Origin of the sequence: Streptococcus mitis (assembly GCF_005844455.1) — a bacterium.
Classification (GTDB): domain Bacteria; phylum Bacillota; class Bacilli; order Lactobacillales; family Streptococcaceae; genus Streptococcus; species Streptococcus mitis_BF.
Map to the genome: position 1 here is coordinate 1 of NZ_SPGF01000006.1, position 55,953 is coordinate 55,953.

Annotated in this window: 66 protein-coding genes and 1 riboswitch; of the genes, 58 read left to right on the top strand and 8 right to left on the bottom strand. The window is 40.4% G+C overall.

The window, feature by feature from the left end; genetic code table 11:
• Positions 1-203: 203 nt before the first annotated feature.
• Together FGQ53_RS02020 and FGQ53_RS02025 are read right to left on the bottom strand one after the other, a co-directional pair.
• The gene (locus tag FGQ53_RS02020; RefSeq protein WP_138335388.1) at positions 204-881 is read right to left on the bottom strand and encodes a DUF1129 domain-containing protein; all 678 of its coding nucleotides are present in this window, start codon (positions 879-881) and stop codon (positions 204-206) included.
• Between the two features lie 11 nt (positions 882-892).
• Entirely contained in the window at positions 893-1,837 is a 945-nt protein-coding gene (locus tag FGQ53_RS02025) for a magnesium transporter CorA family protein (protein WP_138335390.1), read from the bottom strand.
• 131 nt (positions 1,838-1,968) lie between these two features.
• Between FGQ53_RS02025 and uvrA the strand changes: the two genes are divergently transcribed.
• From uvrA to FGQ53_RS02285, 49 genes are all read left to right on the top strand, one after another.
• Positions 1,969-4,800, top strand: a complete 2,832-nt coding sequence (gene uvrA / locus FGQ53_RS02030) for an excinuclease ABC subunit UvrA (protein WP_138335392.1) — start codon at positions 1,969-1,971, stop codon at positions 4,798-4,800.
• Positions 4,793-5,854, top strand: a complete 1,062-nt coding sequence (locus FGQ53_RS02035; protein ID WP_138335394.1) for a M24 family metallopeptidase — start codon at positions 4,793-4,795, stop codon at positions 5,852-5,854. Before uvrA ends, FGQ53_RS02035 begins: the two co-directional genes overlap by 8 nt.
• Before the next feature lie 57 nt (positions 5,855-5,911).
• Positions 5,912-6,063: riboswitch (M-box (ykoK) riboswitch) on the top strand.
• Positions 6,064-6,261: 198 nt separating this feature from the next.
• Positions 6,262-8,922 (top strand): magnesium-translocating P-type ATPase, encoded by a 2,661-nt coding sequence (gene mgtA / locus FGQ53_RS02040; RefSeq protein WP_138335396.1) that lies wholly within the window; start codon positions 6,262-6,264, stop codon positions 8,920-8,922.
• Positions 8,923-9,057: 135 nt separating this feature from the next.
• Positions 9,058-9,456, top strand: coding sequence for a transcriptional regulator Spx (spx, locus tag FGQ53_RS02050; protein WP_000591165.1), 399 nt, complete (start codon positions 9,058-9,060; stop codon positions 9,454-9,456).
• Positions 9,457-9,521: 65 nt separating this feature from the next.
• Positions 9,522-10,091, top strand: coding sequence for an SP0191 family lipoprotein (locus FGQ53_RS02055; RefSeq protein ID WP_138335398.1), 570 nt, complete (start codon positions 9,522-9,524; stop codon positions 10,089-10,091).
• An 86-nt stretch (positions 10,092-10,177) separates the two neighbouring features.
• Positions 10,178-10,444 (top strand): IreB family regulatory phosphoprotein, encoded by a 267-nt coding sequence (locus FGQ53_RS02060; RefSeq protein WP_000507059.1) that lies wholly within the window; start codon positions 10,178-10,180, stop codon positions 10,442-10,444.
• 3 nt (positions 10,445-10,447) lie between these two features.
• Complete coding sequence (ruvX, locus tag FGQ53_RS02065; protein ID WP_138335400.1) at positions 10,448-10,867, top strand: Holliday junction resolvase RuvX; 420 nt, start codon at positions 10,448-10,450, stop codon at positions 10,865-10,867.
• 15 nt (positions 10,868-10,882) lie between these two features.
• The gene (locus FGQ53_RS02070) at positions 10,883-11,188 is read left to right on the top strand and encodes a DUF1292 domain-containing protein (protein ID WP_000017620.1); all 306 of its coding nucleotides are present in this window, start codon (positions 10,883-10,885) and stop codon (positions 11,186-11,188) included.
• A gap of 357 nt (positions 11,189-11,545) precedes the next feature.
• Positions 11,546-12,796, top strand: coding sequence for a bifunctional folylpolyglutamate synthase/dihydrofolate synthase (locus FGQ53_RS02080; protein ID WP_138335402.1), 1,251 nt, complete (start codon positions 11,546-11,548; stop codon positions 12,794-12,796).
• An 84-nt stretch (positions 12,797-12,880) separates the two neighbouring features.
• Positions 12,881-13,345 (top strand): SP_0198 family lipoprotein, encoded by a 465-nt coding sequence (locus tag FGQ53_RS02085; protein ID WP_138335404.1) that lies wholly within the window; start codon positions 12,881-12,883, stop codon positions 13,343-13,345.
• A 139-nt stretch (positions 13,346-13,484) separates the two neighbouring features.
• Positions 13,485-15,017 carry a cardiolipin synthase gene (gene cls / locus FGQ53_RS02090; RefSeq protein WP_138335406.1) on the top strand — a complete coding sequence of 511 codons (1,533 nt, stop codon included), beginning with the start codon at positions 13,485-13,487 and terminating at the stop codon, positions 15,015-15,017.
• Between the two features lie 254 nt (positions 15,018-15,271).
• Positions 15,272-16,810, top strand: a complete 1,539-nt coding sequence (locus FGQ53_RS02100) for a damage-inducible protein CinA (protein WP_138335408.1) — start codon at positions 15,272-15,274, stop codon at positions 16,808-16,810.
• A gap of 119 nt (positions 16,811-16,929) precedes the next feature.
• Complete coding sequence (gene nrdD / locus FGQ53_RS02105; protein WP_171019061.1) at positions 16,930-19,137, top strand: anaerobic ribonucleoside-triphosphate reductase; 2,208 nt, start codon at positions 16,930-16,932, stop codon at positions 19,135-19,137.
• 11 nt (positions 19,138-19,148) lie between these two features.
• The gene (locus tag FGQ53_RS02110; RefSeq protein WP_000521618.1) at positions 19,149-19,289 is read left to right on the top strand and encodes a hypothetical protein; all 141 of its coding nucleotides are present in this window, start codon (positions 19,149-19,151) and stop codon (positions 19,287-19,289) included.
• A 50-nt stretch (positions 19,290-19,339) separates the two neighbouring features.
• Entirely contained in the window at positions 19,340-19,846 is a 507-nt protein-coding gene (locus FGQ53_RS02115; RefSeq protein WP_138335411.1) for a GNAT family N-acetyltransferase, read from the top strand.
• The gene (gene nrdG / locus FGQ53_RS02120; protein WP_138335413.1) at positions 19,839-20,426 is read left to right on the top strand and encodes an anaerobic ribonucleoside-triphosphate reductase activating protein; all 588 of its coding nucleotides are present in this window, start codon (positions 19,839-19,841) and stop codon (positions 20,424-20,426) included. Before FGQ53_RS02115 ends, nrdG begins: the two co-directional genes overlap by 8 nt.
• On the top strand, positions 20,426-21,043 hold the full coding sequence (locus FGQ53_RS02125) for a uridine kinase family protein (protein ID WP_138335415.1): 618 nt from the start codon (positions 20,426-20,428) through the stop codon (positions 21,041-21,043). Before nrdG ends, FGQ53_RS02125 begins: the two co-directional genes overlap by 1 nt.
• 256 nt (positions 21,044-21,299) lie before the next feature.
• Positions 21,300-21,608, top strand: coding sequence for a 30S ribosomal protein S10 (rpsJ, locus tag FGQ53_RS02130; protein WP_001284513.1), 309 nt, complete (start codon positions 21,300-21,302; stop codon positions 21,606-21,608).
• A gap of 83 nt (positions 21,609-21,691) precedes the next feature.
• A complete protein-coding gene (gene rplC, locus FGQ53_RS02135) occupies positions 21,692-22,318 on the top strand; it encodes a 50S ribosomal protein L3 (RefSeq protein WP_138335417.1) in 627 nt (208 codons plus the stop codon).
• 24 nt (positions 22,319-22,342) lie between these two features.
• Positions 22,343-22,966, top strand: coding sequence for a 50S ribosomal protein L4 (gene rplD / locus FGQ53_RS02140; protein WP_138335419.1), 624 nt, complete (start codon positions 22,343-22,345; stop codon positions 22,964-22,966).
• Entirely contained in the window at positions 22,966-23,262 is a 297-nt protein-coding gene (locus FGQ53_RS02145) for a 50S ribosomal protein L23 (protein WP_001055347.1), read from the top strand. Before rplD ends, FGQ53_RS02145 begins: the two co-directional genes overlap by 1 nt.
• Before the next feature lie 17 nt (positions 23,263-23,279).
• Positions 23,280-24,113, top strand: a complete 834-nt coding sequence (rplB, locus tag FGQ53_RS02150) for a 50S ribosomal protein L2 (protein ID WP_138335421.1) — start codon at positions 23,280-23,282, stop codon at positions 24,111-24,113.
• 104 nt (positions 24,114-24,217) lie between these two features.
• Positions 24,218-24,499: a 30S ribosomal protein S19 gene (gene rpsS / locus FGQ53_RS02155; RefSeq protein ID WP_000533766.1), complete on the top strand. Its 282-nt coding sequence runs from the start codon at positions 24,218-24,220 to the stop codon at positions 24,497-24,499.
• Positions 24,500-24,510: 11 nt separating this feature from the next.
• Complete coding sequence (rplV, locus tag FGQ53_RS02160) at positions 24,511-24,855, top strand: 50S ribosomal protein L22 (protein WP_000818137.1); 345 nt, start codon at positions 24,511-24,513, stop codon at positions 24,853-24,855.
• 12 nt (positions 24,856-24,867) lie between these two features.
• Positions 24,868-25,521, top strand: coding sequence for a 30S ribosomal protein S3 (rpsC, locus tag FGQ53_RS02165; protein ID WP_045605116.1), 654 nt, complete (start codon positions 24,868-24,870; stop codon positions 25,519-25,521).
• 3 nt (positions 25,522-25,524) lie between these two features.
• Positions 25,525-25,938: a 50S ribosomal protein L16 gene (rplP, locus tag FGQ53_RS02170; RefSeq protein WP_000960947.1), complete on the top strand. Its 414-nt coding sequence runs from the start codon at positions 25,525-25,527 to the stop codon at positions 25,936-25,938.
• Between the two features lie 9 nt (positions 25,939-25,947).
• On the top strand, positions 25,948-26,154 hold the full coding sequence (gene rpmC / locus FGQ53_RS02175) for a 50S ribosomal protein L29 (protein WP_000772918.1): 207 nt from the start codon (positions 25,948-25,950) through the stop codon (positions 26,152-26,154).
• A 24-nt stretch (positions 26,155-26,178) separates the two neighbouring features.
• Positions 26,179-26,439, top strand: a complete 261-nt coding sequence (gene rpsQ / locus FGQ53_RS02180) for a 30S ribosomal protein S17 (RefSeq protein ID WP_000440801.1) — start codon at positions 26,179-26,181, stop codon at positions 26,437-26,439.
• A 25-nt stretch (positions 26,440-26,464) separates the two neighbouring features.
• Entirely contained in the window at positions 26,465-26,833 is a 369-nt protein-coding gene (gene rplN / locus FGQ53_RS02185) for a 50S ribosomal protein L14 (RefSeq protein ID WP_000616547.1), read from the top strand.
• A gap of 77 nt (positions 26,834-26,910) precedes the next feature.
• Positions 26,911-27,216: a 50S ribosomal protein L24 gene (rplX, locus tag FGQ53_RS02190; protein WP_000497691.1), complete on the top strand. Its 306-nt coding sequence runs from the start codon at positions 26,911-26,913 to the stop codon at positions 27,214-27,216.
• 23 nt (positions 27,217-27,239) lie between these two features.
• Positions 27,240-27,782: a 50S ribosomal protein L5 gene (rplE, locus tag FGQ53_RS02195; protein ID WP_000013542.1), complete on the top strand. Its 543-nt coding sequence runs from the start codon at positions 27,240-27,242 to the stop codon at positions 27,780-27,782.
• 17 nt (positions 27,783-27,799) lie between these two features.
• On the top strand, positions 27,800-27,985 hold the full coding sequence (locus FGQ53_RS02200) for a type Z 30S ribosomal protein S14 (RefSeq protein WP_001085697.1): 186 nt from the start codon (positions 27,800-27,802) through the stop codon (positions 27,983-27,985).
• Between the two features lie 246 nt (positions 27,986-28,231).
• Positions 28,232-28,630, top strand: coding sequence for a 30S ribosomal protein S8 (gene rpsH, locus FGQ53_RS02205; protein ID WP_000245504.1), 399 nt, complete (start codon positions 28,232-28,234; stop codon positions 28,628-28,630).
• Positions 28,631-28,817: 187 nt separating this feature from the next.
• Positions 28,818-29,354, top strand: a complete 537-nt coding sequence (gene rplF, locus FGQ53_RS02210; RefSeq protein WP_138335423.1) for a 50S ribosomal protein L6 — start codon at positions 28,818-28,820, stop codon at positions 29,352-29,354.
• A gap of 83 nt (positions 29,355-29,437) precedes the next feature.
• Positions 29,438-29,794 (top strand): 50S ribosomal protein L18, encoded by a 357-nt coding sequence (gene rplR / locus FGQ53_RS02215; protein ID WP_000624044.1) that lies wholly within the window; start codon positions 29,438-29,440, stop codon positions 29,792-29,794.
• Positions 29,795-29,811: 17 nt separating this feature from the next.
• Positions 29,812-30,306, top strand: coding sequence for a 30S ribosomal protein S5 (gene rpsE, locus FGQ53_RS02220; RefSeq protein WP_138335425.1), 495 nt, complete (start codon positions 29,812-29,814; stop codon positions 30,304-30,306).
• A 13-nt stretch (positions 30,307-30,319) separates the two neighbouring features.
• Positions 30,320-30,502 carry a 50S ribosomal protein L30 gene (gene rpmD, locus FGQ53_RS02225; RefSeq protein ID WP_000057241.1) on the top strand — a complete coding sequence of 61 codons (183 nt, stop codon included), beginning with the start codon at positions 30,320-30,322 and terminating at the stop codon, positions 30,500-30,502.
• A gap of 143 nt (positions 30,503-30,645) precedes the next feature.
• Entirely contained in the window at positions 30,646-31,086 is a 441-nt protein-coding gene (gene rplO, locus FGQ53_RS02230; RefSeq protein ID WP_000766089.1) for a 50S ribosomal protein L15, read from the top strand.
• Between the two features lie 12 nt (positions 31,087-31,098).
• Positions 31,099-32,409 (top strand): preprotein translocase subunit SecY, encoded by a 1,311-nt coding sequence (gene secY / locus FGQ53_RS02235; protein WP_138335427.1) that lies wholly within the window; start codon positions 31,099-31,101, stop codon positions 32,407-32,409.
• A gap of 302 nt (positions 32,410-32,711) precedes the next feature.
• Positions 32,712-33,350 carry an adenylate kinase gene (locus FGQ53_RS02240; RefSeq protein WP_001050436.1) on the top strand — a complete coding sequence of 213 codons (639 nt, stop codon included), beginning with the start codon at positions 32,712-32,714 and terminating at the stop codon, positions 33,348-33,350.
• A gap of 116 nt (positions 33,351-33,466) precedes the next feature.
• On the top strand, positions 33,467-33,685 hold the full coding sequence (gene infA, locus FGQ53_RS02245) for a translation initiation factor IF-1 (protein ID WP_001029883.1): 219 nt from the start codon (positions 33,467-33,469) through the stop codon (positions 33,683-33,685).
• A 24-nt stretch (positions 33,686-33,709) separates the two neighbouring features.
• Positions 33,710-33,826, top strand: a complete 117-nt coding sequence (rpmJ, locus tag FGQ53_RS02250; protein WP_001808836.1) for a 50S ribosomal protein L36 — start codon at positions 33,710-33,712, stop codon at positions 33,824-33,826.
• Positions 33,827-33,843: 17 nt separating this feature from the next.
• Positions 33,844-34,209 (top strand): 30S ribosomal protein S13, encoded by a 366-nt coding sequence (gene rpsM, locus FGQ53_RS02255; RefSeq protein WP_000090781.1) that lies wholly within the window; start codon positions 33,844-33,846, stop codon positions 34,207-34,209.
• A 17-nt stretch (positions 34,210-34,226) separates the two neighbouring features.
• Positions 34,227-34,610: a 30S ribosomal protein S11 gene (gene rpsK, locus FGQ53_RS02260; protein WP_001118385.1), complete on the top strand. Its 384-nt coding sequence runs from the start codon at positions 34,227-34,229 to the stop codon at positions 34,608-34,610.
• Between the two features lie 42 nt (positions 34,611-34,652).
• Positions 34,653-35,588, top strand: a complete 936-nt coding sequence (locus FGQ53_RS02265) for a DNA-directed RNA polymerase subunit alpha (protein ID WP_138335429.1) — start codon at positions 34,653-34,655, stop codon at positions 35,586-35,588.
• Between the two features lie 11 nt (positions 35,589-35,599).
• Positions 35,600-35,986 (top strand): 50S ribosomal protein L17, encoded by a 387-nt coding sequence (gene rplQ, locus FGQ53_RS02270; protein ID WP_000331493.1) that lies wholly within the window; start codon positions 35,600-35,602, stop codon positions 35,984-35,986.
• Positions 35,987-36,250: 264 nt separating this feature from the next.
• Entirely contained in the window at positions 36,251-36,517 is a 267-nt protein-coding gene (locus FGQ53_RS02275) for an ACT domain-containing protein (protein WP_000644126.1), read from the top strand.
• Between the two features lie 9 nt (positions 36,518-36,526).
• On the top strand, positions 36,527-37,864 hold the full coding sequence (locus FGQ53_RS02280; protein WP_138335430.1) for a PFL family protein: 1,338 nt from the start codon (positions 36,527-36,529) through the stop codon (positions 37,862-37,864).
• Positions 37,865-38,108: 244 nt separating this feature from the next.
• The gene (locus FGQ53_RS02285; protein ID WP_138335432.1) at positions 38,109-38,801 is read left to right on the top strand and encodes a histidine phosphatase family protein; all 693 of its coding nucleotides are present in this window, start codon (positions 38,109-38,111) and stop codon (positions 38,799-38,801) included.
• A gap of 102 nt (positions 38,802-38,903) precedes the next feature.
• Here the strand turns inward: FGQ53_RS02285 and FGQ53_RS02290 are convergent, their stop codons facing one another.
• From FGQ53_RS02290 to FGQ53_RS02315, 6 genes are all read right to left on the bottom strand, one after another.
• Entirely contained in the window at positions 38,904-40,562 is a 1,659-nt protein-coding gene (locus FGQ53_RS02290) for an ABC transporter permease (RefSeq protein ID WP_138335434.1), read from the bottom strand.
• Positions 40,552-41,643: an ABC transporter ATP-binding protein gene (locus FGQ53_RS02295; protein WP_138335436.1), complete on the bottom strand. Its 1,092-nt coding sequence runs from the start codon at positions 41,641-41,643 to the stop codon at positions 40,552-40,554. Before FGQ53_RS02295 ends, FGQ53_RS02290 begins: the two co-directional genes overlap by 11 nt.
• A 12-nt stretch (positions 41,644-41,655) precedes the next feature.
• On the bottom strand, positions 41,656-42,702 hold the full coding sequence (locus FGQ53_RS02300; protein ID WP_138335438.1) for an ABC transporter substrate-binding protein: 1,047 nt from the start codon (positions 42,700-42,702) through the stop codon (positions 41,656-41,658).
• A 161-nt stretch (positions 42,703-42,863) separates the two neighbouring features.
• Positions 42,864-43,895, bottom strand: a complete 1,032-nt coding sequence (locus tag FGQ53_RS02305) for an ABC transporter substrate-binding protein (protein WP_138335440.1) — start codon at positions 43,893-43,895, stop codon at positions 42,864-42,866.
• A gap of 126 nt (positions 43,896-44,021) precedes the next feature.
• Positions 44,022-44,792: a response regulator transcription factor gene (locus FGQ53_RS02310; protein ID WP_138335442.1), complete on the bottom strand. Its 771-nt coding sequence runs from the start codon at positions 44,790-44,792 to the stop codon at positions 44,022-44,024.
• On the bottom strand, positions 44,785-46,434 hold the full coding sequence (locus FGQ53_RS02315) for a sensor histidine kinase (RefSeq protein ID WP_138335444.1): 1,650 nt from the start codon (positions 46,432-46,434) through the stop codon (positions 44,785-44,787). Before FGQ53_RS02315 ends, FGQ53_RS02310 begins: the two co-directional genes overlap by 8 nt.
• Positions 46,435-46,581: 147 nt before the next feature.
• Between FGQ53_RS02315 and leuS the strand changes: the two genes are divergently transcribed.
• The 9 genes from leuS to FGQ53_RS02365 all read left to right on the top strand — a co-directional run bounded on the left by leuS (position 46,582) and on the right by FGQ53_RS02365 (position 55,418).
• Positions 46,582-49,083 carry a leucine--tRNA ligase gene (gene leuS / locus FGQ53_RS02320; RefSeq protein ID WP_138335445.1) on the top strand — a complete coding sequence of 834 codons (2,502 nt, stop codon included), beginning with the start codon at positions 46,582-46,584 and terminating at the stop codon, positions 49,081-49,083.
• Positions 49,084-49,174: 91 nt separating this feature from the next.
• The gene (locus FGQ53_RS02325; RefSeq protein WP_138335447.1) at positions 49,175-49,630 is read left to right on the top strand and encodes a MarR family winged helix-turn-helix transcriptional regulator; all 456 of its coding nucleotides are present in this window, start codon (positions 49,175-49,177) and stop codon (positions 49,628-49,630) included.
• A 55-nt stretch (positions 49,631-49,685) separates the two neighbouring features.
• Entirely contained in the window at positions 49,686-50,918 is a 1,233-nt protein-coding gene (locus tag FGQ53_RS02330; protein WP_138335449.1) for an acyl-CoA thioesterase/BAAT N-terminal domain-containing protein, read from the top strand.
• Between the two features lie 670 nt (positions 50,919-51,588).
• A complete protein-coding gene (locus FGQ53_RS02340) occupies positions 51,589-52,455 on the top strand; it encodes an ABC transporter ATP-binding protein (RefSeq protein ID WP_138335451.1) in 867 nt (288 codons plus the stop codon).
• Entirely contained in the window at positions 52,455-53,297 is an 843-nt protein-coding gene (locus tag FGQ53_RS02345) for an ABC transporter permease (RefSeq protein ID WP_138335453.1), read from the top strand. The genes FGQ53_RS02340 and FGQ53_RS02345 overlap by 1 nt, the downstream gene beginning before the upstream one ends.
• A gap of 18 nt (positions 53,298-53,315) precedes the next feature.
• Positions 53,316-53,771: a LytTR family DNA-binding domain-containing protein gene (locus FGQ53_RS02350; protein ID WP_138335455.1), complete on the top strand. Its 456-nt coding sequence runs from the start codon at positions 53,316-53,318 to the stop codon at positions 53,769-53,771.
• Positions 53,772-53,780: 9 nt separating this feature from the next.
• Positions 53,781-54,200, top strand: coding sequence for a DUF3021 domain-containing protein (locus tag FGQ53_RS02355; RefSeq protein ID WP_138335457.1), 420 nt, complete (start codon positions 53,781-53,783; stop codon positions 54,198-54,200).
• A gap of 94 nt (positions 54,201-54,294) precedes the next feature.
• Positions 54,295-54,990, top strand: a complete 696-nt coding sequence (locus FGQ53_RS02360; protein ID WP_138335459.1) for a GNAT family N-acetyltransferase — start codon at positions 54,295-54,297, stop codon at positions 54,988-54,990.
• Between the two features lie 11 nt (positions 54,991-55,001).
• Positions 55,002-55,418: a GNAT family N-acetyltransferase gene (locus tag FGQ53_RS02365; protein ID WP_138335461.1), complete on the top strand. Its 417-nt coding sequence runs from the start codon at positions 55,002-55,004 to the stop codon at positions 55,416-55,418.
• Positions 55,419-55,953 lie beyond the last annotated feature (535 nt).

Genomic DNA, 55,953 nt, shown 5'->3' on the forward strand with positions numbered 1-55,953 from the left:
CTGTTCATCTTGTTTGACGAACTCAACTTTTTGACCAATAATACTCTGAATACTCTTATTCAAGTGAGCTTTTATTTGTTTTATCATGGGAAATCCCTCCTTAACTATAAGTTTATCACATAAAAAAGAAACCCAAATACAGAATTGTATTTGAATTTCTTAACTTAATGACATTGCACCTGCAGTTGCTTTTATCATTCTTCTTAATAACGTGTTGGTCCTGCACTTGCGCTTCGGATGTTCAAGTGTTTCTTGAGATAGAAGCGAAGGGCGAGAAGGGCTGCTCCGATAATAGCTAGTGGCAATGGAGCAAGTACTGGGTTAAGGTTAGCTGGTAGGAAGCTTGTTGCAAAGAAGACAAGCAACCAAAGGAACATAGAAACTAGGATAACCAGTACAGATTTCCAGAAAGGTGGACGTTGACTGCGGTCCATATCAGGCCCATAGTATTGGTAAACAAAGTAGTACATCAAGTAGAAGGCAAATCCACCAACCAGTCCAACTAGCAGGAGGGTAATCAAACCGTAACCGATAGCCTGATCTGCTGAGAAGAAGGTTGTGAGGGCGCTAACGAGGGCAAAGAGGCTAGTGATGAAAAGGGCTGAGTCCATAATCATGAGCTTTGGATCATCATTTTCTTTTGGATGCTCTTTTTCGTACTGCTCCTTGACAGTGAAGCTGTGCGCCCAGTGGGTCGGTGCGCCATAGAGGGAACGAGCAGTAGTGCCTTTGGCTTGCTCTTCAAGGATTTGGGGAATAACTTCCTCAAAAATAGCCTTGATTTCAGCATCTGTTTTCCCATTTTTGATGAATTGTTGGGTAGCGATGTGGACAAACTCTTGGTTTTTCTTGGTTAATTTTTGTAGATTAATCTGAGACATAGGAACTCCTCTTAGAACCATTTTTTATGGATGAGATAGAGAGTGAGCGAGACACTCATAGCAAAGGCGATAAAGACGATTAACCAGAAGGCATTTGGCTCGCCGTTTAGGGGGATTTCATTATCCTTAAAGTTCATCCCGTAGGCAGAGAAGACCATGGTTGGGATGGACATGACGATGGTCACAAGGGCCAAGGTTTTCATGATGTTGTTCTGGTTGTTGGAAATGATAGAGGCAAAGGTTTCTGTCATGGAATGAAGGACATTTCCGTAAATGTCTGCCATCTCGATGGCCTGTTGGGTTTCAATCAAGGTATCTTCAAGCAGGTCTTCGTCCTCAAGGTATTTCTTGATATTACTGGTTGAGCTGGTCAATTTCTTAATCACACGCTCATTTGTTTTAAGGGAGGCCTTGAAATAGACGATGGTTTTTTCCAATTCCATGAGCTCAATCAATTCTTCATTACGAGTTGATTGATGTAGTTGACTTTCGATTTGTTCACTCTTACGGTCAATCGAACGAAGGGCAGTTAGGTAAAGCTCAGCATTGCGATAAAGGAGTTGAAAGATAAAGCGTGACCGCATGAAAGTATAGAAGTTACGCAGTTTGCGGTTGATGAAGACATCGAGAACAGGGAGGGATTCCAAGCAGGTAGTGATAATGGTTTCCTCGGTGATGATAATTCCCAGCGGAATTGTTACATAGTAGGTGCGGTTGTTTCTCTCCTCTGTGATGGGGACGTCCACGATGATCAAAGTATACTCGTCTTCGATGGTAATACGGGACATTTCTTCCGCATCGAGTGGTGCTCGAAGGTCGGCAATATCAATGTCGAAGGCGTTGGCGATTTCGAGTGATTCATTTTGAGTCGGATTGACGAGATTGATCCAAGTACCCGGTTCAAGCGTATCGATCTCTTTAAATTCAGTTGTTGTAGAGAGAAAAACTTGTTTCATATCCCTTATCCTTTCTCGTTTTTCAGATTTTTTCACACCGTACTATTATACTATAAATTCAGCCTTTTGGGTAATAGAATCTCACTTTTTTTGGTATAATGGTAAGCAATAATGGACTAGAAAGAACAAAGATGCAAGATAAAATTGTCATTCATGGGGCGCGTGCCCATAATTTAAAAAATATTGATGTGGAAATTCCGCGAGACAAGTTGGTTGTCGTGACAGGTTTGTCAGGTTCAGGGAAATCCAGTCTGGCCTTTGACACCCTCTATGCGGAGGGACAACGTCGCTATGTGGAGAGTCTGTCAGCCTATGCTCGCCAGTTTTTGGGAAATATGGAGAAGCCAGATGTAGATGCTATCGATGGTCTCAGCCCTGCTATTTCCATCGACCAAAAAACGACTAGCAAAAACCCTCGTTCGACCGTGGGAACCACGACTGAAATCAATGACTATCTGCGTCTCCTCTACGCACGTGTGGGGACGCCTTACTGTATCAACGGGCATGGAGCTATCAAGGCCTCTTCTGTGGAGCAAATTGTGGATAAGGTTTTGGAGTTACCAGAACGCCAACGCCTGCAAATTTTAGCACCAGTTATCCGTAAGAAAAAAGGCCAACACAAGAGCGTCATTGAAAAGGTTCAGAAAGACGGCTATGTTCGTGTCCGTGTGGATGGGGAAGTCTATGATGTGACCGAGGTGCCAGAGTTGTCCAAGAGCAAGCAACACAATATCGATGTCGTAGTTGACCGTATTGTCATCAAGGAGGATATCCGTAGTCGTCTCTTTGATTCCATTGAGGCAGCCCTTCGTATCGCAGAAGGTTATGTGATTATTGATACCATGGACGATTCTGAGTTGCTCTTCTCTGAGCATTATGCCTGCCCAGTTTGTGGTTTTACTGTCCCAGAGTTAGAGCCACGTCTCTTCTCCTTCAATGCTCCTTTTGGTTCTTGTAGTGAGTGTGATGGTTTGGGTATTAAGCTAGAGGTGGATACTGATTTGGTAGTGCCAGATGCCAGCAAAACGCTACGTGAAGGGGCGTTAGCACCTTGGAATCCTATCTCATCTAACTACTATCCAAACATGCTGGAACAAGCCATGACAGCTTTTGAAGTGGATATGGATAAGCCCTTTGAAGACTTGTCAGAAGAAGATAAAAACTTGATTCTCTACGGCTCAGATGGTAAGGAATTCCATTTTCACTATGAAAATGAATTTGGTGGTGTGCGCGATATCGATATTCCTTTTGAGGGAGTTGTCAATAATATCAAGCGTCGCTACCATGAAACCAATAGCGATTATACTCGCACTCAGATGCGCCTTTATATGAATGAACTGACCTGCGGAACCTGTCACGGTTACCGTCTCAATGACCAGGCCTTGTCTGTCCGTGTGGGTGGTGAGCAAGGGCTGCATATCGGAGAAATTTCAGACCTGTCTATCGCAGACCACTTGGACTTGGTGAGCCAGCTGACCTTGTCTGAAAATGAGGCCATCATTGCTCGGCCTATCCTAAAGGAAATCAAGGATCGCTTGACCTTCCTCAATAACGTGGGTCTCAACTATCTAACTCTGTCACGTTCGGCAGGAACCCTTTCAGGTGGGGAGAGTCAGCGTATTCGCTTGGCAACTCAGATTGGTTCCAACCTATCAGGTGTCCTTTATATCCTGGATGAGCCGTCGATTGGTCTTCACCAGAGGGATAATGACCGCCTGATTGCTAGTCTGAAAAAGATGCGTGATTTAGGCAATACTCTCATCGTGGTGGAACACGACGAAGATACCATGCGTGAGGCTGATTATCTAATTGATGTTGGTCCCGGTGCCGGTGTTTTTGGTGGAGAGATTGTCGCTGCAGGTACGCCCAAGCAGGTGGCTCGCAACAGCAAGTCTATCACAGGACAGTACTTGTCAGGAAAACGTGCCATTCCAGTACCAGAAGAGCGCCGTGTGGGGAATGGTCGTTTTATAGAGGTGACAGGTGCGCGTGAGAATAACTTGCAAAATATCACTGCTCGCTTCCCGCTAGGAAAATTCATCGCAGTGACAGGGGTGTCGGGCTCAGGGAAATCTACCTTAATCAACAGTATCCTCAAAAAAGCTATTGCTCAAAAACTCAACCGCAATTCAGACAAACCTGGTAAGTTTAAAACTATTACAGGGATTGAGCATGTAGACCGCTTGATTGACATTGATCAGAGCCCTATAGGACGAACGCCAAGGTCCAACCCAGCTACCTATACAGGAGTTTTTGACGATATACGTGACCTCTTTGCCCAGACAAACGAAGCCAAGATTCGAGGCTACAAGAAGGGGCGTTTCAGTTTCAATGTCAAGGGTGGTCGCTGTGAAGCCTGCTCAGGTGACGGAATTATCAAGATTGAGATGCACTTCTTACCAGATGTTTATGTGGCTTGTGAGGTTTGCCACGGGACCCGCTACAACAGTGAAACCCTAGAAGTTCATTACAAGGAAAAAAATATCTCGCAGGTCTTGAATATGACTGTCAACGATGCGGTGGAATTCTTCCAACATATTCCAAAGATTCAACGTAAACTTCAGACCATCAAGGATGTGGGACTGGGATATGTAACGCTAGGGCAACCAGCTACCACCCTTTCTGGGGGAGAAGCGCAGCGTATGAAGCTGGCTAGTGAACTCCACAAACGATCGACAGGAAAATCTTTCTACATTCTGGATGAGCCGACGACAGGTCTTCATACCGAGGATATTGCTCGCTTGCTTAAAGTATTGGCTCGCTTTGTAGACGATGGCAATACCGTCCTTGTTATTGAGCACAATCTGGATGTTATCAAGACAGCAGACCATATTATCGACCTGGGTCCTGAGGGGGGTGTCGGCGGTGGAACCATCATCGCAACAGGAACTCCAGAAGAAGTAGCGGCCAATGAAGCCAGCTACACAGGACACTATTTGAAAGGAAAGTTACATCATGAATAAACGTGTACAAGCATTTCTCGCTAAAATGCAAGAAAAAGAACTAGATGGCATCATTGTCAACAACCTTAAAAACGTCTACTACTTGACTGGTTTTTGGGGTTCAAATGGAACAGTCTTTATCAGCCGTGACCGTCAGGTCTTGGTGACAGACTCTCGCTATATCATCGCAGCCAAGCAAGAAACCAGTGGTTTTGAGATTGTGGCTGATCGCGATGAATTGGCTGTCATTGCAGGCATTGTCAAGGATATGGGCTTGTCTCGAATCGGTTTTGAGGACGAGATTTCGGTCTCTTATTACCACCGTATGCAGGCAGCCTTTGAAGGAATTGACTTGCTTCCACAAACTCAGTTTGTTGAAGGTCTTCGAATGATTAAGGATGAAGCGGAGATTGCGACTATTCGCAAGGCTTGTTCTATCTCAGACCAAGCTTTCCGCGATGCGCTTGACTTTATCAAACCAGGAAAGACTGAAATTGAGATTGCCAACTTCCTTGACTTCCGGATGCGTGAGTTGGGAGCATCTGGCTTATCTTTTGATACGATTCTAGCTAGCGGTATCAACTCTTCCAAACCCCATGCCCATCCTATGCACAAACCAGTGGAGCTAGGAGAAGCCATTACCATGGACTTCGGTTGCCTTTATGACCACTATGTCAGTGATATGACACGGACTATCTATCTAGGGCATGTCAGCGACGAGCAAGCAGAGATTTACAATACGGTTTTGAAAGCCAACCAAGCCTTGATTGACCAGGCTAAGGCAGGATTAGGTTTCCGTGATTTTGACAAAATCCCTCGTGATATTATTATCGAGGCAGGCTATGGCGACTACTTTACCCACGGTATCGGACACGGTATTGGCCTGGATATCCATGAGGAACCATACTTTAGCCAGACTTCTACAGAAACTATTAAAGCAGGTATGGCCTTGACAGACGAGCCGGGTATTTATATTGAAGGCAAATATGGCGTTCGTATCGAGGATGATATTCTGATTACAGAGACAGGTTGTGAATTGTTGACCCTAGCTCCAAAAGAGTTGATAGTTATTTAAGAGTTAAACGACTCAAATGATTGACTTTTAAATTTTAAAGGTTTATACTGAAAGACGAAAACGGTAGGTGAGGCTACCATAGGGATACGGATGACTACCGCAAAGCAGTGGAGACACTACTCGTTGGTCAACAGTCCTGGTCGCGAAGGCCAAGACTAAGCTCATTTCATTGCCCTATGGAGTTAAAGCTTGAACGAAAAAACAGATATTTAGTTTTTTAATCCTGCCATTTTTTGATGGTAGGATTTTCTACTGTTTTAAAACAAAGAAAGGAGACAGACGATGCAAATTGACGACCATCCGGAACCGCACATACACAGCCAATCGCTGATTTGTGTCGTTCTGCCCTTATAAAGTGATTGGTCTCTGTGTATGAAACACATCATTCATACAGATAGGAGAAACCAATGAAAACTACAAAAGAAAGATTAGCAACAGCTATTCAAGTCCCTTTAGACGAGAGTCTAACTTTTTATCATACCAGTTTAAACGGTTTGATAGAGGAACAAGTCGAAAAAAATCGTGACCTCTATGGCGAAAATGTGATTACCAAAGGCCAAGAAGATTCGATTTTGAAAAAGATTTACGAATCGATTATCAATCCTTTTACAATCATCTTGCTGGTTATCGCCGTGATTTCCTTGGTGACCAATGTCTGGTTGGCGAAGCCTGGTCAAGAGGATCCGACGACTTCTATTATCATCGTTGTCCTAGTCCTCATTTCTGGTGGCATACGCTTTGTCCAAGAACTCCGTAGTGATAAGGCTGCGACCAATCTATCAAAAATGATTGTCAACACAGCGACTGTCATTCGTCAAGGAGAAATTCAAGAAGTACCTATCGATGATTTGGTAGTAGGTGACGTGGTTGAATTAAGCGCTGGTGATATGATTCCAGCAGATCTTCTTTTATTTGAGTCGCGCGATTTCTTTGTCCAACAGTCTGGCTTGACAGGAGAAAGTGAATCGGTTGAAAAATTGGCCTTGACCAAGGCAACAGTTCAACAATCTGATAGTCTTCTTGAAGCCGAATCCTTGGCTTTTATGGGAACCAATGTCTTGTCTGGTAGTGCCAAGGCCGTGGTTTTGGCGGTTGGCGATGATACCATGATGGGGGCCATTGAGCAGACTTTGAACACCTATGACGAGCCCACTTCGTTTGAACGAGAGATGAATAGTATCTCTTGGCTCTTGATCCGTTTAATGTTAGTCATGGTGCCCATCGTTTTCTTGTCCAATGGTTTAACAGATGGCGACTGGCTGGAAGCTGGCGTATTTGCTTTGAGTGTGGGTGTTGGATTGACACCTGAGATGCTTCCTATGATTATTACCGCTAGCCTAGCAAAAGGCTCCATTATCATGGCCAAGGAAAAAGTCGTCATCAAAAAACTCAATGCCATACAAGATCTAGGTGCTATTGATATCCTATGCACGGATAAAACCGGAACCCTTACCCAAGACGAAATCGTTCTAGAATATCCTTTGGACATCCACGGACGCTTGGATTTGACCGTCTTGAGACGAGCTTATCTCAATTCTTATTTTCAAACTGGCTTGAAAAATTTGATGGACAGAGCCATCATCAAACGGACTGAAAAGGAAGCAAAAGAACACGCCCTCTTGCAAAATCTGGCTCAAACTTTTCAAAAAATAGATGAGCTTCCCTTTGATTTTGAACGCAGACGGATGAGTGTCATTGTCAAGGATGAACAGGAAGTTGTTAGTTTGGTAACCAAGGGTGCCCTAGAGGAGATGTTGACGATTTCCAGTCATGCGGAATACCATGGAGTGATTACTCCCTTGACAGATGCTATTAGAGAAGAAATTTTAGCGGAAGTCCGACAACTAAATCAACAAGGTTTGCGTGTCTTGGGAGTGGCCTATAAGTCAGGTTTGAGGGAAGGTCATGCCTATACAGTTGATGATGAAGGGGATATGATTCTAACTGGTTATTTAGCCTTTCTAGATCCACCAAAACCATCTGCAGCACCAGCAATTAAGGCTCTGTTAGAACATGGAGTTCAAACAAAGATTTTGACGGGAGACAACGAAAAAGTTACTCAAGCAGTCTGTGAAAAGGTTGGTTTGGATATCAATCAGATGCTGTTAGGATCTGAAATTGATCAGATGAGTGATCAAGAATTGGCCCAAGCCGTAGAGGAGGTAACTGTCTTTGCCAAACTTTCTCCTGACCAAAAAGCAAGGATTATTTTGCAATTTAAGGCTAATGGTCATGCTGTCGGCTATATGGGAGATGGGATTAATGATGCCCCTTCCATGAAAGTCGCAGATGTGGGGATTTCTGTTGATACAGCAGTAGATATTGCTAAAGAAACAGCTGATGTTATCCTACTTGATAAGGATCTCATGGTACTTGAAAAAGGACTTGTTGAAGGGCGTAAGGTCTATGCCAATATGACCAAATATATCAAAATGACAGTGAGTTCTAATTTTGGCAATATCTTATCCCTATTGGTCTCTGGAATCTTTTTACCATTTTTACCAATGGCACCAGTCCATTTGATTATCCTAAATCTAGTCTATGATTTGTCTTGTATTTCCTTGCCTTTTGACAAGGTGGACAAAGATTTTTTGAGAAATCCGCATACATGGGAAGCTAAGTCCATCACACGTTTCATGGTTTGGATGGGGCCTATCTCTTCTGCCTTTGATATTTTGACCTTCATTTCGCTTTATTTTATCATTGTACCCATGACGACAGGTCATGCCTATGTTCATGGAGCAGAGTCGGCAACGGGCTTTATTATCCTGTTCCAGACAGGTTGGTTTATTGAATCTATGTGGTCCCAAACCATGGTCATCCATATGCTTCGTTCAGCTAAAATTCCCTTTTTACAAAGTCGTCCAGCTTGGCTAGTCCTTGTGACAACCTTATTGGCTGCAGCCTTTGTGACCTTCCTTCCCTACAGTCCACTAGCTAGCCTTCTCCATTTAACTCCTTTAAAACCGATTTATTTCATCTTCTTACTTTTCATCATTATTTTGTATATGATTAGCGTGACAATTGTGAAAAAAATCTATATCAAGAAATATAAAGAATGGCTGTAAATTTCATTTTGTCAAGAAAAAAGTACGAAAATGACGAAAAAAGCCAAAAAAATTTAAAAATAGGTCGCAAGTCGGATGCTTTTTATGGTATAATAGACTAAACTGATAGTAATATGTAGCGAAAGGGGTAGGTACATGATCAAAATTTATACAGTCTCAAGTTGTACTAGCTGTAAAAAAGCGAAAACCTGGCTCAATGCCCACCAGTTAAGTTATAAAGAACAAAACCTTGGTAAAGAAGGAATTACGAGAGAAGAATTACTGGATATTCTAACCAAAACAGATAATGGAATAGCCAGCATCGTTTCATCTAAAAATCGCTATGCCAAAGCCCTCGGAGTGGATATTGAAGATTTGAGCGTCAATGAAGTCCTCAATCTGATTATGGAAACACCGAGAATTTTAAAGAGCCCAATCCTTGTAGATGAAAAACGTCTGCAAGTTGGCTATAAGGAAGATGATATTCGTGCCTTCCTACCACGCTCTGTCCGTAATGTAGAAAATGCAGAAGCACGTTTGCGTGCAGCTCTATAAACATCAAGGCTGGGAGTAATTCCCAGTCTTATTCTATTTTAATCTCAAAAAGAAAGAAGAAAGAAATGAAAAAAATTGTTCTGATTAGTCTAGCTTTCCTTTTTGTCCTGGTTGGTTGTGGACAGAAAAAAGAAACTGGACCAGCTACAAAAACAGAAAAGGATACGCTTCAGTCGGCATTGCCAGTTATTGAAAATGCCGAGAAGAATACAGTTGTGACCAAGACTTTGGTCTTGCCCAAGTCAGATGATGGCAGCCAGCAAACCCAAACCATTACTTACAAAGACAAGACTTTTTTGAACCTAACCATTCAGCAAAAGCGTCCAGTCTCAGATGAGTTGAAGACCTATATTGATCAACATGGTGTGGAAGAAACTCAAAAAGCTCTCCTTGAGGCGGAGGAGAAGGATGAGTCTATCATTGAAGCTCGTAAATTGGCAGGTTTCAAACTTGAAACCAAACTATTGAGCGCAACTGAACTTCAAACAACGACTAGTTATGATTTTCAAGTTTTGGATGTCAAGAAGGCTTCTCAGTTGGAATATCTAAAAAATATTGGCTTGGAAAATCTGTTGAAAAATGAACCAAGCAAATATATTTCAGACAGATTGGCAAATGGTGCGACAGAACAGTAGAAAATCCAAATAAATAGACTGCCTGAATTGTAGAAGGTAAGGAATTATGCTATAATGGTACTATTCTAAGGAAAGAGGGTGTTAGAATGGGATTTACTGAAGAAACAGTACGTTTTAAATTGGACGATTCCAATAAAAAAGAAATTAGCGAAACTTTGACTGATGTCTACGCTTCGTTGAACGATAAGGGCTACAACCCAATTAACCAAATCGTAGGTTACGTATTGAGTGGAGACCCTGCCTACGTTCCTCGTTATAATAATGCACGAAATCAAATCCGTAAGTATGAGCGTGATGAAATCGTTGAGGAGTTGGTCCGCTACTACCTTAAAGGACAAGGAGTCGATCTATAACCTATGAGAATTATGGGATTGGACGTCGGTTCAAAAACGGTAGGGGTGGCCATTAGCGATCCGCTCGGCTTTACAGCTCAAGGACTTGAAATCATCCAAATCAATGAGGAGCAAGGCCAATTTGGTTTTGACCGCGTTAAGGAGTTGGTTGATACTTACAAGGTGGAACGATTTGTAGTGGGCTTGCCTAAAAACATGAACAATACAAGCGGACCGCGCGTGGAAGCTAGTCAAGCATACGGAGTAAAGCTAGAAGAGCTTTTTGGTTTACCAGTAGACTATCAAGATGAACGCTTGACAACAGTTGCCGCAGAGCGCATGTTGATTGAACAAGCAGATATCAGTCGCAATAAGCGTAAGAAAGTCATTGATAAGTTAGCAGCTCAGCTGATTTTACAAAATTATTTAGATAGAAAATTTTAATATAAAGGAGAGGCTATGTCACACGATCATAACCACGACCACGAAGAACGTGAACTAATCACACTAGTAGATGAGCAAGGAAATGAAACCTTGTTTGAAATCCTTTTGACCATTGACGGAAAAGAAGAATTTGGTAAAAACTATGTTCTTCTAGTACCAGTTAACGCAGAAGAAGACGAAGACGGACAAGTTGAAATCCAAGCTTACTCATTCATCGAAAACGAAGATGGAACAGAAGGTGAATTGCAACCAATCCCAGAAGACTCAGAAGACGAATGGAACATGATTGAAGAAGTCTTCAACAGCTTTATGGAGGAGTAAAAATATCCGGGGGATATTTTTACCCCAGTTCCTTTAAATAAGAGAGAACTGGTAAGTCCTGTGGACGTGTTTAGCCCTGCTTTTAGAAAAAAGAAAGAGCAGGCAGTCTGGGAGACTGTATCAGCCCAACTCCTGAAAATTAGAGGAGTTGGAATGTCCGGGGGATATTTTTACTCCAGTTCCTTTAAATAAGGGAGAACTGGTAAGTCTGTGGACGTTTTTATCCCACGTTAATATTTATAGTAGCTAGTTATTAGCTAACCAGGTAAGAGGTTGGGACGAAAATCCTGACCTCATTTTTTGTTATCTACGGAATTTTGCTAGATAATTGATTAGACTTTTGTCAAGGAGAGGTGTATGTTTGAAGTAGAAGAATGGCTTCATGGTCGAATCGGTTTGAATTTTCGATCAGGTTTGGACAGAATGCAAGAAGCGGTGGATTTGTTAGGAAATCCCGAGAAGTCTTATCCTATTATCCATGTAACCGGGACTAATGGGAAAGGGTCTACCATTGCTTTCATGAGGGAATTATTTATGGGTCATGGCAAAAAAGTTGCGACCTTTACCTCCCCTCATATTGTCTCTATCAATGACCGAATCTGCATTAATGGACAACCTATAGCAGACGCAGACTTTATCCGTTTAGCTGAGCAGGTCAAGAAGATGGAAAAGACGCTTTTGCAAACCCATGACCAGTTGTCCTTTTTTGAATTGCTGACCCTGATTGCTTTCCTCTATTTTAGAGAGCAAGAGGTGGATTTGGTTTTACTAGAAGTGGGAATTGGTGGCTTACTTGACACGACCAATGTGGTAACTGGAGAGATTGCTGTCATAACCTCCATCGGGCTTGACCATCAGGAGACCTTGGGTGATAGTCTAGAAGCAATTGCAGAGCAGAAAGCTGGTATCTTCAAGGTTGGGAAAAAGGCAGTGATTGCGAAATTGCCTCCAGAAGCTAGGCTTGTCTGTCAGAAAAGAGCCGAATATTTAGCTGTTGAGCTTTATCAGGCGGGCCAAGATTTTTCAATGCTGAATGGTGATTTTTCAAACTCTTTGGCTAATCTTTCACAGTTGAAAATAGGATTGGAAGGAGCCTATCAGCAGGAAAATGCGGCCTTGGCGCTACAAACGTTTCTTCTTTTTATGGGAGAAGGAAAGGAAGCTGTTGATGAGCAGGCTGTAAGAAAGGCTTTAGAACAGACCCATTGGGCTGGTCGCTTGGAGCGTATTCGTTCTCGGATTTACTTGGATGGTGCTCATAACCTCCCTGCCTTGACTCGCTTGGTTGAATTTATCAAAGGAAAAGAGCAGGAAGGTTATCGTCCTAAAATCCTTTTTGGAGCCTTGAAACGTAAGGATTATCAGGGGATGTTAGGCTATCTGGCTGAAAATTTGCCTCAGGTGGAACTCAAGGTGACCGGCTTCGACTATCAAGGTTCTCTGGATGATACAGATGTAACAGGTTACCATGTAATTCCCTCTTATCGCGAATTTATCAGCAGTTTTGAAGAAAGAGCAGATTCCCAGGACTTGTTGTTCATTACAGGGTCTCTCTATTTTATCTCAGAAGTACGGAGCCACCTACTGGCCCACGAGCAGATAAATTGACCTCCTTTTTTGAACTTGTTATACTAGGGGAACTGCCAGTTAGAAGGAACATTCTCTAAATTGGTAGCAGAAAGGGAATTCATCATGAAATTAAAAAGATTCACACTTTCTCTTGCTTCTCTAGCAAGTCTTAGTCTCTTAGTAGCTTGTTCACAAAGAGCTCAACAGGTTCAACAATCAGCAGCTCAACCGCAAACACAACAAATTCAACAATCACAACCTGTTGCTTCATCTTCCACAGCAAATACAAACCAGGCAACGACAAGTTCTTCACAAAATGCGCCTGAGGCTCAACCAACTAATATTGATGGGACTTATACCGGTCAGGACGAAGGAGACCGTATCACTTTAGTGGTAACTGGAACAACTGGTACTTGGACACAGGTTGAAACTGACGGGGAACAAGAAATCAAGCAGGTCAGCTTCGATGCAGCCAATCAACGCATGATTATTGGGGATGATGTCAAGATTTATGCAATCAATGGCAGTCAGATGATTATCGACGATATGGATAGAGAAGCGTCTGATCGCATTGTTTTATCAAAATAGACTAGAAGGAGACTGGATTTTTTGGTCTCTTTTGCTTTTGCTCAGAAAAATGATTATAAATACTTGCCTTCTACCGAATACCTGAGTTATACTAGTTTTAATTACCTGTTTTTATCATTCAAACTATCAAGGAGGGGATATGAAATATAGAAAATTTCAATTATTGATGTCCAAGTATGGCTTTAGTCTTTCGATTATGCTACTTGAACTTTTTCTTGTTTTTGGTCTCTTTCTCTATTTAGGGCGTATGGCCCCTATTCTATGGGTAATTGTCTTAATTTTTATGAGTATGGCGACTATTGTCGCAATTGTCAATCGTTCAATGACACCTGATAGTAAAGTGATGTGGTTAGTGGTGACTTTTGTTCCTGTCATCGGCCCCTTGCTCTATCTGATGTTTGGTGAAAGACGATTATCCAAAAAAGAAATCAAACAGTTGGACAAACTTGGTTCTATGCATTTTCGGGAGGATAACAGTAAAGCTCTCCGCCAGAAATTGAAGGAAGAGGATAAGGCGGCTTACGGAGTTATCAAATCTTTGTTGAGTATGGATAGCAATGCCGATGTCTATGATCGAACAGATTCACAATTCTTTTCTTCGGGTGAAAGTATGTGGCAATATATGTTGGAAGACCTCAAGAAAGCTGAAAAGTTTATCTTTCTAGAGTATTATATTGTCGAAGAAGGTCTAATGTGGAATAGCATACTAGACATACTAGAGCAAAAGGCAGCTCAAGGTGTAGAGATCAAGATGCTCTATGATGATATCGGCTGTATGGCGACTTTGCCTGGAGACTATACTATTCAGCTTCGTAGTCGAGGAATTGAAGCCCATAAATTTAACAAGGTGATTCCTCGTTTGACGGTGGCTTACAACAATCGGGACCATCGTAAAATCCTTGTCATAGATGGTCAGGTAGCCTATACAGGAGGTATTAACTTAGCTGATGAGTACATCAACCATGTAGAACGTTTTGGCTACTGGAAGGACAGTGGGATTCGCTTAGATGGTCCTGGTGTCAAGGCTCTCACCCGTCTCTTTTTGATGACTTGGTACATCAATCGTGGGGAAATCAGCGATTTTGACCAGTATCACTTGGAAAATCAGCCTTGTTCTGGCCAAGGACTCTGCATTCCTTACGGTAGTGGACCCAAGCCCATCTTCCGTACTCAGGTAGGGAAAAAAGTTTATCAAAGTTTGATTAATCAGGCTACTGATTCAGTCTATATCACAACACCCTATTTGATTATTGACTATGACTTAACCGAGAGTATTAAAAATGCGGCCATGCGGGGTGTTGATGTCCGCATCGTGACACCTTTTATTCCGGATAAAAAATTAATCCAACTCATCACGAGAGGGGCCTATCCGGATTTGTTGTCAGCAGGAGTGAGGATTTTTGAGTATAGTCCAGGCTTTATCCACAGTAAACAAATCTTAGTGGATAAGGACTTTGCTGCAGTTGGAACCATTAACTTAGATTATAGAAGTTTGCTTCACCACTATGAAAATGCAGTCTTGCTATATAAAACAGAATCAATCGCTGAGATTCAAAAAGATTTTCAAGAGATTTTTTCAGCATCGCAAGAAATTTTCCCTCATACGATAAAAAATAGCTGGTATCAAAAATTGATTAAGGAAATTGCCCAGTTATTCGCCCCTATCTTATAAGAAATCTAGGACTGAGGACACAAACCAGTCCTATTTTTCTTGTCTTTTACGAATAAGAAGATGTAGGAGGAAAGATGATGACCCAGAAAGAATTGAACTATATCATGACATTTAAACAGACACATTTACACCGATTTCGAGAAATTGAAACCTTTGTGAAACTATGCAAAAAATCACTCAAACACCCATCGTAAGCTGACAATCCTAGGACTTTTTGATATACTAAGACAGATAAATTGAATAGGAGAAACGATATGAGTGTGTATGGTAGAGTAGAAGAAGTTCATCAGGAGAATCGTGAACCTCTAGAATACCAAATCGAACAAGAATCGCATCATCGTGAATCAAGTCGTCTTCCTTTGGTAAAAATTTTACTATGGAGTACGCTTGTAACGGGGATAACTCTAGGAGTACCGCTATTACTCGATTTAATGAGTGCACAGGAAGTGCAGGATTTTTATGCAGGTTGGGCGCTTCATCAGACAGGAAAAATTTACAGCGACTATTATGGAAGTCAAGGTTTGCTTTATTATTTGCTGACTTACGTGACTCAGGGCGGATTTCTCTTTGCCATCTTTGAGTGGTTAGCCTTGGTAGCAGGAGGATTTTTTCTCTTTCGATCGGCAGACACCTTGACAAAGCAAGGAGACCAAGCTGGACAACTGGTGACTATTTTTTATATGCTAGTTACAGGTCTTGCGTTTGGTGGAGGTTATGCGACTCTTTTAGCGCTTCCATTCTTATTCGCGGCCTTTAGTTTAGTTGCGGCTTACCTAAGCAATCCAAGCCATGATAAGGGATTTGTACGGATTGGGCTGGCTTTGGCGGGCGGATTTTTCTTTGCTCCCTTGGCATCGCTCCTGTTTATTGCTGTAGTGAGTTTAGGCTTGTTGGTCTTTAACCTTGGGCATAGACGTTTTGCACATGGATTTTATCAGTTTATTGCAGTGGCTTTAGGTTTTTCACTGGTCTTTTATCCAACTGCCTACTATAGTGTTGCAACAGGAAGTTTTGAGGATGCGATTAGTGGAATTTTGTATCCAATTCATTCCATTCGTTTGACTTCTGTTTCGGCATTGTTAGAAAATGTTTTGTTTTATGGGTTGTTGGCTCTTGGTATGGGAGTTTTGGTTTTTGTCTTTTTAGGTCTCTTTCAATCTAAATCCTCTAAACTATATGTCATCTCAGTGCCTGCGAGTTTGTTCCTAATTTTAGGTTTGGTAGTGATTTTCTTTACACAGGATCCCCTACATGCATCCCGTTTGATGCTCATTTTCCCTGTCTTTCTTCTGCTTTTAGTGTCCAATATCAAGGGGCAACAGAGTGGTCGTAGCGTTAGAAGAAGACGCAGAGAAGAGCCTGTTAGTCTCTGGCATCGCTATACTAAAGGAAATCTTTACCTACCGATTTTAACTTTGTTATATCTTTTGGCTGTTCCCTTTTTGATGAGGTTTGTCCTTTATCCAGTACCTTATCAAGAACGTGAGCGTCTTGCTGATTTGGTGAAAGAGGAGACAAGTACGGAAGATGCTATCTATGCATGGGATGATACTGCAACTCTTTATCGTAAGAGTGAGCGCTTGTCGCCATCGGCTATTTTGTCCCCGATGCACTATACAGCAACTGAGGAAAATCGGAATAAGCTACTCAATGACTTGAAAGAAAAACAACCTAAGGTGATTGTGGTAAACGATAAGGTAGTAGTCTGGTCTGAAGTGAAAACACTCTTGAAAGAAAATTACCAACAAGTAAAGACTGATTACTCAGAATTCAAAGTCTATAAAATCAAATAACGAAATCAATATCTTGTGTATTTTTAAAAATTTTAGGATTTTTACCACAAGATATTGATTTTTCTTTTTAGAGTGGTATAATACTTTTTAGAAAGAACATTTTAGAAAAGAGTATGCATATGATTGCACTAGAAGAAAAAATTACAACCCTACCAACCCTCTTCGTTGAAAAACGAGATGGGAGACGTGTTGTATTTGATGTGGACAAGATTGACAAGGCTCTCCACAAGGCGGCAGACAAGGTTATGGATGTGACACCCTTGGTTGAAAAGCGCCTAAATGCTCTGACCGAGCGAATTGTCACAGAAATTCATAGTCGCTTTCCACAGGGGGTTAAGATTTACGAAATTCAAAATATCGTAGAACATGAACTGCTTGAAGCCAAAGAATATGCGCTGGCTGAGGAGTATATTACTTATCGGACACAAAGGGATTTTGAGCGTTCGAAAGCGACAGATATTAACTTTAGTATCCATAAGCTTCTCAACAAAGACCAAGCAGTTGTCAATGAAAATGCTAATAAAGACAGCGATGTCTTTAATACCCAGCGTGATTTGACAGCAGGCATTGTTGGGAAATCAATCGGATTGCAAATGCTTCCTAAGCACGTAGCCAATGCTCACCAGAAAGGGGACATCCACTATCATGACTTGGACTACAGCCCCTACACTCCTATGACTAACTGCTGTTTGATTGATTTTAAAGGGATGTTGGAAAATGGCTTTAAAATTGGGAATGCAGAGGTAGAGAGTCCCAAGTCTATCCAGACTGCGACAGCTCAGATTTCTCAGATCATCGCCAACGTTGCTTCTAGCCAGTACGGGGGCTGTTCAGCTGACCGTATTGATGAAGTCTTGGCACCTTATGCAGAGAAGAATTATCAAAAGCACCTCAAGGATGCGGAAGAGTGGGTCTTGCCTGAAAAACGGGATGATTATGCTTGGAAGAAAACCCAAAAAGACATCTATGATGCCATGCAATCTCTTGAGTATGAAATCAACACTCTCTTCACTTCAAATGGACAAACGCCTTTTACTTCACTAGGTTTTGGTCTAGGGACTAGTCGTTTTGAACGGGAAATTCAAAAAGCTATCTTGACCATTCGTATCAAGGGTCTTGGCTCAGAACACCGCACAGCCATCTTCCCTAAACTCATCTTTGCGCTTAAAAGAGGCCTTAACTTGGAAGAAGGGACTCCAAACTATGACATCAAACAGTTGGCCCTCGAGTGTGCAACCAAACGGATGTACCCGGATGTCTTATCCTATGATAAGATTATCGAGTTGACTGGTTCTTTCAAGGTACCTATGGGCTGCCGTTCTTTCCTTCAAGGATGGAAGGATGAGAATGGCGTAGAAGTCAATTCTGGTCGGATGAATCTAGGTGTTGTGACGGTCAACCTTCCTCGCATTGCCCTTGAGTCTGAGGGCGACATGAATAAGTTCTGGGAAATCTTCAACGAGCGGATGAATATCGCAGAAGATGCTCTAGTTTACCGTGTTGAACGGACCAAGGAAGCAACACCAGCAAACGCCCCTATTCTCTATCAGTACGGGGCCTTTGGACGCCGTCTTGGAAAAGACGAGAGCGTTGATCAGCTCTTTAAGAATCGTCGTGCGACAGTTTCATTGGGCTACATCGGTTTGTACGAGGTAGCGACAGTCTTCTTTGGAAATAGCTGGGAACACAATCCAGAAGCCAAGGAATTCACGCTGGATATCATTCGCGATATGAAACGTCGGGTAGAAGAGTGGTCTGACCAATATGGCTATCATTTCTCTATCTACTCAACACCATCTGAAAGCTTGACAGATCGCTTCTGTCGCTTGGATACAGAAAAGTTCGGTTCTATTCCTGATATTACAGACAAGGAATACTACACCAACTCGTTCCACTATGATGTTCGTAAAAATCCAACGCCGTTTGAAAAATTGGACTTTGAGAAAGTCTATCCAGAAGCAGGTGCGTCAGGTGGTTTCATCCATTATTGTGAGTATCCAGTCCTTCAGCAAAATCCTAAGGCTCTGGAAGCTGTTTGGGATTATGCCTATGACCGTGTGGGATATCTAGGAACCAATACTCCAATTGACCGTTGCTACAAGTGTGATTTTGAGGGGGATTTTGAACCAACTGAGAGAGGATTTGCTTGTCCAAACTGTGGCAATAGTGACCCTAAAACAGTAGACGTTGTTAAACGGACTTGTGGCTATCTAGGGAATCCTCAAGCGAGACCGATGGTCAACGGCCGTCACAAGGAAATCGCAGCGCGTGTCAAACACATGAATGGCTCAACGATTAAAATGGCTGGTCATCAAGTAACAAATTAGAAAGAAATGAAATGGGGAAATATCAATTAGATGATAAGGGGCGTGCACAAGTGACCCGTTATCACGAGAAACACTCTAAAGGTGGAGCTGGTAAGAAAGAACGTTTGCTCAACCTCAGAGAACAATTTTTAAACAAGAATAAGAAAAAATAAAAGTGAGAGTCAGATCTCGCTTTTCTCTTAGCGGGAGGGGACGTAAAAGGATGGAATTACGCAGACCAAGATTAGCAGATAAAGAAACAGTTTTAGAGATGATGGCAGAGTTTGAAAAGAGCCAATCAGCCCATGATGGAGGATTTTGGAATACAGAGAACTTTGTGTATGAAGAGTGGTTGGAAACAAATATGCAAAAAGAGATGGGAATAAACTTGCCTGAAAATCGTGTTCCTTCTATTCAATTTGTATCATTTGATGATGTAGGTCGTGCTCTAGGATTTTTGAATCTGCGATTGAGATTGAATGAGGGTTTGCTGAATTATGCTGGCCACATTGGCTACTCCATTCGTCCATCTGAAAGAGGCAAGGGTTATGCTAAGGAAGCTCTGCGTCAGGGCTTGCAAGTTGCTAAGGAAAAGAACATCAAGAGAACTCTTGTGACCTGTAGCGTGAATAATCTTGCTAGCAGAGCAGTCATTTTAGCAAATGGAGGTCTCATTGAGGATGTTCGTAATGGAGTCGAGCGTTATTGGATAGAGGTAGCGAATGAATAATCCAAAACCACAAGAATGGAAAAGCGAGGAACTCAGTCAAGGTCGTATCATTGACTACAAGGCCTTTAACTTTGTAGATGGAGAGGGTGTGCGTAATTCTCTCTATGTATCAGGCTGCATGTTTCACTGTGAGGGGTGTTATAATGTAGCGACCTGGTCCTTCAATGCCGGAATTCCTTATACAGCAGAATTAGAAGAACAGATCATGGAAGATCTCGCTCAACCTTATGTTCAGGGCTTGACCTTGCTGGGAGGAGAGCCTTTTCTCAATACGGGCATTCTCTTGCCTCTAGTTAAACGCATTCGAAAGGAATTGCCAGACAAAGACATCTGGTCTTGGACCGGCTATACATGGGAAGAAATGATGTTGGAAACTCCAGATAAACTGGAACTCTTATCATTGATTGACATTCTTGTCGATGGAAGATATGATCGAACTAAGAGAAATCTCATGCTCCAGTTTCGAGGCTCGTCCAATCAACGAATTATCGATGTGCAAAAATCTCTCAAAAGTGGGCAAGTAATGATTTGGGACAAGCTTAATGACGGAAAAGAAAGCTATGAACAGGTGAAGAGATAATGAAGAAAAAAGTCCTGATAGAACAACTGATTTCAGAAATAGAAACGGGAAAAGTCAGGACGCTGGGGATATACGGTCATGGGGCTTCGGGTAAATCAACCTTTGCGCAGGAATTGTACCAAGCTTTAGATTCTACTACAGTAAATTTGCTAGAAATAGATTCTTATATCACCTCAGACCGTCATCTGGTAGTACCAAAGCAAGCGCCAGATCAAAAGGTGACAGCTTGTCTGCCAGTGGCACATGAATTGGCAAGTTTGCAAAGAGATATCTTAGCCTTGCAGGCGGGTATGGATGTCTTGACGATTGAAGAGCCTTGGAGGGCTAGTGAAATCTTTCCTGGAGCAAAACCAATTCTGATTGTCGAAGGGATGTCTGTTGGCTTTCTGCCAAAGGAACTCTTTGACAAAACCATCTGTTTCTACACGGATGAGGAGACCGAATTAAAGCGGCGTCTAGCTCGAGATACGTCCGTTAGAAATCGCGATGCATCCTTTATATTGGCTAGCCATCAGATGAGACGGGAGCAATATCTACACTACTATAAAGAGACCGAGTCTAAGGCGGATATCTTAGTGGACCAATCAGAAGGTAAATTTGAGGTCAAGAGAACTTGAGTTATTATATAGAAGAAAATCCATAATTTTAGAAAGAAAAAATAGGAAAACAGTTTCAATGTAAAAAAACGAAAAAATAGCAACAAATCCCTTGCAATCGCAGGGGCTTTGTGTTATTCTATTATGGTGCTGTAAATTACAGCTTTAGCTTTGATGCAAGAGGTTGCGACACGCTCGGTTGCATTGCCACGCAACACCGCGTCGGTTTTCTTGTGGAGCTAGCCTATTATCTTAAATAGACGAAAAGGAGAAAAAGATGGCAAACAAAAAAATCCGTATCCGTTTGAAAGCTTACGAACACCGTACGCTTGACACAGCGGCTGCAAAAATCGTAGAATCAGCTACTCGTACAGGTGCACAAGTTGCGGGTCCAATCCCACTTCCAACTGAACGTAGCCTCTACACAATTATTCGTGCGACTCACAAATACAAAGACTCTCGCGAACAATTTGAAATGCGTACACACAAACGTTTGATCGATATCGTTAACCCAACTCAAAAAACAGTTGATGCCTTGATGAAATTGGATCTTCCAAGTGGTGTAAACGTAGAAATCAAACTTTAATCTAAAGCTTGATACCTTGAGCATAAAAAACGCTCGTTAAAAACTTTTTGAATAAAAAAATATAGAAAAGGAACTATTTTCTCATGACAAAAGGAATCTTAGGGAAAAAAGTGGGAATGACTCAAATCTTCACTGAAGCTGGCGAATTGATCCCTGTAACAGTTATTGAAGCAACTCCAAACGTTGTTCTTCAAGTTAAAACTGTTGAAACAGACGGATACAACGCTATCCAAGTTGGTTTCAATGACAAACGCGAAGTATTGAGCAACAAACCTGCTAAAGGACATGTAGCGAAAGCTAACACGGCTCCTAAGCGCTTCATTCGTGAATTCAAAAACGTTGAAGGCTTGGAAGTTGGTGCTGAAATCACAGTTGAAACATTCGCAGCTGGAGACGTTGTTGACGTAACTGGTACTTCTAAAGGTAAAGGTTTCCAAGGTGTTATCAAACGCCACGGACAATCACGTGGACCAATGGCTCACGGTTCTCGTTACCACCGTCGTCCAGGTTCTATGGGACCTGTTGCGCCTAACCGTGTATTCAAAGGTAAAAACCTTGCAGGACGTATGGGTGGCGACCGCGTAACAATTCAAAACCTTGAAGTTGTACAAGTTGTTCCAGAAAAGAACGTTATCCTTATCAAAGGTAACGTACCAGGTGCTAAGAAATCTCTTATCACTATCAAGTCAGCAGTTAAAGCTGGTAAATAATAAGGAAAGGGGAACACAGTCAAAATGGCAAATGTAACATTATTCGACCAAACTGGTAAACAAGAGGGCGAAGTTGTTCTTAACGATGCAATCTTTGGTATCGAACCAAACCAATCTGTTGTGTTTGATGTAATCATCAGCCAACGTGCTAGCCTTCGTCAAGGAACTCACGCAGTTAAAAACCGCTCAGCTGTTTCAGGTGGCGGACGCAAACCATGGCGTCAAAAAGGAACTGGACGTGCTCGTCAAGGTTCTATCCGCTCTCCACAATGGCGTGGTGGTGGAACTGTCTTCGGACCAACTCCACGTAGCTATGCGTACAAACTTCCTCAAAAAGTTCGTCGCCTTGCGCTTAAATCTGTTTACTCAGAAAAAGTTGCTGAAAACAAATTTGTAGCCGTTGATTCTCTTGAATTTACAGCTCCAAAAACTGCTGAATTTGCAAAAGTTCTTGCAGCTTTGAGCATCGATTCTAAAGTCCTTGTTATTCTTGAAGAAGGAAACGAATTCGCAGCTCTTTCAGCTCGTAACCTTCCAAACGTGAAAGTTGCGACTGCTACAACTGCAAGTGTTCTTGACATCGCAAATAGTGACAAACTTCTTGTTACTCAAGCAGCTATCTCTAAAATCGAGGAGGTTCTTGCATAATGAATTTGTATGATGTTATCAAAAAACCTGTTATCACTGAAAGCTCAATGGCTCAACTTGAAGCAGGAAAATATGTATTTGAAGTTGACACTCGCGCACACAAACTTTTGATTAAGCAAGCTGTTGAAGCTGCTTTCGAAGGTGTTAAAGTTGCAAATGTCAACACAATCAACGTAAAACCTAAAGCTAAACGTGTTGGACGTTACACTGGTTTTACTAACAAAACTAAAAAAGCTATCATCACTCTTACAGCTGATTCAAAAGCAATCGAGTTGTTTGCTGCTGAAGCTGAATAATCTAAGGAGGAAATATCGTGGGAATTCGTGTTTATAAACCAACAACAAACGGTCGCCGTAATATGACTTCTTTGGATTTCGTTGAAATCACAACAAGCACTCCTGAAAAATCATTGCTTGTTGCTTTGAAGAACAAGGCTGGTCGTAACAACAACGGTCGTATCACTGTTCGTCACCAAGGTGGTGGGCACAAACGTTTCTACCGTTTGGTTGACTTCAAACGTAACAAAGACAACGTTGAAGCAGTTGTTAAAACAATCGAGTACGATCCAAACCGTTCTGCAAACATCGCTCTTGTACACTACACTGACGGTGTGAAAGCATACATCATCGCTCCAAAAGGTCTTGAAGTTGGTCAACGTATCGTTTCAGGTCCTGAAGCAGATATCAAAGTCGGGAACGCTCTTCCACTTGCTAACATCCCAGTTGGTACTTTAATCCACAACATCGAGTTGAAACCAGGTCGTGGTGGAGAATTGGTCCGTGCAGCTGGAGCTTCTGCTCAAGTATTGGGTCAAGAAGGTAAATACGTTCTTGTTCGTCTTCAATCTGGCGAAGTTCGTATGATTCTTGGAACTTGTCGTGCTACAGTTGGTGTTGTCGGAAACGAACAACATGGACTTGTAAACCTTGGTAAAGCAGGACGTAGCCGTTGGAAAGGTATCCGCCCAACAGTTCGTGGTTCTGTAATGAACCCTAACGATCACCCACACGGTGGTGGTGAAGGTAAAGCACCAGTTGGTCGTAAAGCGCCATCTACTCCATGGGGCAAACCTGCTCTTGGTCTTAAAACTCGTAACAAGAAAGCGAAATCTGACAAACTTATCGTTCGTCGTCGCAACGAGAAATAATAGTAAACTAGTCGCTTAAGCAACTAGGAAATTCCGCCAGCTCGGTAGCGCTCCATGTGAGCGCAAGCCGCTGTGGTACAATATTTAAAGGAGAATACATAAAAATGGGACGCAGTCTTAAAAAAGGACCTTTCGTCGATGAGCATTTGATGAAAAAAGTTGAAGCTCAAGCTAACGACGAAAAGAAAAAAGTTATTAAAACTTGGTCACGTCGTTCAACGATCTTCCCAAGTTTCATTGGTTACACTATCGCAGTTTATGACGGACGTAAACACGTACCTGTTTACATCCAAGAAGACATGGTAGGTCACAAACTTGGTGAATTTGCACCAACTCGTACTTACAAAGGTCACGCTGCAGACGACAAGAAAACACGTAGAAAATAAGGAGAACATAAATGGCAGAAATTACTTCAGCTAAAGCAATGGCTCGTACAGTACGTGTTTCACCTCGTAAATCACGTCTTGTTCTTGATAACATCCGTGGTAAAAGCGTAGCCGATGCAATCGCAATCTTGACATTCACTCCAAACAAAGCTGCTGAAATCATCTTGAAAGTTTTGAACTCAGCTGTAGCTAACGCTGAAAATAACTTTGGTTTGGATAAAGCTAACTTGGTAGTATCTGAAGCATTCGCAAACGAAGGACCAACTATGAAACGTTTCCGTCCACGTGCGAAAGGTTCAGCTTCACCAATCAACAAACGTACAGCTCACATCACTGTAGCTGTTGCAGAAAAATAAGGAGGTAAAATCGTGGGTCAAAAAGTACATCCAATTGGTATGCGTGTCGGCATCATCCGTGATTGGGATGCCAAATGGTATGCTGAAAAAGAATACGCGGATTACCTTCATGAAGATCTTGCAATCCGTAAATTCGTTCAAAAAGAACTTGCTGACGCAGCAGTTTCAACTATCGAAATCGAACGCGCAGTAAACAAAGTTAATGTTTCACTTCACACTGCTAAACCAGGTATGGTTATCGGTAAAGGTGGTGCTAACGTTGATGCACTTCGTGCAAAACTTAACAAATTGACTGAAAAACAAGTACACATCAATATCATCGAAATCAAACAACCTGATTTGGATGCTCACCTTGTAGGTGAAGGAATTGCTCGTCAATTGGAGCAACGTGTTGCTTTCCGTCGTGCACAAAAACAAGCAATCCAACGTGCAATGCGTGCTGGAGCTAAAGGAATCAAAACTCAAGTATCAGGTCGTTTGAACGGTGCAGATATCGCCCGTGCTGAAGGATACTCTGAAGGAACTGTTCCACTCCACACACTTCGTGCAGATATCGATTACGCTTGGGAAGAAGCAGATACTACATACGGTAAACTTGGTGTTAAAGTATGGATCTACCGTGGTGAAGTTCTTCCAGCTCGTAAAAACACTAAAGGAGGTAAATAACCAATGTTAGTACCTAAACGTGTTAAACACCGTCGTGAATTCCGTGGAAAAATGCGCGGTGAAGCAAAAGGTGGAAAAGAAGTAGCATTCGGTGAATACGGTCTTCAAGCTACAACTAGCCACTGGATTACTAACCGCCAAATCGAAGCTGCTCGTATCGCCATGACTCGTTACATGAAACGTGGTGGTAAAGTTTGGATTAAAATCTTCCCACACAAATCATACACTGCTAAAGCTATCGGTGTGCGTATGGGATCTGGTAAAGGGGCACCTGAAGGTTGGGTTGCACCAGTTAAACGCGGTAAAGTGATGTTCGAAATCGCTGGTGTATCTGAAGAGATTGCACGTGAAGCGCTTCGTCTTGCTAGCCACAAATTGCCAGTTAAAACTAAATTCGTAAAACGTGAAGCAGAATAAGGAGAAGGCATGAAACTTAATGAAGTAAAAGAATTTGTTAAAGAACTTCGTGGTCTTTCTCAAGAAGAACTCGCGAAGCGCGAAAACGAATTGAAAAAAGAATTGTTTGAACTTCGTTTCCAAGCTGCTACTGGTCAATTGGAACAAACAGCTCGCTTGAAAGAAGTTAAAAAACAAATCGCTCGTATCAAAACAGTTCAATCTGAAGCGAAATAATAGACTAGGGAAGGAGAAATTTCAATGGAACGCAATAATCGTAAAGTTCTTGTTGGACGTGTTGTATCTGACAAAATGGACAAGACAATCACAGTTGTAGTTGAAACAAAACGTAACCACCCAGTCTATGGTAAACGTATTAACTACTCTAAAAAATACAAAGCACATGATGAAAACAATGTTGCCAAAGAAGGCGATATCGTACGTATCATGGAAACTCGCCCGCTTTCAGCTACAAAACGTTTCCGTCTTGTAGAAGTTGTTGAAGAAGCGGTTATCATCTAATCAAGCCTGAAAGGAGAAAACTGAAATGATTCAAACAGAAACTCGTTTGAAAGTCGCAGACAACAGCGGTGCACGCGAAATCTTGACTATCAAAGTTCTTGGTGGTTCTAAACGTAAATTTGCGAACATCGGTGATGTCATTGTGGCATCTGTAAAACAAGCTACTCCTGGTGGTGCGGTTAAAAAAGGTGACGTTGTAAAAGCTGTTATCGTTCGTACTAAATCAGGTGCTCGTCGCGCTGATGGTTCATACATCAAGTTTGACGAAAATGCAGCTGTTATCATCCGTGATGACAAAACTCCTCGCGGAACACGTATCTTTGGCCCAGTTGCACGTGAATTGCGTGAAGGTGGCTTCATGAAGATCGTGTCACTTGCTCCAGAAGTACTTTAATTTTTAGAAACAAACTAGTCCCCTAGCTTCAAGCTAGGGTGCCCTTGTGGGCGTAAGAAAAATTAAGGAGAAACCTAATGTTTGTAAAAAAAGGCGACAAAGTTCGCGTAATCGCTGGTAAAGATAAGGGAACAGAAGCTGTTGTCCTTACTGCCCTTCCAAAAGTAAACAAAGTTATCGTTGAAGGTGTTAACATCGTTAAGAAACACCAACGTCCAACTAACGAGCTTCCTCAAGGTGGTATCATTGAGAAAGAAGCAGCTATCCACGTATCAAACGTTCAAGTATTGGACAAAAATGGTGTAGCTGGTCGTGTTGGTTACAAATTTGTAGACGGTAAAAAAGTTCGCTACAACAAAAAATCAGGCGAAGTGCTTGATTAATCACGAAGGAAAGGAGAAGTATAATGGCAAATCGTTTAAAAGAAAAATATCTTAATGAAGTAGTTCCTGCTTTGACAGAACAATTCAACTACTCATCAGTGATGGCTGTGCCTAAAGTAGATAAGATCGTTTTGAACATGGGTGTTGGTGAAGCTGTATCAAACGCTAAAAGCCTTGAAAAAGCTGCTGAAGAATTGGCGCTTATCTCAGGTCAAAAACCACTTATCACTAAAGCTAAAAAATCAATCGCCGGCTTCCGTCTTCGTGAAGGTGTAGCGATCGGTGCAAAAGTTACCCTTCGTGGGGAACGTATGTACGAATTCTTGGATAAATTGGTTTCAGTTTCACTTCCACGTGTGCGTGACTTCCACGGTGTTCCAACAAAATCATTTGATGGACGCGGGAACTACACTCTTGGTGTGAAAGAACAATTGATCTTCCCAGAAATCAACTTTGATGACGTTGACAAAACTCGTGGTCTTGACATCGTTATCGTAACAACTGCTAACACTGACGAAGAGTCACGCGCATTGCTTACAGGCCTTGGAATGCCTTTTGCAAAATAATATAGGAGGTAAATCTAATGGCTAAAAAATCAATGATTGCTAAGAACAAACGTCCAGCGAAGTTCTCTACTCAAGCTTATACTCGTTGTGAAAAATGTGGTCGTCCACATTCAGTTTACCGCAAATTTAAACTTTGCCGTGTTTGCTTCCGTGAATTAGCTTACAAAGGACAAATTCCTGGTGTAACAAAAGCATCTTGGTAATTTAAGATATCAAGGGCGTCCAAACTCCAAGTGAAAATAGGAAACTTGACGAAGAAACTAAAGTTTCTAGGAAAGTTTATCTTTTTCACGCAGAGTTTAGCCCGGGTTCAGTTGGGCTTGCCAATTTGAACACGAGCTACAGCTTTGGCAAGAAAAGACCAAATTGCTTTTGCTGTTACGCTCTTTATATCATGTATTAACTAGCAAGTGCAACTTGCAAACTACTAGTAAGAGGAGAAAAACAAAATGGTTATGACTGACCCAATCGCAGACTTCCTAACTCGTATTCGTAACGCTAACCAAGCGAAACACGAAGTACTTGAAGTACCTGCATCAAACATCAAAAAAGGGATTGCTGAAATCCTTAAACGCGAAGGTTTTGTAAAAAACGTTGAAATCATCGAAGATGACAAACAAGGCATCATCCGTGTATTCCTTAAATACGGACCAAACGGTGAAAAAGTTATCACTAACTTGAAACGCGTTTCTAAACCAGGACTTCGTGTCTACAAAAAACGTGAAGATCTTCCAAAAGTACTTAACGGACTTGGAATTGCTATCCTTTCAACTTCTGAAGGTTTGCTTACTGATAAAGAAGCTCGTCAAAAGAACGTTGGTGGAGAAGTTATCGCTTACGTTTGGTAATATTTAGCTCCCAATTTCTTTGCGACTCTTCGTTATCGTCTCTTGCCTAACCCAAAGTTATGCCTGCGAGACGATGCCTAGATTCACTTTGGAATTGAAACCTAAATGTTCCTTTAAATCGAGAAATCGATTTAACCCCGTGAAAACTGGCCGTCAAAGCCTGACAATTTAACAGGAGAAAATAAACATGTCACGTATTGGTAATAAAGTTATCGTGTTGCCTGCTGGTGTTGAAGTCACTAACAATGACAACGTAGTAACTGTAAAAGGACCTAAAGGAGAACTTACTCGTAAGTTCTCAAAAGATATTGAAATTCGCGTGGAAGGTACTGAAGTAACTCTTCACCGTCCAAACGATTCAAAAGAAATGAAAACTATCCACGGAACTACTCGTGCCCTTTTGAATAACATGGTAATTGGTGTATCAGAAGGATTCAAGAAAGAACTTGAAATGCGTGGGGTTGGTTACCGTGCACAACTTCAAGGATCAAAACTTGTTTTGGCTGTTGGTAAATCTCATCCAGATGAAGTTGAAGCTCCAGAAGGGATTACTTTTGAACTTCCAAACCCAACAACAATTGTTGTTAACGGAATTTCAAAAGAAGTGGTTGGCCAAACAGCTGCTTACGTACGTAGCCTTCGTTCACCAGAATCTTACAAAGGTAAAGGTATTCGTTACGTTGGAGAGTACGTTCGTCTTAAAGAAGGTAAAACAGGTAAATAATGTTGAGTGGTTGATTTTCAACCACCAACCTATTTTCCAACTTTGTGCATAGCACGCGATTTAAAACTAAAGAGGTGAAAACTGTGATTTCTAAACCAGATAAAAACAAACTCCGTCAAAAACGCCACCGTCGCGTTCGCGGAAAACTCTCTGGAACTGCTGATCGCCCACGTTTGAACGTATTCCGTTCTAATACAGGCATCTACGCTCAAGTGATTGATGACGTAGCGGGTGTAACGCTCGCAAGTGCTTCAACTCTTGACAAAGAAGTTTCAAAAGGAACTAAAACTGAACAAGCCGTTGCTGTCGGTAAACTCGTTGCAGAACGTGCAAACGCTAAAGGTATTTCAGAAGTGGTGTTCGACCGCGGTGGATATCTATATCACGGACGTGTGAAAGCTTTGGCTGATGCAGCTCGTGAAAACGGATTGAAATTCTAATAGGAGGACACTAGAAAATGGCATTTAAAGACAATGCAGTTGAATTAGAAGAACGCGTAGTTGCTGTCAACCGTGTTACAAAAGTTGTTAAAGGTGGACGTCGTCTTCGTTTCGCAGCTCTTGTTGTTGTCGGTGACCACAACGGTCGTGTAGGATTTGGTACTGGTAAGGCTCAAGAAGTTCCAGAAGCAATCCGCAAAGCAGTAGAAGATGCTAAGAAAAACTTGATTGAAGTTCCTATGGTTGGAACAACAATCCCACACGAAGTTCTTTCAGAATTCGGTGGAGCTAAAGTATTGTTGAAACCTGCTGTAGAAGGTTCTGGAGTTGCCGCTGGTGGTGCAGTTCGTGCCGTTGTGGAATTGGCAGGTGTGGCAGATATTACATCTAAATCACTTGGTTCTAACACTCCAATCAACATTGTTCGTGCAACTGTTGAAGGTTTGAAACAATTGAAACGCGCTGAAGAAGTTGCTGCCCTTCGTGGTATTTCAGTTTCTGATTTGGTATAAGAAAGGGGATAAAATGGCTCAAATTAAAATTACTTTGACTAAGTCTCCAATCGGACGCATTCCATCACAACGTAAAACTGTTGTAGCACTTGGACTTGGCAAATTGAACAGCTCTGTTATTAAAGAAGATAACGCTGCTATCCGTGGTATGATCACTGCAGTATCTCACTTGGTAACAGTTGAAGAAGTAAACTAATGATTTTTAGGGGATGTGGCAATACTCATCCCCTAAAACTAGATATAGTCATCTAAGATGACGATGTATAGGCGAGTTGATAAGGGAGACAACCTTTTCTCCCTTATCGGCGCTAGCATTTTACAAAAGAGGAGAAAATAATAATGAAACTTCATGAATTAAAACCTGCAGAAGGTTCTCGTAAAGTACGTAACCGTGTTGGTCGTGGTACTTCATCAGGTAACGGTAAAACATCTGGTCGCGGTCAAAAAGGTCAAAAAGCTCGTAGCGGTGGCGGAGTTCGCCTTGGTTTTGAAGGTGGACAAACTCCATTGTTCCGTCGTCTTCCAAAACGTGGATTCACTAACATCAACGCTAAAGAATACGCAATTGTGAACCTTGACCAATTGAACGTCTTTGAAGATGGTGCTGAAGTTACTCCAGTTGTTCTTATCGAAGCAGGAATTGTTAAAGCTGAAAAATCAGGCGTTAAAATTCTTGGTAACGGTGAGTTGACTAAGAAATTGACTGTGAAAGCAGCTAAATTCTCTAAATCAGCTGAAGAAGCTATCACTGCTAAAGGTGGTTCAGTAGAAGTCATCTAAGAGAGGTGACCTATGTTTTTTAAATTATTAAGAGAAGCTCTTAAAGTCAAGCAAGTTCGATCAAAAATTTTATTTACAATTTTTATCGTTTTGGTCTTCCGTATCGGAACTAGTATTACAGTTCCTGGTGTGAATGCCAATAGCTTGAATGCTTTAAGTGGATTATCCTTCTTAAACATGTTGAGCTTGGTGTCAGGGAATGCCATGAAAAACTTCTCAGTTTTTGCACTTGGTGTTAGTCCCTACATTACAGCCTCTATCGTTGTCCAACTCTTGCAAATGGATATTTTACCCAAGTTTGTAGAATGGGGCAAACAAGGGGAAGTAGGTCGAAGAAAATTAAATCAAGCTACTCGTTATATTGCTCTAGTTCTAGCCTTTGTGCAATCTATCGGGATTACAGCTGGTTTTAATACTTTGGCTGGAGCTCAATTGTTGAAAACAGCTCTTACACCACAAGTTTTTATCATGATTGGTATCATCTTAACAGCTGGTAGCATGATTGTGACGTGGTTGGGAGAGCAAATTACAGATAAGGGATACGGAAATGGTGTTTCTATGATTATCTTTGCTGGGATTGTCGCTTCAATTCCAGAGATGATTCAAGGAATCTATGTAGACTACTTTGTGAATGTTCCAAGTAGCCGTATCAACTCATCTATCATTTTCGTAATCATCTTGATTATTACTGTTTTGTTGATTATTTACTTTACAACTTATGTTCAACAAGCAGAATACAAAATCCCAATCCAATATACAAAAGTTGCACAAGGTGCTCCATCTAGCTCTTACCTTCCATTGAAGGTAAACCCTGCTGGAGTTATCCCAGTTATCTTTGCAAGTTCCATTACTGCAGCGCCTGCGGCTATTCTTCAGTTTTTGAGCGCTACAGGCCATGATTGGGCTTGGGTAAGAACAGCACAAGAAATGCTGGCAACAACTTCACCAACTGGTATTGCCATGTATGCTTTGTTGATTATTCTCTTTACATTCTTCTACACGTTTGTACAGATTAATCCTGAAAAAGCGGCAGAGAACTTACAAAAGAGCGGTGCCTATATCCACGGAGTTCGTCCTGGTAAAGGTACAGAAGAATATATGTCTAAACTTCTTCGTCGTCTTGCAACTGTTGGTTCCCTCTTCCTTGGTGTGATTTCTATTTTACCGATTGTAGCAAAAGATGTTTTCGGACTTTCAGAAGTTGTTGCTTTTGGGGGAACAAGTCTACTAATCATTATCTCGACAGGTATTGAAGGAATTAAACAATTGGAAGGGTATCTATTGAAACGTAAGTATGTTGGTTTCTTGGATACAACAGAATAAAAGTATTTACAGATACTCTTCGAAAATCAAATTCAAACCATGTCAGCTTCACCTTGCCGTAGTACGGTTACTGACTTCGTCAGTTATATCCACAACCTCAAAACAGTGTTTTGAGCAGCCTGCGGCTAGCTTCCTAGTTTGTTCTTTGATTTTCATTGAGTATGAATCAGTAAATGCTGAGGGAGTGGAGGTTTAAACTCTGACGTTTGTGAGAGTTTGATCTCCCCTCTTCTATTTTGTTTTTAAATAGGGGTGAAAAGACTTTTTGCTTCTATTTAAAAATAAAATAAGGAGATCAAATCATGAATCTTTTGATTATGGGCTTACCTGGTGCAGGTAAGGGAACTCAAGCAGCAAAAATCGTAGAACAATTCCATGTTGCACATATCTCAACAGGTGATATGTTCCGCGCTGCAATGGCAAATCAAACTGAAATGGGTGTTCTTGCTAAGTCATACATTGACAAGGGTGAATTGGTTCCTGACGAAGTTACAAATGGAATCGTAAAAGAACGTCTTTCACAAGATGATATCAAAGAAACAGGATTCTTGTTGGATGGTTACCCACGTACAATCGAACAAGCTCATGCCTTGGACAAAACATTGGCTGAACTTGGCATTGAACTAGAAGGTGTCATCAACATTGAAGTGAATCCAGATAGCCTCTTGGAACGTTTGAGTGGTCGTATCATCCACCGCGTAACTGGAGAAACTTTCCACAAGGTCTTTAACCCACCAGTTGACTATAAAGAAGAAGATTACTACCAACGTGAAGATGATAAACCTGAGACAGTAAAACGTCGATTGGACGTTAATATTGCTCAAGGAGAACCAATCATTGCTCACTACCGTGCTAAAGGTTTGGTTCATGACATCGAAGGTAATCAAGATATCAATGATGTCTTTTCAGATATCGAAAAAGTATTGACAAATTTGAAATAAAGCGTTTTTCACACTTGCAAAAATCCGCTACAAATGTTATACTAAGATAGTCTGACTTATAATTGTTGTCTCTGTGTCTAGAGGCATCGAATCGAAATTTATGGAGGTGCTTTTGCGTGGCAAAAGACGATGTGATTGAAGTTGAAGGCAAAGTAGTTGATACAATGCCGAATGCAATGTTTACGGTTGAACTTGAAAATGGACATCAGATTTTAGCAACAGTTTCTGGTAAAATTCGTAAAAACTATATTCGTATTTTAGCGGGAGATCGTGTTACTGTCGAAATGAGTCCATATGACTTGACACGTGGACGTATCACTTACCGCTTTAAATAATCGAAAAACTTGGAGGGATAAGAAATGAAAGTAAGACCATCGGTCAAACCAATTTGCGAATACTGTAAAGTTATTCGTCGTAATGGTCGTGTTATGGTAATTTGCCCAGCAAATCCAAAACACAAACAACGTCAAGGATAAGATAGAAAGGAGAAAACATGGCTCGTATTGCTGGAGTTGACATTCCAAATGACAAACGCGTAGTAATCTCATTGACTTATGTTTATGGTATCGGACTTGCAACATCTAAGAAAATTTTGGCTGCTGCTGGAATCTCAGAAGATGTTCGTGTACGTGATCTTACATCAGATCAAGAAGATGCTATCCGTCGTGAAGTGGATGCAATCAAAGTTGAAGGTGACCTTCGTCGTGAAGTAAACTTGAACATCAAACGTTTGATGGAAATCGGTTCATACCGTGGTATCCGTCACCGTCGTGGACTTCCTGTCCGTGGACAAAACACTAAAAACAACGCTCGCACTCGTAAAGGTAAAGCTGTTGCGATTGCTGGTAAGAAAAAATAATATAGGAGGTAAAAGTCTTGGCTAAACCAACACGTAAACGTCGTGTGAAAAAGAATATCGAATCTGGTATTGCTCATATTCACGCTACATTTAATAACACTATTGTTATGATTACTGATGTGCATGGTAATGCAATTGCTTGGTCATCAGCTGGTGCTCTTGGTTTCAAAGGTTCTCGTAAATCTACACCATTCGCTGCTCAAATGGCTTCTGAAGCTGCTGCTAAATCTGCACAAGAACACGGTCTTAAATCAGTTGAAGTTACTGTAAAAGGTCCAGGTTCTGGTCGTGAGTCAGCTATTCGTGCGCTTGCTGCCGCTGGTCTTGAAGTAACAGCAATTCGTGATGTGACTCCAGTGCCACACAATGGTGCTCGTCCTCCAAAACGTCGCCGTGTATAATCATCGCATTACACTGCTTTTCGTTTAAGAGGGAGTAACTAAATGATCGAGTTTGAAAAACCAAATATAACAAAAATTGATGAGAATAAAGATTATGGCAAGTTTGTAATCGAACCACTTGAACGTGGCTATGGTACAACTCTTGGTAACTCTCTTCGTCGTGTACTTCTAGCTTCTCTGCCAGGAGCAGCTGTGACATCTATCAATATTGATGGTGTGTTACATGAGTTTGACACAGTTCCAGGTGTTCGTGAAGACGTGATGCAAATCATTCTGAACATTAAAGGAATTGCAGTGAAATCGTACGTTGAAGACGAAAAAATCATCGAACTAGATGTTGAAGGTCCTGCTGAAGTAACAGCTGGTGACATTTTGACAGATAGCGATATTGAAATTGTAAATCCAGATCATTATCTCTTTACAATCGGTGAAGGTTCTTCTCTAAAAGCGACTATGACTGTTAACAGTGGTCGTGGATATGTACCTGCAGATGAAAATAAAAAGGATAATGCACCAGTTGGGACACTTGCTGTAGATTCTATTTATACACCAGTTACCAAAGTCAACTATCAAGTTGAACCTGCTCGTGTAGGTAGCAACGATGGTTTTGACAAACTAACCCTTGAAATCTTGACAAATGGAACAATTATTCCAGAAGATGCTTTAGGGCTTTCAGCACGTATTTTGACAGAACATCTTGATTTGTTTACAAATCTTACTGAGATTGCTAAGTCAACTGAAGTGATGAAAGAAGCTGATACTGAATCTGACGACCGTATTTTTGATCGTACGATTGAGGAACTGGACTTGTCTGTGCGTTCATACAACTGTTTGAAACGTGCCGGTATCAATACTGTGCATGACTTGACAGAAAAATCTGAAGCAGAGATGATGAAAGTACGAAATCTTGGACGCAAGAGTTTGGAAGAAGTGAAATTCAAACTTATTGATTTGGGTCTTGGATTAAAAGATAAATAAAGGAGGAATAAATGGCTTACCGTAAACTAGGACGCACTAGCTCACAACGTAAAGCAATGCTTCGCGATTTGACAACTGACCTTTTGATCAACGAATCAATCGTGACAACTGAAGCTCGTGCTAAAGAAATCCGTAAAACTGTTGAAAAAATGATTACTCTAGGTAAACGTGGTGATTTGCATGCACGTCGTCAAGCAGCTGCTTTCGTACGTAATGAAATCGCATCTGAAAACTATGATGAAGCAACTGATAAGTACACTTCTACTACAGCACTTCAAAAATTGTTCTCAGAAATCGCACCTCGTTATGCTGAACGTAACGGTGGATACACTCGTATCCTTAAAACTGAACCACGTCGTGGTGATGCAGCGCCAATGGCGATCATCGAACTAGTATAAAATCATCAATTTTGTTGAGTGTTATGATGATGGAGTCTTGTGCTCTTAGTCTAGCTCTGGTCTACCGCTAGGATTTCGGTCCTAGCGGGAACACTCATCATAAGTTGGGATAGTAGACGCTTGTTTACGAAATTGTTTTTTGCTTAAGAACAACTTCGTAAGCAGGCGTTTTTGAGTATTTTCGTTAGAATTATGCTATACTATTTAAAAAGAAGCTTGTTTAATGTTCAGGTTTCTTATTTTAAGAAGAATTGGAGTTTGCTTATGAAAGCGATTATAACTGTTGTTGGTAAAGATAAATCTGGAATTGTTGCAGGTGTTTCTGGTAAAATTGCAGAATTGGGTTTGAACATTGATGATATTTCTCAAACTGTTTTGGATGAATATTTCACGATGATGGCTGTCGTCTCTAGCGATGAAAAGCAAGATTTCACCTATCTTCGTAATGAGTTTGAAACCTTTGGTCAAACTTTGAATGTGAAAATTAATATTCAGAGTGCAGCGATTTTCGAAGCTATGTATAATATCTAGGAGGTACACATGGATATTAGACAAGTTACTGAAACAATCGCCATGATTGAGGAGCAAAATTTCGATATCAGAACCATTACCATGGGGATTTCCCTTCTGGACTGTATCGATTCAGATATCAATCGTGCTGCAGAGAAAATTTATCAAAAGATTACGACCAAGGCAGCTAATTTAGTGGCTGTTGGGGATGAAATTGCAGCGGAGCTGGGAATTCCAATCGTTAATAAGCGTGTATCGGTGACTCCTATTTCTCTGATTGGAGCAGCGACAGATGCGACAGACTATGTGGTTCTGGCAAAAGCGCTTGATAAGGCTGCGAAAGAGATTGGTGTGGATTTTATTGGTGGTTTTTCTGCCTTGGTACAAAAAGGTTATCAAAAGGGAGATGAGATTCTCATCAATTCTATTCCTCGCGCTTTGGCAGAAACGGACAAGGTCTGCTCGTCAGTCAATATCGGTTCAACCAAGTCTGGTATTAATATGACCGCTGTAGCAGATATGGGACGAATTATCAAGGAAACGGCTAATCTATCTGATATGGGCGCAGCTAAGCTGGTTGTATTTGCTAATGCTGTTGAGGACAATCCATTTATGGCTGGTGCTTTCCACGGTGTTGGAGAAGCTGATGTTATCATCAATGTCGGAGTTTCTGGTCCTGGTGTGGTGAAACGTGCTTTGGAAAAAGTTCGTGGACAGAGCTTTGATGTAGTAGCCGAAACCGTTAAGAAGACTGCCTTCAAGATCACTCGGATCGGTCAATTGGTTGGTCAGATGGCTAGTGAGAGACTGGGTGTGGAGTTTGGTATTGTGGACTTGAGTTTGGCGCCAACTCCTGCGGTTGGAGATTCTGTGGCACGTGTCCTTGAGGAAATGGGGTTAGAGACAGTTGGAACACACGGGACGACGGCTGCCTTGGCTCTCTTGAATGACCAAGTTAAGAAGGGGGGAGTGATGGCCTGCAACCAAGTTGGTGGTTTGTCTGGAGCCTTTATCCCTGTTTCAGAAGATGAAGGAATGATTGCTGCAGTGCAAAATGGTTCTCTTAATTTGGAAAAACTAGAAGCTATGACGGCTATCTGTTCCGTTGGTTTGGATATGATTGCCATTCCTGAGGATACACCAGCTGAAACCATTGCGGCCATGATTGCAGATGAAGCTGCAATTGGTGTCATTAACATGAAAACAACGGCTGTTCGTATCATTCCCAAAGGAAAAGAAGGCGATATGATTGAGTTTGGTGGCCTGTTAGGAACTGCACCTGTTATGAAGGTCAATGGGGCTTCGTCTGTCGATTTCATTTCTCGTGGAGGACAAATCCCAGCACCAATTCATAGTTTTAAAAATTAAGAAAATAAGAGAAATTTTAAGTTCTATTTAAGGTTAGGTATGTATACTATAATCATTAAATAAAGACCTCCTAATATTATTTGAAACAGATAACACTGATTTAGTTTGAATTTGATTTTTATCTAATATCTTTATTTAATAGAACTCCTAAACTTTTTCATAATAATCTCCTGCAAAAGTCGCCTGTATGGGTGGCTTTTGTTTTATCATCCATGATATAATAGAAGCAAACGGAGGACGGAAAATGGTAAAAGTACGATTGTATTTGGTACGTCATGGCAAGACCATGTTTAACACGATTGGTCGAGCGCAAGGTTGGAGTGATACTCCCTTAACTGCTGAAGGTGAACGAGGGATTCAAGAATTAGGGATTGGTTTGCGAGAATCTGGTCTACAGTTTGAGCGCGCTTATTCCAGTGATTCTGGTCGCACCATTCAGACCATGGGAATTATCCTTGAAGAACTTGGCTTGCAGGAGAAAATCCCTTATCGCATGGATAAGCGTATCAGAGAATGGTGTTTTGGTAGCTTTGACGGAGCCTACAATGGCGATCTTTTCATGGGCATTATTCCTCGTATCTTTAATGTGGACCATGTTCACCAATTGTCTTATGCTGAATTGGCTGAGGGCTTGGTGGAGGTTGATACAGCTGGTTGGGCTGAAGGCTGGGAAAAACTCAGTGGCCGAATCAAGGAGGGCTTTGAAGCGATTGCCAAAGAAATGGAAGAACAAGGTGGGGGCAATGCCCTCGTTGTCAGCCATGGAATGACCATTGGAACCATTGTTTATCTGATTAATGGCATGCATCCGCATGGTCTCGATAATGGGAGTGTGACAATCCTTGAATATGAGGACGGCCAGTTTAGCGTTGAGGTTGTTGGTGACTGTAGTTACCGAGAACTAGGACGTGAGAAGATGGAGGAAGCCTCTATTTAATCAGTCTAGACTTGCTTGCTATGAACTAGGGATTTGATAGGAATATCAAGATAAGAAAAAACAGCCGAGGGTAATCCTTTCGGCTGTTTTTGATGGGGAAAACTAAAGTGTAATGCTATTGCTTTTAGAGATTTTCATAAACAAGAGCAAGGAACCTACTGTTAGAACAGTCAGGATAGTTGACAAGGCTGCGGCTACACCGTAATTTCCTCTGAGAACCTCTGTATAAATAGCTACAGTCATTGTTCTTGTTTTGACATTGTAGAGGAGGATAGAAGTGGAAAGTTCTGAAATCATTGTAACCCAAGATAGGATAGCTCCAGAAATAATACCAGATAGCATCATTGGAGTTGTAATCTTGGCAAAGGTATTGAGACGACTACTTCCTAAGCTCTCAGCGGCTTCTTCAATACTTGGTGCTATTTGTTGCAAGCTAGCAACAGATGAGCGAATAGTATAAGGCAATCTTCTGACAGATAGGGACATAATTAAGATGAAAGCTGTCCCTGTAATCATAAGAAATCCACTTCCAAATAGACCGGTATTGAAGGAAGAAATGAAGGCAATCCCTAGAACGGTTCCTGGTACAATATAAGGAACCATACTGAGGCTGTCAATTAAGTTTGTAAACAAATTCCGTTTTCTAACGGCTAGGTAGGAGATAAATGTTGCGAATAGGACAACTAGAACTAAGGCAATCAAAGGGATACGAATGGTATTGAAAATAGCAGATCCCATACGATTGAAAGCTACCTTGTAACTGTTTAGAGAATAACCTTTGACAAATACCATACCTGATGTTTTTAGGAAAGAAGTATAAATCAAGTAGACTTGAGGTAGAACAGAGAACAAGATAATTCCGTAGACTGTTGCATAAATGGCAACCATTTTTCCTTTTGTGTTTTTTTTAGGCTCAATTGGATGGAGCGAATTCATACTGAAACTGTAGCGATTTGAAATGTATTTTTGGATAAGGAAGATTGCCAAGGCGATGATAATCGCCATAATTGCTAAAGCAGATGCAAAAGCAGAATTTCCTCCAACCTCGCTAATAAATTGAGTATAAATCAAGACGGGGAAAGTCCGATATCCTTCACCAATTAACATCGGTGTTCCAAAGTCTGAGAATGCTCTCATAAATACAAGCAGGGCAGCCGCTAGTAAGGTTGGAACTAGGAGAGGTAAAACAACTGTTACGATACGCTTAAATCCGAAGGACCCCATGCTTTCAGCGGCTTCAAGTAGAGAATTGTCAATACTTTTCATTGTCCCAGCAACGTATAGAAATACCAGTGGGAATAGTTGCAGTGTAAAGACAAGTACAATTCCTTTGAATCCATAAATATCGATAGCTGGAAGATGAAGGGCATTTGTCAGGAATTTGGTAATGACCCCATTTCGTCCCAGCAAGAGAATCCAGGAGTAGGCTCCCACGAAAGGAGCTGACATGGAAGCAATGATAATCAATATTTGTAAAAATTTCTTTCCCTTGAAGTCATACATGGAAAAGAGGTAAGCTAATAAGGTTCCTACGACCAAGGAAGTGACAGTAGCGGTAATGGAAACCTTGAAACTATTGACTAGTGTCTCAGAATAGTAGGCTTTACTAAAGAAAGTTACAAAATTAGCTAGTGAAAATTGTCCCTCATGTATGAGTGCTTGCTTGAGCACGGTAACGATAGGATAAACGAGAAAGACAAGATAGGTAAGAAAGATGAAGAAAGAGGAGGCTGTCCAAATATTTAGTTTTTTACGTTCCATGGTTGACTCCTTTTATCAGGTTTTGGGAACCATCTGCAGAAAAGACGTTTAATTTTTGAGTATTGATTCGTAGACGAATACGATCGCCTTTTTGTAAATCTTCTTCAAAAGTTGATTCTTCGCTAACTTGAATTTTTGAGGTAAAACCTGTCTCAATGAAATACTCCGTATTTAGTCCAAGATAGACGCTATCGCTAATAGTTCCTTCAATATCTCCAGATTCATCTTTGATAAACTCTTCAGGACGAATGCTTACATGAATAGCTTGTTCCTCAGCCTGATCAAGAGCTGGCATTCGAAGAGCATAGCCATCTGAAAAGACGATATAAGCGCCGTCGCTCCGTTTTTCAAGAGTGGCAGGGATAATATTTGTGCGTCCGATAAAGGTTGCTACAAACTCATTAGCTGGTTTATGATAGAGTTCTTTTGGCCGACCGATTTGTTGGATGACTCCGTCTTTCATAACAGCAATTTGGTCTGAAATAGCCATGGCTTCTTCTTGGTCGTGGGTTACATAAACAGTTGTAATTCCCACTTCGTGTTGGATTTCTCGAATGGCTTGACGCATATCCAAGCGAAGCTTGGCATCTAGGTTACTAAGTGGCTCGTCCATGAGGAGAACACTTGGATTAACAGCTAAGGCGCGTGCCAAGGCGACACGTTGTTGTTGTCCACCACTGAGTTTATCAGGTTTTCGATCCGCATATTGAGCAATTTGCATGAGTTCAAGATATTTATTGGTTTGTTGAATCAATTCTTCTTTTGGAACCTTCTTTTGCTTAAGACCAAAAGCAACATTGTCTCGGACAGTCAAATGTGGAAAAATAGCGTAGTTTTGGAAAACCATTCCGATATTGCGTTTGCTGGGTTCCATATTATTGATTTTTGTATCATCGAAGTAAAATTCTCCGCCTTCGATACTGTTGAAACCTGCAATCATACGAAGAAGGGTCGTTTTCCCACACCCTGAAGGCCCAAGAAGGGTAAAGAGACTTCCTTTTGGAATTGTAATGTTCAAATTCTCAATAACAGGGACATCGTGGTAGATTTTTTTGGCGTTAATAATTTTGATCTCACTCATAGTGAACCTCTTTTACTGTTTAGATTGGATATCTGTAAAGACTTCGTTGTATTTCTTAACGATATCTGATTTATTCTTGATGACATAATCATAATCTTCAGTGAGTGTTTTGATTTTGTCAATTGGTTTCATATTTTCGCTTGTTTTAGCATTTTTACGAACAGGACGGTTAGTAGTGGTTGTACCAAGTGTATCTTGTACTTCTTGAGAGATAATAAAATCGATAAATTTCTTGGCATTTTCCATATTTTTCGCTTTTTTAACGATAGCAGCACTAGCAGGTAGGAAGACTGTTCCTTCTTTTGGATAGACCACCTTGATATTAGCTCCATCATTTAAGAGCTTAACTGCTGGATCTTCATAAGAGAGACCAACAGCCATTTCTCCGTCAGCGACTGCTTTATAGACACCAGATGAGCTTGAACCGATTTTACCATCAATAAGTGTGAAGAGATCTTTTACATAAGACCAAGCTTTATCGTCTTTGTAACCACCTTGAGCTTGTAGCATATTTGTTAATTGAGCAAAGGCGCTAGAAGAGTTTGCTGGGTCAGCAGTTGCGATTTTTCCTTTTAGTTCAGGTTTGAGAAGGTCGCTATATCCTTCGATGTTCATGCCTTTAGTTAAATCAGGATTGACGATTAAAACACTACCATCTAGTGTATAAGGAGTAGAGTAGCCAGTTGTGTTTTGATATTCTTTGATAACATTATCATTTTCTTTTGAAGTATAGTTTTCAAAGAGTTCTCCATGGGTAGCATATTGTGTATAAGAACCACCAAAGATGACATCGGCTACAGGGGCTTCTTTTTCTGACTCTAGTTTTTTGAAAAGTTCTCCAGTACCAGCTTGAATCAGTTCTACTTTGATACCATATTTTTCTTCAAAGGCAGGAATAGTTGCTCCGATTAAGCCCTCTGAGTTTGGTGAATAAACGACTAGCGAACCGCCGTCTCCTTTATCAGATGAACCGCCATCGGCAGATTCATTAGAAGAACAAGCAGCAAGACCCAAAAGAGCTAGTCCGCAAGCAGCATAATACATCCATTTCTTTTTCATGATGGATACCTCCGTTATGTTATTTAAGTTTATTTTAAGATAATGTAAGCGTTTTTAAAACCGATAATTCTATTCTATTAGAGTAAAATTCTCTACAAAAACGGAAGTAATCTTTTGATTTTATAGTAGGGTTTGACAGTTAATCGTTGGGAAGTCAAATGTTATTTTTTAGATTGGATATCTGTAAAAATATCATTGTACTTTTTAAGAATGGCAGATTTGTTTTTAATGACATAATCGGAATCTTCAGTGGCAATATTGATTTCTGTCATAGCCTTCATATTTTTATTGGTTTTAGCATTTTTACGAATGGGTCTGATTGTTGTTTCAGTTCCTAGTTTATCTTGGATTTCTTGAGAAAGGAGGAAATCGATAAATTTCTTAGCATTTTTCATGTGTTTGGCATTTTTGATGATAGCTGCGTTACCAGGTAAAAAGACGGTTCCTTCTTTTGGATAAATGACTTTTACATCAACTCCGTCGTTTAAGAGTTTTAAGGCAGGATCTTCATAGGTGAGTCCAACAGCCATTTCTCCATCGGCGACAGCTTTGTAAACATTTGAGGAGCTAGATGCAATTTTTCCATCTACTAGGGTAAAGAGATTTTTCACATAGGTCCAAGCTTGTTCATTTTCGTATCCACCTTGGTCTACAAGCATGTTTGTTAGTTGTGCAAAGGCGCTAGAAGCGTTACTAGGATCAGCAGTAGCGATTTTTCCTTTTAAGTTAGGATTGAGTAAATCATTGTAGCCTTCAATTTTAATATCTTTTGTAAGAGCTGAATTGGCAATGATAACACTGACATCCAGTGTGTAGGGAGTGTAGAATCCTGTTTTATTTTGATATTCAGGGATTATCTGGTCGTTCTCTTGAGAAATATAAGGTTCAAAAAGATTTTCGTTAGAAGATAAGAGAGCGTGGGAGCCTCCGAAAATGACATCGGCTACAGGCGATTCTTTTTCAGCCTCAGCTTTTTTGAACAATTCACCAGTGCTGGCTTGTACTAAGTCAACCTTAATACCATATTTTTCTTCGAAGGCTGGGATTGTTTCTTCGATAAGGTCTTCAGGGTTAGATGAGTAGACAACCAAAGTGTTATCTGAATCTTTTTCAGCGCTAGTTTCCGCTTCTATAGGTGAAGAACATCCTGATAAAGAAAGGAATATCCAGCTACAAGAGAGAAAGAATAGTATTTTTTCATAAGTATCTCCTTTTTTACGAACATTTTCTCTAACCAGATTGTTAATGTTTTTAAATTGTAGAGTTCTACTATATAAAATAAAAAGATTGCTACAATAGAGTTGAGCAATCCTTTTACATCAATGGTTTTTATCCATGAGTTTTAATTCTTTTGGAGAAATATGGAGATACTTTTTAAAAACTTTGGCAAAATATTTATAGTCTGAAAATCCAACTTGTTCAGAGATATCGCTTAAGGGAGAATTAGGGGATTCAGCCATTTTATCTATAGCTTGCTTGAGGCGGTAGCGTAAGATATATTCATTTAGCGTCATTGGGAAGTCTTCTTTGATAACCTTATATAGATAACTTTCGCTATATCCTAGATTCTCTGCAATGGTAGAAATGGTAAAGTGCATGCAGTAGTGTTGATGAACAAATTCAAGAATTTGCTGAATGATTTGGTTTTGTGTATCGATTTGTTGGATAGATGTGAGTAAAGTTTGATATTCATCTAAAAAAGGAGTTTCTTGATAAGTACTAACTCGTAATCGCAAAACAATTTTTTGAAGACATTCTGTCAATTCCTTGGTATCAATTGGTTTGGATAAGAAATCTACCGCGCCATATTGCATGGCTTTTTTGGCATTTTGAAAATCGTTATAACCTGATAAGATAACTTTTTCATAGGAGAGAGTACGAGTGGCTTCAAACATCATAAAAGCATCCATAATTGGCATGGTTATGTCTGTTAAGACAATATGAGGTTCTTTTTCTTGGATGAGTTTCATTCCCTCTTGACCGTGACTGGCAGTTCCTACGACTTGGATACCTAAGGCAGAGTAATCTACGGCAATCTCTAGCCATTTTCGAATGAGGTGTTCATCTTCTACGATGATGAGCTTAAACATGAGTTAGTCCTTTCGTTACAAATTTTACCCAAGTTTCTCCTTGGCGATTGACTCCTAAATCTAGCTGGACATCAGAAAAGAAATTGCTCAATCGTTTGTAGCTGTTAACGATACCATGCTGGGTATGTGGGCTTTCTAAAGAGTCTAAAATAGCGAGTCGCTCTTGTTTTGTGAGTCCTCCAGCATTATCCTTGACTAAAAAAGTCAGAGAATCTTCTTCCAAGGTAATTTGGATATCAATATGAAGATCAATACGGTATTGCATCCCATATTTTATAGCATTTTCTACTAGAGGAAGCAAGAAAAGTTTAGGGATAGGCTGATTATCGACAGTTTCTGGACAGACAATATCATAAGAAAAGTGCTCGAAACGAATCTTATGAATCATAAGGTAATCCTCTATAATTTTTAAATCCTGACAAATGGTTGTTTCTTTTTCTAAATCGGTGATGCTGTAGCGAAGAATGCGCGTGAGATTTTGAATTAGGTCTTGTGTAAGAGCGGCATCCATTAAAGAAGTGATTTTAATCGTCTCAAGTGTATTGTAGAGAAAATGAGGATTGAACTGAGCTTCTAGCATTTTTCTTTCAAAAATCCACTTTTCTTTTTCTATGGTCAACATTTTCTGATGAAGTTGATCTAATTCGTACAACATATTGTTAATTTTTTCTGCCATAAACTCAAACTCATCACCTGTTTGTAGAGAAAGCCTTTTTTCTGCTTGTTTAGGAATTTCTTGAAGTTGGTAAACCAAACTTTCAATAGGAACAGCGTTGTGTGTGGCAATTTTATGAGCAATTCGTCTTGCTTGCCAGAAGTAGAGGAAGAATATACATAAGGTGAGAATGGAGGCTAGACCGAGTAAGCTAGGAATGGGAAAAAAGGATTGAAAAGTATAGATTGAAAAAATAGCACCGACTTTTTCTTTTTGAACAATAAGCGGTTCATTCGCATACCAGTGGGTGCGAGAGTGTAGGAGTTTTTCATCAAATTTTTCAAGAGTGGAGCGAGTGAACTGATTTGTATTGTTAGAAAACATATTTCCAAAGCTATCGGTAATGATGTATTTGGAATTGATCATTGGGAAACTTGAGATGAAATCATTCTCATTTACGAAAGCAATAGTATAGGCCTTAACTCGTTGGTTTTGAAGTAGTGGTTTGATAAAGAGTGTGTAGTGTTGCTTGTCTGAAGAGAGTGCAATTTTTTCTGTCACTTTTTCTTGAGAAGGATTTTGAATGAGTAGTTTTAAGTAGTAGGGAGATAAAATACTTTCTTGATGATTTCGATTGGTACTAAATAGTAATTCACCTGTATCACTTAGGATAATGAGGTCAGAACTAAGTTTTAATTTAGCTTTTGTCTCGTAAAATAAGCTAAAGACTTCTCGTTCTGTGTGTTTACCATCCAAAAATCCAGGAATCATTTTATGGTTCATAGTAGTCAGGAGTTCATTATTTGCTTCTTTCATTTCTTGAACCTGTTTGACAATCTGTCTCGTATCTTTGGAGAGTTGTTGCTTTTGTAAAAAATAGGAAAAACCAAAAAGTAAAATGAGTAGTAAAAGAGAGGTCACAAAGGCTGCGATAGAGCTTCTATGGAGAATTTCTTTTTGGAGAGATTTTTTAAAGGAATGAGACATCCGCTACCTCCTTGGAAGGGTTTTCTGTTATAAGTATAGCAGTTTAAAAATTCTAGAGCAAGGTAAAATAGAAAAGTATAGAATAGAACGAGACCAAATTCCCTCAAAAATGGTATAATAGTAACATCACAAAATTGGAGAGAGACCATGAGTTTTTACAATCATAAAGAAATTGAGCCTAAGTGGCAGGGCTACTGGGCAGAACATCATACATTTAAGACAGGAACAGATGCCTCAAAACCGAAGTTTTATGCTCTCGATATGTTCCCTTATCCGTCTGGAGCGGGTCTTCACGTAGGACACCCAGAAGGTTATACTGCAACCGATATCCTCAGCCGTTATAAACGTGCGCAAGGTTACAATGTTCTTCACCCAATGGGATGGGATGCCTTTGGTTTGCCAGCTGAACAGTACGCTATGGACACAGGAAATGACCCAGCGGAATTCACAGCAGAAAACATTGCTAACTTCAAACGTCAAATCAATGCGCTTGGATTTTCTTACGACTGGGACCGTGAAGTCAACACCACAGATCCAAACTACTACAAGTGGACTCAGTGGATCTTCACCAAGCTTTACGAAAAAGGCTTGACCTATGAAGCGGAAGTACCAGTAAACTGGGTTGAGGAACTAGGAACAGCAATTGCCAACGAAGAAGTTCTTCCTGATGGAACTTCTGAGCGTGGAGGCTATCCAGTTGTCCGCAAACCAATGCGCCAATGGATGCTCAAAATCACTGCCTATGCAGAGCGCTTGCTCAATGACTTGGATGAGTTGGATTGGCCAGAGTCTATCAAGGATATGCAACGCAACTGGATCGGGAAATCAACTGGTGCCAATGTAACCTTTAAAGTAAAAGGAACAGACAAGGAATTCACTGTATTTACCACTCGTCCAGATACCCTTTTCGGTGCGACTTTCACTGTTTTGGCACCTGAGCATGATTTGGTAGATGCTATCGTCAGTCCAGAACAAGCTGAAGCAGTAGCAGACTACAAACACCAAGCTAGCCTCAAGTCTGACTTGGCTCGTACAGACCTTGCCAAAGAAAAAACAGGGGTTTGGACTGGTGCTTATGCCATCAACCCTGTCAATGGTAAGGAAATTCCAATCTGGATTGCAGACTATGTTCTTGCTAGCTATGGAACAGGTGCGGTAATGGCTGTTCCTGCCCACGACCAACGTGACTGGGAATTTGCCAAACAGTTTGACCTTCCAATCGTAGAAGTGCTTGAAGGTGGAAACGTAGCAGAAGCTGCCTACACAGAAGATGGGCTTCATGTTAATTCAGACTTTCTAGATGGATTGAATAAAGAAGACGCAATTGCTAAGATTGTGGCTTGGTTGGAAGAAAACGACTGTGGTCAGGAGAAGGTTACCTACCGTCTTCGCGACTGGCTCTTTAGCCGTCAACGTTACTGGGGTGAACCAATCCCAATCATTCATTGGGAAGATGGAACTTCAACAGCTGTTCCTGAAAGTGAATTGCCACTTATCTTGCCTGTAACCAAGGATATCCGCCCTTCAGGTACAGGGGAAAGTCCATTGGCTAACTTGACAGATTGGCTTGAAGTGACTCGTGCAGATGGTGTCAAAGGTCGTCGTGAAACCAACACTATGCCACAATGGGCAGGTTCAAGCTGGTACTACCTCCGCTATATTGACCCACACAATACTGAGAAATTGGCCGATGAGGATCTTCTCAAACAATGGTTGCCAGTAGATATCTACGTGGGTGGTGCAGAGCATGCTGTGCTTCACTTGCTTTATGCTCGTTTCTGGCACAAATTCCTCTACGACCTCGGTGTTGTTCCAACTAAGGAACCATTCCAAAAACTCTTTAACCAAGGAATGATTTTGGGTACTAGCTACCGTGACCACCGTGGTGCGCTTGTGGCGACTGATAAGGTTGAAAAACGTGACGGTTCCTTCTTCCATGTGGAAACAGGGGAAGAGTTGGAGCAAGCGCCAGCCAAGATGTCTAAATCGCTCAAGAACGTTGTTAACCCAGACGACGTAGTGGAACAATACGGTGCTGATACCCTTCGTGTTTATGAAATGTTTATGGGGCCACTTGATGCTTCCATCGCTTGGTCTGAAGAAGGTCTGGAAGGAAGCCGTAAATTCCTTGACCGCGTTTACCGTTTGATTACAAGTAAAGAAATCGTTGCGGAAAACAATGGCGCTCTTGACAAGGTTTATAACGAAACAGTCAAATCTGTCACTGAGCAAATCGAGTCTATGAAATTCAACACAGCTATTGCCCAACTCATGGTCTTTGTCAACGCTGCTAACAAGGAAGACAAGCTCTATGTGGACTACGCTAAAGGCTTTATCCAATTGATTGCCCCATTTGCACCTCACTTGGCAGAAGAACTCTGGCAAACTGTTGTGGCAACAGGTGAATCAATCTCTTACGTGGCTTGGCCAACTTGGGATGAAAGCAAATTAGTTGAAGACGAAATCGAAATCGTTGTCCAAATCAAAGGTAAAGTCCGTGCCAAACTCATGGTCGCTAAAGACCTATCACGCGAAGAATTGCAAGAAATTGCTCTGGCTGACGAAAAAGTCAAAGCAGAAATTGACGGTAAGGAAATCGTGAAAGTGATTGCGGTACCGAATAAATTGGTTAATATTGTTGTGAAATAAGATAGGAATCCTTCAGAGTAGAATCTGGAGGATTTTTATTTGACAGGAAGTTTCTATTTTGTTAATATGATTAACAAAGAAAAGAGAGATTATGGATAAAAAAGAATTTATTACATTTAATAATCGTTTCAATAGATTTATTTTAGCATTTGAACAGTTAAAAAAAAATCAGCATAAAATTAGTATTGACAAATCCATTACGTTGAATGAGGTACATTTGATTGTTGTGATTGGGGAAAATCAGCCCTTAAATCTAGTGAAATTATCTGAATTATTAAAAGTTTCGAGAAGTGCAATAACTCAAAGTGTTAGGAGATTAATTCAAAAAAATTTAGTTGTTTTTGATTTTGCTCCGAATAATGGGAAAAATAAATATTTGAGATTATCTGAAAAAGGCATCGAAATTTTAAAAATCCATAAGGAGCAACAAGCACATATTGAAAAATCGGTCTTTTCAGTTTTAAACAACTATAGCGAGATGGAACTTCAAACAGTTGTGAAATTGATGGATGATATTGAAAATGTATGGGGAGGATTACCGTGGTGAAAGTCACGGTAAATTTTAAATTTGGTTGTTAAGTATATTAACAAAAGGAGAAGATATGAGTGTAAACATTGAACTGATTTCACAAACTGACTTAGCAGATGAATCTTTTTATATTACTATCAATGGTTTAGAACCAAGGACAAGGTATTGTGTAGAAATGTACCTGTCTGATTATTACTGTATAAATGCTCCCTTACTTTTAGATCATGATGTCGTGTGGAAATCAACCGCAATTTTTTTATCTGATCAGGGCGGTATGATTGATACCTCTCAGACGGCAGCTATTTCAGGATCTTATAAAGGGGTTTCAGAAATGGGCTTGTTCTTTAATGCGAAACCGTTGAAAAATAGGAAAAGGAGATTACCCAATTCTCTTGATAGAATTCCATTGCGAGATTGTTTTGGTGTTGAAATTAAAATCAGGCTGGGGAAAGATGTGGTCGCGGAGCAAAGTTTTGTAAGGCGTTATATGAATCTAGGAGTAAGATATCAAGATATCTATGACAAGCATTTTCAAGGTCGATTATTTTATGATGAAAAGTTAAGAAAGGCACCAGCCGTTATTATTGTTAGCGGTAGTGAGGGGAGAATTGAAAAAGCTCAGAATATTGCCCAACTTTTATCTTCTAGAGGCTATATTTGTCTTGCGATAGCTTATTTTGGTTTAGAGGGATTACCCCACAATTTAGAACGAATTCCAATAGAATGTCTGGAGGAGGCGAAAGATTTTCTATATCATCATCCTCAAGTTGATAATACAAAAATAGGAATATATGGTCGCTCTAAAGGAGCAGAGCTTGTTCTGGCTGGACAAAGTATTTTGGAAGATGTGCAATGTTTGGTACTCAATTCCCCCTCAAATGTAATATTTGAGGGAATAAAGGGAAAACTCAACTCTCATTCATCTTCTTGGACATATTTGCAAAAAGAACTTCCGTATCAAAAATTTCAACTAGGAAATTATTTGTTAAACAAGTTTTTTGGAAAACATATTCCTGAAGATAGTAGAGCTCAGATTGATGTGAGTAAAATTGCCTCTCCTTTATTATTACTAGGAAGCGATGTTGATGAAATATGGAATGCGTCATCCGCGATAGATGGTATTATTTCACATTATAAAGGGAAATCCATTTTGTTTAAAAAATACCACGAAACAGGACATATGTTGACGGTTGCTTATCAACCGAATCATCGTTATCGAAAAAATTGGTGCTTATTAATGAAAGAAAGTGTAGACTCTTGGTTTGCTACGATAAATTTTTTTGATACACATCTGAAAAATTTGTAGATAGTGCTGAACCGTACTATAATAGTCCCAACTAAGATAAAAACACAGTTCTGGTTGGTAGTCCAGTCTACAAAAGCAATTGTTCAAACAAGAGAAATTTGAACTCAAACAGTAAAAACGTAGAGAGAAGTACAAGAGTTACTAGTGACTTTCTCTTTCATAAAATAGAACAGCTCTTCTCGGATAAAAAGAGCTGTTTTTTGCTTGTATTGAAAATTCTTTTCATATATTATTTCCTAATAGATCTACTTGGCATCAAAAATTTGGCTAATGGAAGTTTCAAATTCAGGACAATACTTACTTGCTTCAAATTCAATCATATCATATTCAGCAGTTTCATTTTGATAGAAGGGATTGTGTGTCATTATTTCTAGTTAATTTTTTATTGTTTGATTTGGCTAGAATAATACTACCGATTCTTGAATTTTTCGGCCAGATGCGGTAAAACATCTCTTTTATAGCGCATATTTAAAAATATAATGTGTTCTTGTAAGTATTTTTAAGCTTCATTTAGCAATTCGGTAGGAGAAAAATAGCTGTAGCCTTCTCTACTTTAACTTAACCCTAACCATCTCACCACTTAAGCTCTCATTTTAACCACTTATCTCAAAAGTCGATTTTTCTTTCATTCTTTTTGTTAAACTGGTGGGGTAAAGAGGAGGAACTAAATATGATTTTACAAGCTAAACATTTGACTAAACGGTACGGCGATCATATGGCTGTTGAGGATATTCAGTTAGAGTTTGAAAAAGGGAGTTTTAATGCTATTTTGGGTCCCAATGGTGCAGGAAAATCAACCACCATTTCCATGTTAATCGGTTTGAAAAAGCCGACAAAAGGCCAGATTCGATATGCGCCAAATACGAAAATAGGAGTTGTTTTTCAAGCTAGTGTACTGGATGAGAGGTTGACGGTTAGGGAAAATCTTACGATTCGTGCTCAACAGTATAAGGAGATTGCAGCAAGTCGTGTGGATGATTTGATCCATCAACTGGGTTTGACTGCTTTCCATAAGCAACTATATGGGACTTTGTCAGGTGGGCAAAAACGTAGGGTTGATATTGCGCGTGCTCTTCTTTCACAGCCAGATATTCTTTTCTTAGATGAACCAACGACAGGTCTAGATATTCAGACTCGCAAAGCCATTTGGGATTTACTGTCTCGGCTACAAAAGGATGAAGGGATGACTATTATCTTAACGACTCATTATCTGGATGAAGCTGATGAAGCGGATCAGATTTATATCGTTGATCATGGGAAAGTGATTGCGCAAGGTTCTGCGACGGCTATTAAAAGTCAGTATGCATCTAATATTCTAAAAATTCGTTTTAAAGAAATGAAGGATTTAGAAAAGTTGCTACAGACTGGAATGATAGTAAAGGAAGAAAATGAGTTGGAATATCTTTTTTATCCAAGGACATCACTGGAAGCTATTGAATATTTGGCAAAAGTACGAGAAGAAATTGATTCTTTTGAGTTTCGTCCAGGTACCATGGATGATTCCTTTATTGCACTTACAGGAAGAGAGGTTCGGTAATGTTAGCTTTATTGAAACGGAATTTTATCTTATATTTTCGTAATCGTTCAGGAGTATTTTTCTCATTATTGGGGGCATTGATTTCCTTCCTCCTTTATATCATTTTTTTGCAGAAGAACTTGACGGATGCTTGGTCCCAACTCCCTGATAATACGAACCTTTTAAATAACTGGCTGATGGGTGGAACTTTGGCTGTGACTGGGATTACAACCAGTTTTACGGCTCTTACACAAATGGTACAGGATCGTGAAAATCAAGTGGATCAAGATCTCTTCTTGACAGATTTAGGTAGCTGGGGTTTACAGGTGTCCTATCTAATCAGTAGTATTGCCATCTCTTTTCTCATGCAGGTGTTTATGTTTGCTGTTATGGGGCTTTATTTTAAAGAAAGTCCAGTTATCAGTCATTTACCGGAAATTGCTTTGATTATGTTGTTAAGTAGTCTGCTTTCAAGTTTGATAAATATTCTCTTGATTTATCGTTTTCAATCTGTAGATAGTCTTGGCAAACTGGCAACTATAGTGGGAACTGCTTCTGGATTTTTAGTAGGAACTTATGTCCCTATTGGAGTTTTACCTGATTTTGCACAGATTATCATGAAGTGTACCCCTGCAACTTATATTGCTTCTCTTTATCGACAAATTTTAATGAAAGAACCATTAGAGACCGCATTTACAGGAAATAGCAGATTGTTAAAGGAATTTCAAGAAAAAATGGGAATCCAAATCAACTGGCAAGAACTATTGACAAAGGAAGAGACATACTTTATAGTGGTTATTATCAGTCTCGTCGCTATTCTTCTTTGGCTTTTATTTGTTAAAGTGTTTAGCAAGAGAAAATAAAGGTATATTGGAGAGAAAATGAAGATTCGTTTTGAAATGAGGACAGAGTTTTCAGAAAAGGACCCACATATTGTAATTCAGGCAGCTCAGTTAACCGACCAAGCAAGGGAAGTCATGGAGTATTTAGAACAATTTTCAACGACCAATCAGGTGGTCATTCCTATTCGAACGGATGATCATCTGGTCATGGTGAAGATTGAGGATCTTATTCTAGCAGATATCGATAAGAACTTGTTGACCATTTATACGGTAGACGGGATTTATAAAACTAAGGAAACGTTGATAAATTTTCAGAATCGGATTAACCGACGTAATTTTATACAGATATCACGCCATTCAATTATAAACATTGACCACTTAGAATCGTTATCAGATAGCTTTTCAGGGAACATGATGGCTAAAATGACTCGAGGTATCAAGTCTAGTGTGAGTAGGAAATACGTCAAGTCCTTAATGAATTATCTAGGTTTATAGGAGAAAATCATGAAACGATTAATTGATTATTTTGTATCGGGAATGCGTACGGCTTCCTTCTTTTATTTGAGTATGATGGTGTTGACTCAGTTTTATCCAGGTATTACCTATCCTGAACCAATGATAAAAAATATTCTAGCTCTGTTTTTAATGGGTGGAATTATGGGGGTATTGACTTTAATACTTGAAAGGCTAGAGTTTCTTGCTTATAGTATACGTGTAGGAGTTCATTTATTAGTGACAGCTACTATTTTAGTATTGACCTCTCTATTTTTTGGTTGGGGTTCAGCCTTGTGGAGTCCCTTGCTTTGGTTCTTTTTCTTGTTAATTTATGGATTGATATGGTTGTATCAAATCTGGCAAACTCACAAACTCACCCAACGAATTAATCAAGCCTTAGAGGATAAAAGACAGAAAACGGGTCACTAATATAGTGTTGAGGATGAAGTTTGAAGACAGTGCCAGTTTCCAAAGAGAACAATTTGTGATATAGTATTTTCAGCGTAAAACAAGGAGAAGAAAAATGCCAGTAAACGAATATGGTCAGATGATTGGTGAGTCAATGGAAGGTTATGCACCAGGTGAACTGCCTTCTATTGATTTCTTAGAAGGGCGTTATGCTCGAATAGAGGCTCTCTCTGTAGAAAAGCACGCGGAGGATTTATTAGCTGTTTATGGCCCTGATACGCCTCGGGAGATGTGGACCTACCTCTTTCAGGAACCAGTGGCAGACAGAGAGGAACTGGTTACTCTTTTAAATCAGATGTTGGCTCGTAAGGACCGTTTTTACTATGCAATCATAGACAAGGCAACTGGTAAGGCTTTGGGAACTTTTTCTCTCATGCGCATTGACAAGAATAACCGAGTAATAGAAGTGGGAGCTGTCACTTTTTCTCCAGAGCTCAGGGGGACACGGATAGGAACAGAAGCCCAGTATCTCTTGGCTTGCTATGTCTTTGAGGAGCTTAACTATCGTCGCTATGAATGGAAATGCGATGCTCTTAACATGCCATCCAGACGAGCAGCGGAACGTTTAGGTTTTGTCTATGAAGGGACCTTCCGCCAGGCAGTCGTATATAAGGGGCGTACAAGGGATACGGCTTGGTTGTCTATGATTGATAAGGACTGGCCCCAAGTCAAATCTCGTTTGGAAACATGGTTGCGTCCTGAAAATTTTGATAAAAATGGACGGCAGTACAAGAACTTAAGAGAATTCTGAGAGGTATTGAGATGATAACTATTAGAAAGCAAGAAATTGTCAAGCTAGAGGATATTTTGCATCTCTATCAGGCAGTCGGTTGGACAAATTATACCCATCAGCCTCAGATGCTGGAGAAGGCCTTGTCTCACTCATTAGCGATTTATCTGGCATATGCTGGAGATGCCGTGGTAGGCTTGGTTCGTTTGGTCGGAGATGATTTCTCATCAGTATTGGTTCAGGATTTGATTGTTTTGCCTAGCTATCAGTGCCAAGGGATTGGTAGAGACTTGATGAAAGAGGCTTTAGGTGATTACAAAGATGCCTATCAAGTCCAACTAGTGACCGAACAGACAGAAAAAACCTTGGGCTTCTATCGTTCTATGGGCTTTGAAAGTTTATCCACCTATAATTGTATAGGAATGACTTGGGTGAATCGAGAAAAATAACAAAACTTGTTTTTTCTTAAGCAAAGTTTAAGGCTGGTCTAGTATTATATAATCATTAAATAAAGACCTCCTAACTTTATTTAATGAAATCCTAAACTTTTTTCATCATAATCTCCTAATGAAGTCACCCAATCAGGCAATGTCATTAAGTTAAGAAATTCAAATACAATTCTGTATTTGGGTTTCTTTTTTATGTGATAAACTTATAGTTAAGGAGGGATTTCCCTGACATAATATATTGAATCTAAAATAGTACGTTATGGATTATAAAACATTTCTAGAAATTAACTTGACTTTCCTAAGCTCTCTGTTCATATATTATTTCAATCCACTATAAAACAGATAAAAGCCCACTTGAATAAGAGTATTCAGAGTATCATTGGTCAAAAAGTTGAGTTCGTCAAACAAGATGAACAGGCCTTTACTCGTAAAAGAAGGTTATCACTAGCAACTATAGTAAAATGAACCAAAAATAGTACACAATGTGGTATAATATTCTTATGGCATATTCAATAGATTTTCGTAAAAAAGTTCT

Excerpts from the sequence above, each read along its gene's own strand:
- rplQ (WP_000331493.1), top strand. The coding sequence starts at position 35,600 with ATGGCTTACCGTAAACTAGGACGCACTAGCTCACAACGTAAAGCAATG.
- secY (WP_138335427.1), top strand. The coding sequence starts at position 31,099 with ATGTTTTTTAAATTATTAAGAGAAGCTCTTAAAGTCAAGCAAGTTCGA.
- FGQ53_RS02145 (WP_001055347.1), top strand. The coding sequence starts at position 22,966 with ATGAATTTGTATGATGTTATCAAAAAACCTGTTATCACTGAAAGCTCA.
- mgtA (WP_138335396.1), top strand. The coding sequence starts at position 6,262 with ATGAAAACTACAAAAGAAAGATTAGCAACAGCTATTCAAGTCCCTTTA.
- rplX (WP_000497691.1), top strand. The coding sequence starts at position 26,911 with ATGTTTGTAAAAAAAGGCGACAAAGTTCGCGTAATCGCTGGTAAAGAT.
- FGQ53_RS02365 (WP_138335461.1), top strand. The coding sequence starts at position 55,002 with ATGATAACTATTAGAAAGCAAGAAATTGTCAAGCTAGAGGATATTTTG.
- FGQ53_RS02060 (WP_000507059.1), top strand. The coding sequence starts at position 10,178 with ATGGGATTTACTGAAGAAACAGTACGTTTTAAATTGGACGATTCCAAT.
- rpmC (WP_000772918.1), top strand. The coding sequence starts at position 25,948 with ATGAAACTTAATGAAGTAAAAGAATTTGTTAAAGAACTTCGTGGTCTT.
- FGQ53_RS02115 (WP_138335411.1), top strand. The coding sequence starts at position 19,340 with ATGGAATTACGCAGACCAAGATTAGCAGATAAAGAAACAGTTTTAGAG.
- FGQ53_RS02100 (WP_138335408.1), top strand. The coding sequence starts at position 15,272 with ATGAGTGTGTATGGTAGAGTAGAAGAAGTTCATCAGGAGAATCGTGAA.
- rpsM (WP_000090781.1), top strand. The coding sequence starts at position 33,844 with ATGGCTCGTATTGCTGGAGTTGACATTCCAAATGACAAACGCGTAGTA.
- spx (WP_000591165.1), top strand. The coding sequence starts at position 9,058 with ATGATCAAAATTTATACAGTCTCAAGTTGTACTAGCTGTAAAAAAGCG.
- rpsQ (WP_000440801.1), top strand. The coding sequence starts at position 26,179 with ATGGAACGCAATAATCGTAAAGTTCTTGTTGGACGTGTTGTATCTGAC.
- uvrA (WP_138335392.1), top strand. The coding sequence starts at position 1,969 with ATGCAAGATAAAATTGTCATTCATGGGGCGCGTGCCCATAATTTAAAA.
- FGQ53_RS02340 (WP_138335451.1), top strand. The coding sequence starts at position 51,589 with ATGATTTTACAAGCTAAACATTTGACTAAACGGTACGGCGATCATATG.
- FGQ53_RS02275 (WP_000644126.1), top strand. The coding sequence starts at position 36,251 with ATGAAAGCGATTATAACTGTTGTTGGTAAAGATAAATCTGGAATTGTT.
- FGQ53_RS02035 (WP_138335394.1), top strand. The coding sequence starts at position 4,793 with ATGAATAAACGTGTACAAGCATTTCTCGCTAAAATGCAAGAAAAAGAA.
- FGQ53_RS02325 (WP_138335447.1), top strand. The coding sequence starts at position 49,175 with ATGGATAAAAAAGAATTTATTACATTTAATAATCGTTTCAATAGATTT.
- FGQ53_RS02330 (WP_138335449.1), top strand. The coding sequence starts at position 49,686 with ATGAGTGTAAACATTGAACTGATTTCACAAACTGACTTAGCAGATGAA.
- rpmJ (WP_001808836.1), top strand. The coding sequence starts at position 33,710 with ATGAAAGTAAGACCATCGGTCAAACCAATTTGCGAATACTGTAAAGTT.
- FGQ53_RS02085 (WP_138335404.1), top strand. The coding sequence starts at position 12,881 with ATGAAATTAAAAAGATTCACACTTTCTCTTGCTTCTCTAGCAAGTCTT.
- FGQ53_RS02070 (WP_000017620.1), top strand. The coding sequence starts at position 10,883 with ATGTCACACGATCATAACCACGACCACGAAGAACGTGAACTAATCACA.
- rplD (WP_138335419.1), top strand. The coding sequence starts at position 22,343 with ATGGCAAATGTAACATTATTCGACCAAACTGGTAAACAAGAGGGCGAA.
- FGQ53_RS02285 (WP_138335432.1), top strand. The coding sequence starts at position 38,109 with ATGGTAAAAGTACGATTGTATTTGGTACGTCATGGCAAGACCATGTTT.
- FGQ53_RS02055 (WP_138335398.1), top strand. The coding sequence starts at position 9,522 with ATGAAAAAAATTGTTCTGATTAGTCTAGCTTTCCTTTTTGTCCTGGTT.
- FGQ53_RS02345 (WP_138335453.1), top strand. The coding sequence starts at position 52,455 with ATGTTAGCTTTATTGAAACGGAATTTTATCTTATATTTTCGTAATCGT.
- rplC (WP_138335417.1), top strand. The coding sequence starts at position 21,692 with ATGACAAAAGGAATCTTAGGGAAAAAAGTGGGAATGACTCAAATCTTC.
- FGQ53_RS02020 (WP_138335388.1), bottom strand. The coding sequence starts at position 881 with ATGTCTCAGATTAATCTACAAAAATTAACCAAGAAAAACCAAGAGTTT.
- rpsE (WP_138335425.1), top strand. The coding sequence starts at position 29,812 with ATGGCATTTAAAGACAATGCAGTTGAATTAGAAGAACGCGTAGTTGCT.
- rpsS (WP_000533766.1), top strand. The coding sequence starts at position 24,218 with ATGGGACGCAGTCTTAAAAAAGGACCTTTCGTCGATGAGCATTTGATG.
- FGQ53_RS02200 (WP_001085697.1), top strand. The coding sequence starts at position 27,800 with ATGGCTAAAAAATCAATGATTGCTAAGAACAAACGTCCAGCGAAGTTC.
- rplO (WP_000766089.1), top strand. The coding sequence starts at position 30,646 with ATGAAACTTCATGAATTAAAACCTGCAGAAGGTTCTCGTAAAGTACGT.
- FGQ53_RS02025 (WP_138335390.1), bottom strand. The coding sequence starts at position 1,837 with ATGAAACAAGTTTTTCTCTCTACAACAACTGAATTTAAAGAGATCGAT.
- rpmD (WP_000057241.1), top strand. The coding sequence starts at position 30,320 with ATGGCTCAAATTAAAATTACTTTGACTAAGTCTCCAATCGGACGCATT.
- FGQ53_RS02265 (WP_138335429.1), top strand. The coding sequence starts at position 34,653 with ATGATCGAGTTTGAAAAACCAAATATAACAAAAATTGATGAGAATAAA.
- FGQ53_RS02110 (WP_000521618.1), top strand. The coding sequence starts at position 19,149 with ATGGGGAAATATCAATTAGATGATAAGGGGCGTGCACAAGTGACCCGT.
- FGQ53_RS02355 (WP_138335457.1), top strand. The coding sequence starts at position 53,781 with ATGAAACGATTAATTGATTATTTTGTATCGGGAATGCGTACGGCTTCC.
- rplF (WP_138335423.1), top strand. The coding sequence starts at position 28,818 with ATGTCACGTATTGGTAATAAAGTTATCGTGTTGCCTGCTGGTGTTGAA.
- rplP (WP_000960947.1), top strand. The coding sequence starts at position 25,525 with ATGTTAGTACCTAAACGTGTTAAACACCGTCGTGAATTCCGTGGAAAA.
- FGQ53_RS02125 (WP_138335415.1), top strand. The coding sequence starts at position 20,426 with ATGAAGAAAAAAGTCCTGATAGAACAACTGATTTCAGAAATAGAAACG.
- FGQ53_RS02280 (WP_138335430.1), top strand. The coding sequence starts at position 36,527 with ATGGATATTAGACAAGTTACTGAAACAATCGCCATGATTGAGGAGCAA.
- FGQ53_RS02315 (WP_138335444.1), bottom strand. The coding sequence starts at position 46,434 with ATGTCTCATTCCTTTAAAAAATCTCTCCAAAAAGAAATTCTCCATAGA.
- FGQ53_RS02240 (WP_001050436.1), top strand. The coding sequence starts at position 32,712 with ATGAATCTTTTGATTATGGGCTTACCTGGTGCAGGTAAGGGAACTCAA.
- rpsJ (WP_001284513.1), top strand. The coding sequence starts at position 21,300 with ATGGCAAACAAAAAAATCCGTATCCGTTTGAAAGCTTACGAACACCGT.
- FGQ53_RS02295 (WP_138335436.1), bottom strand. The coding sequence starts at position 41,643 with ATGAGTGAGATCAAAATTATTAACGCCAAAAAAATCTACCACGATGTC.
- FGQ53_RS02080 (WP_138335402.1), top strand. The coding sequence starts at position 11,546 with ATGTTTGAAGTAGAAGAATGGCTTCATGGTCGAATCGGTTTGAATTTT.
- nrdG (WP_138335413.1), top strand. The coding sequence starts at position 19,839 with ATGAATAATCCAAAACCACAAGAATGGAAAAGCGAGGAACTCAGTCAA.
- ruvX (WP_138335400.1), top strand. The coding sequence starts at position 10,448 with ATGAGAATTATGGGATTGGACGTCGGTTCAAAAACGGTAGGGGTGGCC.
- leuS (WP_138335445.1), top strand. The coding sequence starts at position 46,582 with ATGAGTTTTTACAATCATAAAGAAATTGAGCCTAAGTGGCAGGGCTAC.
- rplV (WP_000818137.1), top strand. The coding sequence starts at position 24,511 with ATGGCAGAAATTACTTCAGCTAAAGCAATGGCTCGTACAGTACGTGTT.
- nrdD (WP_171019061.1), top strand. The coding sequence starts at position 16,930 with ATGATTGCACTAGAAGAAAAAATTACAACCCTACCAACCCTCTTCGTT.
- cls (WP_138335406.1), top strand. The coding sequence starts at position 13,485 with ATGAAATATAGAAAATTTCAATTATTGATGTCCAAGTATGGCTTTAGT.
- FGQ53_RS02350 (WP_138335455.1), top strand. The coding sequence starts at position 53,316 with ATGAAGATTCGTTTTGAAATGAGGACAGAGTTTTCAGAAAAGGACCCA.
- rplE (WP_000013542.1), top strand. The coding sequence starts at position 27,240 with ATGGCAAATCGTTTAAAAGAAAAATATCTTAATGAAGTAGTTCCTGCT.
- FGQ53_RS02290 (WP_138335434.1), bottom strand. The coding sequence starts at position 40,562 with ATGGAACGTAAAAAACTAAATATTTGGACAGCCTCCTCTTTCTTCATC.
- FGQ53_RS02310 (WP_138335442.1), bottom strand. The coding sequence starts at position 44,792 with ATGTTTAAGCTCATCATCGTAGAAGATGAACACCTCATTCGAAAATGG.
- FGQ53_RS02300 (WP_138335438.1), bottom strand. The coding sequence starts at position 42,702 with ATGAAAAAGAAATGGATGTATTATGCTGCTTGCGGACTAGCTCTTTTG.
- rplN (WP_000616547.1), top strand. The coding sequence starts at position 26,465 with ATGATTCAAACAGAAACTCGTTTGAAAGTCGCAGACAACAGCGGTGCA.
- FGQ53_RS02360 (WP_138335459.1), top strand. The coding sequence starts at position 54,295 with ATGCCAGTAAACGAATATGGTCAGATGATTGGTGAGTCAATGGAAGGT.
- rpsH (WP_000245504.1), top strand. The coding sequence starts at position 28,232 with ATGGTTATGACTGACCCAATCGCAGACTTCCTAACTCGTATTCGTAAC.